Below are 56611 nucleotides of genomic sequence, written 5' to 3' on the forward strand. Positions count from 1 at the left end.
AAACAAAACGCCAGCAAAAAGATTTGCTGACAAAATGTCCGACCCCACAACCGGGGGGTATGCAAGGGCCGGAACCAAATAATATTTGGCACTGACATTCATCGACACACTATTGAGTTCTCAAAGAACACACGCACACACTTCGACACCAGATACTTGCTGGGGCTTCTGTGAGGCAACTTTTCTAGCCTAGCCGGTCAATGACTCGGAGTCAAACTCCGAGTGGACCGACCTATCAGGCGCTCCTCGTCCTACCTCGTTTCCCAGGCCCTGTGGGCTCCGGGTCGGTGTCCGTGTCGCTCTGACGTTGAATAAGTTACGCGGCGGAGAACATCACGTCAAATCGCCACGTCAGCACTAGGTTCGTGCAGGTCAGCGGCTCGCCATCGGCCTTGGAAACGGCCTGAATCACACGGATGTGACTCAGGCCACCAAGATCAATTTCCGTCGGCTCGCCTGACCCCGGCGAAGTTGCGCTTGCCACGACGCAGCACCAGCCACCGTTCGTGCAGGTAGTCCCCTGCGTCCGGGGTCCATTCGATATCGGTGACGCGCTCGTTGTTCACCGACGCACCGCCTTCGTTCACGGCGCGGCGGGCCGCACCGCGGCTTTCGCACAGGCCGGTGGCCACCAGCAGATCGACGATCGTGCCCGGTTGGCCCGGCCCCACCTCGGCGACGGTCCCGTCCACCGCGGCCTCGCGCAGCGCCGCACCCAGGGTCGACTCGTCGAGGTCGCGCAGATCGGCGCGCCCGAAGAGGGCCTGGCTGGCCAATTGAACGGCGCGGGTGTGCTCGGCTCCGTGCACCAGATCGGTCATCTCCGCGGCGAGCCTGCGCTGCGCCTCCCTCGCATGCGGGCGTTCCGCGGTGGCCTGCTCCAGCTCGGCCAGTTCCTCACGGTCGAGGAAGGTGAACCAGCGCAGGTAGCGGACGACATCGGCGTCGGCGGTGTTCACGAAGTACTGGTACCAGGCGTAGGGGCTGGTCATCTCCGGGTCGAGCCACAGGCTGCCGCCGCCGGTGGATTTGCCGAACTTCTTGCCGTCGGCCGAGGTCACCAGCGGAACGGTCATGGCGTGCACATGGGCACCGTCGACGCGACGGTTCAGCTCGACCCCGGCGATGATGTTGCCCCATTGATCAGATCCGCCGACCTGGAGCACGCAGCCGTGGTTGCGTCGCAGCTGGAGGTAGTCGTTGGCTTGCAGCAACATGTAGCTGAACTCGGTGTAGGAGATGCCGTCGCCGTCGAGACGCCGTTTGACGGTGTCGCGGGCCAGCATCACGTTGACCGAGAAGTGCTTGCCGATATCGCGCAGGAAGTCCACGGCCGAGAGCTGGCCGGTCCAGTCCATGTTGTTCACGATCATCGCGCCGGTCGGCGAATCGTCGAGATCGACGAAACGCTCGAGCTGCGAGCGGATCCGATCGGCCCAGTCGGCGACGGTATCGGCGGAGTTCATGGTGCGTTCGCCGACATCGCGGGGATCACCGATGAGTCCGGTGGCACCACCGGCCAGCACGATCGGACGATGGCCCGCGCGCTGGAACCGCTTCAGGGCCAGCAGGGGCACCAGATGACCGGCATGCAGGCTGGCCGCGGTCGGGTCGAACCCGGCATAGAGGCTCCGCGGACCCTCGGCCAGCGCGGCGCGCAGGGCGTCGAGGTCGGTGGACTGCGCGATCAGGCCGCGCCAGGTCAGTTCGTCGATGATGTGGCTGCTCGGTTCGCTCACGCCGTCCCATCTTTCCGTACCCCCGTCCTGCGCCGATGCGCAGGTCCCGGCGCGAATCGTGTGATGGGCCGCCGATGATCTCCACGGGGACGGCCACCTGGTGCGGCGCCCGGGGCATCGCCGACCAGATGGCCGTCGGACCGACCACCGCCAACCCGACAGGTGATCGATCAGGGAAAGCACGGCGCGGCGACCGGTGGTCGCCGGTCGCCGTGTCGTGCTCAGGACTGGGTCATCGCGAGAGTGCGTTGCGCAGGTCGGTGATGGTGGAGCGGCGCTCGTAGGCGATCCAGGCGAAGATCGCGGCCAGCACCAGCGGGAAGATCGACATCTCGGGCGCATCGGCGATGAAGGCCTGGGTGGCGGCGGCCAGCACGGTGAGCACGCTCAGGCCCGCGGCCGCCAGGGCGCTCACCTTCCGCACCATCAGGCCGACGCCGCCCGCCACCTCGACCACACCGATGAAGATCAGCAGCCCGATCGGGATGGTGAGGTTCTCCGGCGCGTTGTCCATCAGCGATTGCGGCATAACCAGTTTCGGCCCGCCGGAGGCGATGATGAAGAACAGGCCGAGCACGATCTGCAAGGTCCACAGGACGCGGTTGCGAACAGAACCGGGACGGTAGGAGACGGCGGGGGCGGTGGTGGCGGTCATATCGATTCCTTCGGTCGTGCGCGCCGGGTTGGTAGCGCGTTCACCAGACAAGACGGAGCCGCCTCGCGGAATTCATCGCACCCGACGAGAAATTTCTTCGAGCTGATCGGCTCGGGGCGCGCGCGGGCTGCGCCGATACGCCGAAACCGCTGGTGAATCCCGTAACCACAGCCGCCATGGACGATCGGCGGCAAGGCTCACGCCCACCCGCGGACCGACCGCGATCGTCGCGGGGTCCGGTACGGGGCCGAGTTCGAGGCGGATCGGGGACGCGGCGTCGAACAGCCGAGTCCCGTAGTCGTCCAGGGTGATTCCCAGAGCGCTGCCGAGGTTGCCCGGCCCACGAGCGAGCGCCGCATCACTCCGCGCGGCGGCGCGGCGGCCCCGAGCCACCTCCGCACCCGCCACGACCTCGCCCGCCCGGATCAGCACCGCGCTGGCCACACCATCCGGCCCGCTGGTGACGTTCACGCAGGTGTGCATCCCGTAGCTGAAGTAGACGTACAGAACTCCCGGCGGCCCGAACATGACCGCGTTGCGCGGTGTCCGACCACGACCGGAGTGCGCTGCCGGATCGTGCCACGGCCCCGCGGGGTCTCCCCCATACGCCTCCACCTCGACGATGCGGACCCCGACCGGCCCCGACCACAGCGTCGCGCCGAGCACCCGACGCGCGGCCGCCAGCGGTTCGACGGCAAGTTCCTCGGCACTCACGCCCCGGATTCTCCCAGCCGGGCACAACCCCGGGTCGCGGTGAGTCGACGGATCCGGGCAAAGCCGCCCGACCCGCCTGGGCGCTGGCGAGTACTCAGGCCGGGTCGGACCCCTCGCCGTGCACGAGGCCCGCGAGTCCGGCCAGCTTGTCGGGGTTGACCTGGAAGCGGATGTGCTGGATTCGGTTGTCGATCAGGTCGAAGGTGAGTGCGCCGATGGGGAGGTCGCCGAGGATGCCGACGAGGCCGAGTTCGCCGTTGATGGTGGCCGTATCGAGTTCGATGCCGGTGAGGATGGGTTTGGCGAGGACTCCGAGCAGCCAGCGGGCGACGTGGTCGGGCCCGTGCAGTGGGCGGCGGGCCGCGGTGATCTTGCCGCCGCCGTCGTTCCAGAGGGTGACGTCGGGGGCCAGCAGTGCCATCAGCGCGTTCAGATCGCCGCCTCGGCAGGCGGCGAGGAATCGGTCGGTCACCGCTTCGCGTGCGGCCGCATCGGTGTCGAAGCGGGGACGCCGGGACCGGACGTGGGAGCGCGCTCGATGCGCGATCTGGCGCACGCTCGCCTCGGGACGGTCGAGGAATTCGCCGATCTCGGCGTGGGTGTAGCCGAAGACTTCACGCAGCACGAACACGGCGCGTTCGACCGGGCCGAGTGTTTCGAGTACGACCAGCACGGCCGTCGAGACGGTATCGGCCAATTCGGTCTCCTCGGCGGCGGTGGGCGCGGTCAGCAGGGGTTCGGGCAGCCATGGGCCGATATAGGTCTCGCGGGTGGCGTGCGCGGAGGTGAGCCGGTTCAGCGCCAGGTTGGTGACGGTGCGGACCAGGTAGGCCTTCGGGTGCGTGACGGTGCGCTGATCGGCCGCATGCCATTTCAGCCAGGTGTCTTGTAGGACGTCCTCGGCTTCGGTGACGCTGCCGAGCATCTGATAGGCGGTGCTGAACAGCAGTCGGCGATGGTCGGCGAACGGATCGGCCAGCGAGGAAGGCGACCGCTGCCCAGAGGCATCGGACCTGGGTTCGGGGTGCTCACGGGCCATGGTGTCATCCTTCCCAGCGGCGCCGGGATCGGCGACCGGATCACCGCATTCCGGTCACCGATCGGGCACAACCTCATGCGGAGACGCGGGTCGCGCGGCCGCCGGTGGAGAGGGTCACCGATACGGGAATGCGCCTGGTCATCCGGAAGACCGGCACCGGGCTGCTGCTGACGGCGTCCTTGTACCAGACGGCCACCCGCCCCTTCAGGTACCACCGCCGAGGTGTGTCGTCGGCGTGGGTGAACTGGATGACGGCGTCGCGGCGGCCGAGGCTGACCGGCTGGTGGAAATAGCCGAACCGGAAGGGCCGCACCTTCTTACCGCGCAGCCGGTGGGCGATGGCGTCGGCGACGTAGGCCGCGGTGGGCATACCGCTCTGGCAGGTGCCGTGGATACGGCCCCACGGCTGTTCGATCGCGGCGGCATCACCGATGGCATGGATCTGCGGATGCGACAGCGAACGCAGCGTCGAATCGACCAGGACCAGCCCACGGTGATCGGTGGCGATGCCCGCGTCGGCGGCCAGGCGCGCGACCCGCACACCAGCGGTCCAGAGCGTGAGTTCGGCGGGCACGAGTTCGCCATCGGCCAGTTCGATCGCGTCGGGCAGCACCTTGGCCACGGGAGTGCCGATACGACGGACGACGCCGAGCCGGTCCAATGCGCGGTTCAGGTGCGCCCGTGCCCGCTCGCCCATCATCGCGCCGGGTTCACCGGTGCTGAGCAGTGTCACTCGGAGGTCGGGATGTGCTTCCGCGATCTCGGTGGCCGCCTCGATGCCGGTCAGGCCGCCGCCGCAGACCGCGACCGTGCCATCGTATGCGGCGATAGCGGCGAGCCGTTCGGAGAATTCGTGTGCGCGGCGGGGATCGTCGAGTGTCCACGCGTGTTCGACGACGCCGGGCACGCGGTGGGTGTCGGCACGGCTGCCGAGCGCGTAGATCAATTCGTCGTAGGGCAGGGTGGTCGAGTCGTCGACGGTGACGCGGCGCTGCTGCGGGTCGATGGCGGTGACCCGTCCCCGCACGAACTCGACGCCGGTGCCCGCGAGCAGATCGGGGATCCGGTGGTCGGCCAGCTCCTGTCCGGCCGCGATCTGATGCGAGCGCAGTCGCTCGGTGAAGCGCTCGGCCGGGTTGATCACGGTGATGCGTACGCGGCGGCCGCGGGTGCGGCGGGCCAGCCGGACGGCGGCCAGCATGCCGGTGTACCCGGCGCCGACGATGACGACGCGATGTTCGCTGGTCACGGTGATGGTCATGGCATTCGCTCCTCGGTCGAGTCACCGGGACTCCGGGCTGGTGACGACCATGGGACAAACGAGCCTCTGCCGACGTGACACTCCATTGATGTGATCCGAGTCACTCGATGACTGGGTGGTCGTATCGGGGTCGAACCAGGGGTCGGATCGGGACGGTCCCCGATGTGCGCGCACCCCGGTGATCCATAGCGTCGAAACATGTTTCGCAGGACTCCGGCAGGCACCGCACGCCGATGGATACTCATCATCGCGGTCACGCTGATGGTGGCCGCGCTGGCGGTGCTCAGCGGCGCGGTGGTGGTGTACCAGCGCGCCGACGTCACGACCGTCGGCGCGGTCGAATTCACCGATGAGCTGCCGATCCCACCGCTGGCCCCGTCGCGGGTGGACGCCGACGGTACCCGTGTCTTCGACCTGGAGATGCGGGCGGGACGCACGGAATTCCGGCCTGGGCGGTTCACCGATACCTGGGGGTTCAACGGCGACTATCTCGGTCCCACGCTGCGGGCGTCACGTGGCGAGCGGGTGCGAGTCCGGGTTCGCAACGCACTGCCGGAGGCGTCGACGGTGCACTGGCACGGTATGCATCTGCCCGCGGCGATGGACGGTGGACCGCATCAGATGGTCGAGCCCGGTGCCGACTGGACGCCACAGTGGACGATCGATCAGCCCGCGGCCACCCTCTGGTACCACCCGCATCCGCACGGCGATACCGAAACCCATGTGCGGCGCGGGCTGGCCGGCGCCTTCCTGCTCGACGATCCGTCCGCCGATGCGCTCACACTGCCACGGACCTACGGTGTGGACGATCTGCCGATCATCGTCCAGGACGTGAAGTTCCGCGGAGATCAACTCGACGGCACGCACGCCATGTTTCGTGATGTGGGCTTCCTCGGGGATCAGACCATGGTCAACGGCTCCCTCGCGCCCTACCGCACGGTGGACGACGAACTGGTCCGGCTGCGGCTGCTCAACGCCTCGACCGCGCGCACCTACACCTTCGGTTTCTCCGACGATCGAGCGTTCGCACTCATCGGCACCGATGGCGGCCTGCTGGAACGACCGGCCGAGGTGGATCGGATTCAGCTCTCGCCTGGTGAGCGCGCGGAGATCGTCGTCCGGTTCGAGCCGGGCACGCCGACGGTCCTGCGCGGCTATCCGCTCGACGCTGGGCTCGACTTCTGGACCCAGCGCTTCAGCGGCGGCGACGACACCTTCGACATCATGCAATTCCGGCCCACCGACACCTTGCGTCCCTCGCCGCCGCTGCCCGCCACCCTGGTCCGGCCCGAGATTCCGGATGGCTCGGGCGCGGTGGCCGAGCGTGAGTTCGATCTGAGCTTCGGTTCGATCAACGGTCGCGAGATGGCGATGGACCGGGTCGATTTCGCCGTGACCCGCGGCAGTACCGAGATCTGGACGGTCCGCAATGCCGATGGGATGCCGCACAATTTCCACGTCCACGATGTGCAGTTCCGGGTGCTGGACCGCGACGGTTCGCCGCCGCCACCGGAACTGTCGGGTCCCAAGGACACCGTCTTCCTTCCGCCAGGCGGTTCGATGCGGCTGGCTCTCCGCTTCGACGGACCGGCCGATCCGGACACGCCGTACATGTATCACTGTCATCTGCTCTGGCATGAGGACACCGGAATGATGGGCCAGTTCGTCGTGGTGGAGCCCGGCGGCGCGGCGGGCAGACCGCCTGTGCACGGGCATTGACCAGTGGCTTGGCGTAGCAGCATTGCGCTCCCCTGGCTACGGCGCTAAATTCATCACACGGTGAATTCAACACTCGATGAATTGAGGCGCCCATGTCGCACACCCCGGCAGCATCGGCAGTGAACGTGGACGGACTCACCGTCCGGCGCGGCGGACGCGAAGTCCTGCACGGCGTATCACTGACCATTCCCCGCGGGTCGATCACCGGGCTACTCGGCCCGTCCGGATGCGGTAAGACCACGTTGATGCGCAGCATCGTCGGCACCCAGATCGTGGCGTCCGGTGCGGTCGAGGTGCTCGGGATGCCCGCGGGATCGGCCGCGCTGCGCAGACGCATCGGCTACGTGACCCAGTCCCCCAGCATCTACACCGATATCAGCGTGCGCGACAACGTCGCCTATTTCGCCGCGCTCTACGGCGCCGATCGCGGCGATATCGACGAAGCACTCGGCGCGGTCGGCCTGCTGGACCATCAGCATCAGCGCGGCGATGAGCTGTCCGGCGGCCAGCTCACCCGCGCCTCGCTGGCCTGCGCGCTGGTGGCCGCACCAGAGCTGCTCGTCCTCGACGAACCAACGGTCGGGCTGGATCCGGTGCTGCGGGTCGACCTGTGGAAACAGTTCCGTGAGCTGGCCGCCACCGGCACCACACTGCTGGTGTCCAGTCACGTCATGGACGAGGCCGAACACTGCGATCGGCTGCTGCTCATGCGCGAAGGCGATCTCCTCGCCCAGCTCAGCCCCGACGAACTGCGGGCCGAAACCGGCGAACAGAACCTCGAACAGGCCTTCCTGAGCCTCATCACGATGGGAAAGACAGCATGAGCGCCGTCGACGACCGCGTACCCGCCCACCGGGCATCGCTGCGCCCGTATCTGGCGACCACCACGCGCATCCTGCGTCAGCTGCGCAACGACCACCGCACCGTGGCCATGATCCTGGTGGTTCCCGCCTTGCTGATGACGCTGCTGTACTTCATCTACAAGGACACCCCGAAGGCGCCGTTCGAGACCAGCACGCTGTTCGATCGGGTCGGCATCAGCATGCTCGGCATCCTGCCGTTCATCGTGATGTTCCTGATCACCGCGATCGCCATGCAGCGCGAACGCAGCTCGGGCACGCTGGAACGGCTGCTCACCACCCCGCTGTCGAAACTCGATCTGCTCGGCGGTTACGGCACCGCGTTCTCCGCGGCCGCCGCGGCGCAGGCGGTGACGGCATGTCTGGTGTCGTTCGGGCTGCTCGGACTCAGCGCGGCGGGCAGTCCCGGCTGGGTGGTGCTCATCGCGGTGGTCGACGCGGTGCTCGGTGTCGCCCTCGGCCTACTGGCCAGCGCGTTCGCCAGGACCGAATTCCAGGCCGTGCAGTTCATGCCGCTGGTGGTGGCGCCGCAGATCTTCCTGTGTGGACTGCTGGTGCCGCGCAATCAGCTGCCTGGCTGGCTGGAGGCGATCAGCAATGTGATGCCGTTGAGCTATGCGGTCGACGCCTTGCAGCAGGTGTCGGTGCATGCCGAGCCGACCGCGGCGATGTGGCGGGATCTGGCGGTGGTCACCGGTTTCGCGGTGGTGGCGTTGTGTCTCGGCGCGGCGACGCTTCGGCGGCGGACCGTATGAGCGCGACAGGTAGCGGCCGCGCCGACGAACGCGGAGACCGCCGTACTGCGCGTAAGAACACATCGAGTGCGCGCACCGGGCGCAGGCCGGGACGTTCCGGCGCCAAGGAGGCCATCATCGAGGCCGCGCGGGCCCGCTTCGCCGATACCGGGTTCGGCAAGACGTCGATCCGGGCGATCGCGGCCGACGCCGGCGTGGATCCGGCGCTCGTGCACCACTATTTCGGGTCCAAGCAGCAGTTGTTCGCGGCGGTGATCGAGCTGCCGATCGATCCGGAGGTCACGCTGCGTGCGGTGGACGCGGCGCCGCTGGCTCAGCTCGGGGAGACGATCGTCCGCGCTGTGGTCTCGGTATGGGATTCCCCCGCCGGGGCGGGCGTGGTCGCGGCGGTGCGCAGCTTCCTCGGCGATAGCGAACAGTCTCTGACCAGGGTCTTCCTGCTCGAGGTGGTGCTGGAACGGATCCGCGCGCGGATCGCGACACCCGAGGACGACGGCAGATTGCGGATGAATCTGGCCGCTTCACAGATGGTCGGACTGCTGGTGGCGCGCAAGATCGCCATGCTGGAGCCGATGGCGTCGATGCCGCTGGCGCAGGTGGTGGCGACCGTCGGTCCGACGGTCCAGCACTATCTCACCGGCGAGCTCGGCAGTGCCGAGGAATCCGCGGCAGTTCAGGACTCGGAGAACTGAGTGCTGAACTGCTCGTGCTCGGCGGCGTCGACATCGCGGGCTTCATCGATGAGCAGCACCGGGATGCCGTTGTCGATCGGGTAGGCGCGGCGCAGGCGCGGGTTGTACAGCTCGCTCGCACCGGCACCGGTGCGTACCAGGTGCAGCGGGCCCTTGTCCTGCGGGCAGGCGAGCAGGCTGAGCAGGGTGGCGTCGACGGTGGTTTCCTCCGGCATGATGGCTAACCTACCCGCCGCCGGAACGAGATATGACGGTGGCCGAAGAAGCTCACCACCGCAACGAATCCCATCACCACGATCGCGGCGGGCGCCTCCGGGAAACCGAGGACCGTGACGGCCAGTTCGAGCAGCACCACATTCATCAGCAGCCCACCGGAATTGACCGCGACGAATGCCACGAAATCGCGCAGCAGGTGCCCGCGCACCCGGAAGACCAGCGTCCGGTGCAGGACGAACGCGACGACGACGCTGATGCCGTAGGCGGCGACCACCGCGACCGACGGGGGAACACCGTCGCCGAGAACGGCGAGCCAGGCGAGCGTGAGGACGATGCCGAGCAGCGTGTTGAAGCCGCCGACGACGGCGAAAGCCAACTCCTGGCGTCGGACGATGCGCAGCAGTGGACCGGGGTCGATATCTGGTTCCGAGCCCGCGGCCGAGTCCCGGTCGGTTCCCGGTTCCTCGACGTTCGGCAGATGGCTCGGTGTGGGGCTCGGCTCGGGTGTGAGGTCCTGCTCGAGTGTGAGGCTCTGCTCGGCCGTGGCGCTCTGTCTTGATGTGGGGCTCTGCCTCGGTGCGGTCTTCGCGCTCGGCCCGGGATCTGGCGGAGCCTCGACGATCGTCATCGGGCCGGGAACGGGGCCGGTCGGCGATGCGCCACCGGAATGGGCGGGGTGGGCGGGCGACCGCACCGGTTCCCGCCGGGTGGCGTCGTCTCCCCGACCGTTCATGGCCGGGCCTCCACCAGGTCGGGCTCGGGTGTCTCCGGTTCCGGTGCCGGTGCGTCGGCGGTGTCGTCGGCAGCGCGGCGGCGGCGCAGGTACACCCATTCCATGACCGCGAGCCCGAGCAGGCCGGCCAGGATGGCGGCCCCGCCGATCTTCCAGCCCGGAGGTCGCCAGCTCAGCACGAGTTCGGCGGCGTCGGTGCCGGGTGGGATGTCGACGGAGACGAAGGTTTTCGCGACAACGTCGATCGGCACATCCCGGCCGTCGAGGCTCGCGCGGTAGCCGGGCCAGCCGAGGCGGGCGAAGACGACCTTGCCGCCGGTGGCGGAGTCGACGCGGACGCGGCTGGTGAGATCCGATTCGTCGATCGAGGTGGCGGTGACGCCGTCGGTGTGGGCGATGCGGCCGTTGCGGGTGGACACGAGACCGTCCTCGCGTTCGAGTACTCCGATGTAGTCCTCATGACCGGGGTAATCGACCCACTTCCAGCCGGGCGGTGCGGGCTGGGAACGTGCGTCGGGGAACAATGCTCGCTGCACGACGACGCGGTCGATGTTCATCAGATCGACGATCGGGCGCCCCGTACTCGGTTCGATGGCGAAGGCACGGCGGTAGGCGTCGGGGCAGACGCTGGTGTCCCATCGCATGCACAGCAGATCACCGAAGTAGAAGTGCCCGTTCGGGGTGTATCCGCCGACGTAGCTCAACTCCAGATCCTTGGCGTAGTTACCGAAGACCAGAGATCCGTAGGCACCGTCGAGGTTGTCCTGACCGGGCTGGATCAGCCCGCGCTCCCCCAATTGCAGCGTAGTGCCGGGGAAATCCGGGAAGGCCGCCTTGGCCTCGGCACGGTTCTCGGGCAGATTCCAGCTCATCGGTGTCGGCTGCGCGGCCCGCACCTGGAGGTAGGCGATGGGGCCCACCGCAAGGATGCTCAACGCACAGGCCAATGCCGTACCGCGGGTGCGACCCAGCCACACCACCGCGGCGCCGAGCGCGGCCACCCCGAGTGCGGACACGATATGCCACCCGGCCTCCTCCGGCGCCGCCGCCAGCGAACGCAGCAGCAGGACACCGATCAGCAGCCCGGCACCGATACCGCGCCTACGCCATCCGGCGACCGTGCCGTAGCGGCCGAGCAGCACACACACCAGCAACAGCAAACCGAGGGCGACCATCGGCAACACCCGTGCGGGCCAACGCAGCGGACCCATCGTGCCCGGCCCGGCAGTCCACAGCAGCGCCACGACGGTGAAAATGCCGATGGCGCTGAGTTCGCGTGCCGCACCGGCCGCGCGACGCCAATCGATGAACGCCAGCGCCGGAATCAGGAACCAGGCGATGTAGACCATCGGCAGGGGCTGCACGAATCCCCACCACGACGGGAAGGCGGGCAGTGTGCTCGGCAGGCTGGCGTTGAGCGATTCCGACCACGGCACCGTGAGGAACGGGTCGTTCTTGATCTCTTCGGCGCCACGCCAGGTGACGTCGGCGGTGAGCAGGCTCGGCAGATAGGTCGCCAGTCCCGCGACGGCCGCGCATCCGGCGACCACCGCAAGTCGCAGTGCCGGTGCCCAGCGACGCTGGTAGATCACTTCGCCGATGAGCACCGCGGCGATCATCACGCCCGCCTCGACGGCCGGGAAGATGTACTGCACCGAGATCGCCAGATACAGGAATACGAACACCGGGATCGGTCCGCCGCGACTGCGGGCATAACGCACACCCGAGGCCCAGGCGTGCACCAGCCAGGCGGTTCCGGTGAACGCCGTCATCCAGCTCGCGGCATCGAAGAACAGCAGGAAACCGGTGAACGGAAACGACACGCCCGCCACGGCCGACCAGGCCGGTTTCGCACCGTAGGCCAGGGCGATCCGGTACACACCGAGTCCGAGGATCACCGCGAAGATCAGTTTGACGATCGTGGCGTACAGGGCGATATCGTCCACCGACGGTGCGATCAGGTCGATCAGCAGCTGCGGCGGATTCAGCAGGCCCGCTTCCTCGATCGTGTAATTGCCCGCGAGCCAATGCTCGGGCACCATCGCCGGAAACCTGCCCTCGCGTAGGTAGCGGCCGGTCATCACCCACAGCGGGGCGTACTGGGATTCGGTGTCGTCGGTGTAGAAATGCCTGGCGTTGGCGGCGAGCACAGCGAGATACCCCGCGACCACACCGATCGCGGTGATGATGCCCCACCTGAACACGTCCGACCGGATCCCGGCTCGCCTTTCCACCACGAGTTCCAGACCATACATGCCACCACATCCGCCGGTCGCGAACCTGATGACGCACCGGTGAATCGGGTCGGCGAATACGCGCGGACCACGTGTTATTGTTCACGACGGCTCGGGCTCACCCATCTGTGACGAGTACCGGCACGCGCACCGTCATCGAAAGTCGATCTCGCCAATGCCGATTCCACCCAGGCCAGCTTCCTCGGGGCCGACACCTGCACTTCCGGTTTCCGCCGTGTCTGCTCGGGAATCGGATTCGACGTACGCCGAAACACACTCGATATCGGTAGTGGTGCCGGTGTATCGGGGTGAACACACTATCGCCGCGCTGGTCCGCGAACTCGACCAGCTGTCGGGGCCGACGCGCACACCCGACGGCACCGCCTTCGTCATCGACGACATCGTCCTCGTCCACGACCACGGCCCCGACCGCTCCGATGTCGTGCTCGAACAGTTGCGCCGCGACTACCCGCAGGTACGAGTCGTGTGGTTGAGCCGCAACTTCGGTCAGGACGCGGCGACCATCGCCGGTATGGCCGAGGCGCGCGGCGAATGGATCGTCACCATGGACGAGGACGGCCAGCACGATCCGGGCTGTATCGCCGCATTCCTCGATGCCGCGCTCGCCCGCCGCGCCGACCTCGTCTACTCCAAGCCGACCAACACCCGCCCGCACGGTCTGCTGCGCAACCTCACCTCACGCAGCGCCAAGATCGTGCTCGCGACGGTGTTCGCGTTCCCCGATTCGACCAGGTTCGAAAGCTTCCGGTTGATCCGCGGCGATATCGGCCGTCAGCTCGCCCAGGTCGCCGCCAATGGCGTGTACCTCGATGTCGCGCTCACCTGGGTGGTCGGCACGACGGTGTCGGTACCGGTGGCATTGCGCGCCGAGGGGCGCGAGGAGTCCGGCTACAACTATCGGCGGCTGTTCTCGCTGTTCTGGAAGATGGTGCTGTGCACCGGCACCCGCGGACTGCGGCTGGTCAGCCTGCTCGGCGTGACACTGGCACTGGCCGGTGGCGTGCTGGCCGCGATCATCATCTATACGGCTCTGACCAGCGATAACGGTGATCCCGAGGGCTGGGCGTCGATCATCGTCGTCCTGCTGCTGTGTTCGGGTGCGGTGCTGTTCTCCCTGGGCCTGATCGCGGAATATCTCGGTGTCGCGCTGCATATTCTGGTCGGTAGACCGCTGTATCTCACGGTCGAATCGCCCACCCCGCGGCGGCGCGCGGCCGCTACCCCGGATACCTCGGACGCCGTGACCGCCAAGGCGACGGTGCGGTGAGCGAGGACCGGGTCATCTTCAGCAGGCCCTACCGCGCCACGGCCGAATGGGAGAATCTGCGCGCGGTCCTGGATTCCGACCACAGCCATGGCGATGGCCGGTTCACCAAGGCCGCGACCGCGAAGATCAAAGCTCTCACCGGCAGCCCGCACGCACTGCTGACCACCTCGTGCACCCATGCACTCGAATTGGGTGCGCTGCTGCTGGAATTGGCGCCCGACGACGAAGTCATCGTGCCGAGTTTCGCCTTCACCTCCGCCGCGACCTCCATCGCACTGCGCGGCGCGACCTGCGTGTTCGTCGATATCGACCCCGCGACCGGCAATATCGATCCGGCGGCGGTGGCCGCGGCGGTCACCGCCAGGACCAAGGCGGTGCTGGTGATGCATTACGGCGGTGTCGCCGCCGAGATGGGGCCGCTGCTCGAGATCGCCGCCGACAACGGGCTCGCCATCATCGAGGACAATGCGCACGGCCTCGGCGGCACCTGGCGCGGACGCACCCTCGGCACCATCGGCACACTGGGCACCCAGAGTTTTCACGACACCAAGAACGTGCACTGCGGTGAGGGCGGCGCGCTACTGCTCTCGGATGAGATCCTGATGAGCCGCGCGGAGATCATCCGGGAGAAGGGCACCGACCGGGCCCGGTTCCTGCGCGGCCAGGTCGACAAATACTCCTGGCAGGACATCGGATCCAGCTATCTGCCCAGCGAACTCAATGCCGCCGTACTGGATGCGCAGCTGGCCGAATTCGACCGCATCCAGGCCGGACGCCATCGCGTATGGAACGCCTACGCGGCGGCGCTGCCGGAATGGGCGCGCCGCAACGATATCCGGCTGATGCACGTGCCCGCCGAACGTGAGCACACCGCGCACCTGTTCTACCTGCGCACCCCCACCGAGGACACCCGCGACAGCATGATCCGGCATCTCGCCGACCGCGGCATCGTCGCGCCGTTCCATTACGTGCCACTGGATTCCAGTCCGGCCGGGCTGAAATACGGCCGCACCCCGGTGCCATGCACGCGCAGCGCCGAATTCTCCGCGACCATCGTGCGGTTGCCGCTGTGGCCGATGCTGGAGACCGCGCAGATCGAGCGGGTCGTCGACGCGGTGACCGCGTTCACGGTCTGAGGACCGGCGGCTGCGAGGTGTGGTGGGCCGCGTACTGACCGACCCGTGACCGTAGGCGACCTCCGCATCCGGGCCACCACCGGTGACGTCCGAGGCGGGCGCACCGCCTCGGACCGATCACTCAGTCGAGCAGTTCGCGCCCGGCCGACTCCGTCAGCACTTCGTACGACTCCGTCTCCGCGTCATACCACCAGGTCTCCGGTCCGGGCTGCGGCCTGCCCGCCGCTTGGACGGCGCGGGTGGACGGGCGATAGGACGAGCTGCGCGCAATCTCGTCCACCACGTACACCAGATCGGGTCGCTGCCGCGCGTCCAGCGCCCGCATGGCCTCGGTGACGTCCTTGGGTTCCAGTCGGAAACCATTGCGTACCGACACCGCCGCCACCGCCAACGTCCGGTCGCCGACGGCGAGACCGTAGGCGACCTCCATATCGACCGCCGTGACGTCGTTGAGGGTGTCGACGATCGGCTGGGTGTACACCGGGCCACGCGGTGTGTGGATGACGGTATCGGTGCGGTCCACCAGCCAGTAGTCGCCGTCGGAGTCACGGCGGAACAGATTCTCGGTCGGCATCCACGAATCGCCCGCGGTGAACACACCACGCAGACCGCCCCGTGAGAGGTCGACACCCTCGGAGGCGGACCCGATCAGCAGGCCCACTTCGTTATCGGCGCAGCGGCGCGCGAAACCCGACTCGTCCACCTCGATCTGCTCGGTCACCGGGTCGTAGGCCACCAGCTCCACCCGTGCGGTGCCGGGGACGGGCCGGCCCTTGCAGCCGGGTTTGGTGCCCGACACGTTGGCCAGCACCACATCGCCCTCGATCGAGGCATAGAACTCGAGCACTCGGGCGGGCGCGAACTGCTCGGTGGTGCGCCGCCACAATCCGGCGGGCATACCGGAGCCGATGAACAGCCGGATCGGATGCCGATGGCCGACCGGGAAGACCTGGGCGTCGAGGATGTCGCGCAGCATCGTCCAGGTGTAGGTGACCACGGTGACGCCGTAGCGATGCACCTCCTCGGCGAAGCGCGCCGGATCCAGTGACCGCGCCAGCGCGATCCGGCTACCGCCCGCGATGGCCCCGCCCAGACTGACGAGCAGACCCGACGAATGGTGTAGCGGCGCCAGGCAGTACACGGTGTCGCGGCGGTCCAGATCGGCGGCCGAGGCGGTGCCGAAGGCCGACAGCGCCCACCGGTGGTTGGTGATGTATTTGATCTCCAACCGGTTGCCCGTGCCGGTGACCAGCACGAACGCCAGTTCCCGCGCCCGGCCCGGATTCGGCCGGTACCAGGCGGGCAGCCGCACCTTCGCCGGATCGATCTGTTCCAGATCGATGACGTCCTCACTCTGCGCGATATCGAGGCCGCGGGCGTCGCCGCCGCCGAGCACCAGCACCCGCTGGCCGGTCGCCGCGGCATGGCGCAGATTCTCCGGGTCCGAGATCAAGGTCTTGGTCCCGGTCTGTTCCAGCGCGCTGCGCAGTTCGCTCCCCGGCGCAAGCAGCACCGCGACGGCACCGAGCCGCGACAGCGCGGCCACCGTGACCAGGGCGCTCGGGCGGGTCTCCATGACGACGCCCACACGCGTCGCGGGCCGGATACCGACCGAGATCAGACCGCGCACCACATTGTCGATCCGGACGTCCACGGCCGCATTCGTGTGCACCCGGTCGTCGAACAGGAAGCATTCCCGCAGCGGTGCCCGCTTGCACTGCTCGGCCATGAGCTTGCCGAGTGAGATGCGGGTGTGCGGCTGAATCATGCCGAGGCGCGTCAACCTGGGCAGCGCACGCGCGGCCTCGCCCGCCAACTCGAGCGACCCGCGCACGGTGCTGCCCGCGATGTCTTCCAGTGCGCGCCCCATCCCGGTACCGGCCTCGGCCAATGCGGCGGCGGTGTGCACGACGCGGGTCGTCGCGGTGCGCGGACGGTTGCTGTCGACATGCTCGGCCATCGGCGTGATGTCCTCGGGCAGCGCCGCACTGCCGTCGACCCAGCCGATCCAGTCGCGCACCATCGGCCAGGTGCGATTGGTGGCGACACTGCCGGCGACCAGACCGAAATGACCGGCCAACAGCGTCGCCTCGTACACCTCGGCATTGGGTGCGGCGCGGACGATACCGCGCACCGCGGCGGGCTGACCGATATCGTCGACCTCGCCCACGAACGCCAGGATCGGGCATTTCAGTTCGGCGAGCGAGATCGGCTGATCGCGGATCACGAAACCGCCGAGCATCATCCGGTTGTGCGCGACGAACTGTTTGAGCAGATCCGCCGCCGCCGGGCCCGCGTAGCCGACCCAGCCGTCGCTGTTGAGGAAGCGGCGCTGACGTTCCTTCGGCAGCAACGCCTCCCGGTCGTGTAGCTGACGCAGGAAATCGATCCGCGATTTCGCCGTCTTCACCGGATCGAGCATCTGGAAGCCGATACGCACCATCGAATCGGTGATCGGCAGCCTGGTCACCACATGGTCGGCCAGGAAATCGGCGACGTCGGAGGCGAGACCGTAGGGCAGGCCGAACGGCATCCCGGCAACGATATCCACCGGGCTGCCGAAGGTCACGATGCTGGACACGCCCTTGCCGTAGCGGAAGGCGGTGGTCTGATAGGCGAACATGCCGCCCTGCGAATAGCCCATCAGGTGCACACCGGCGCCGGTCGCCTCGCAGACGGTGTCGATGGCGCTGTCGACCGCGAGCACATGATCGGCCAGATCGCGCTCCCAGCCGCCCTCCTCGCTCGCCGGTGAACCGAAATCGACCACCCAGCAGTCGATCCCGGCATTGTGCAGAATGCCGACCGCGCCGCCTTCGGCGTTCACATCCCAGATATCGGCATTGACCATCAGTGGCGGCACCAGGACCGCGACCGGACGGCCCGGTGTGGTGTCGTCGGGGAAGTAGTGGCGCAGCCGATACATGCGGCGGCGCTCGACCACCTCGAACGGCGACGACTCCACGTCATGGCTCAGCCCGCCGAAACGGATCACCTCCAGACCGTTCTGCGCGGTCGCCATCAACCGCTGCACCGATCCGGCCATCTCTCGCACACTCAACTTCACGATCCGCTCCCGGCCCTACCCAATGAAACGTGACGCCCATCACACACCCCGATGTGTTCGAACGAGCTTCCCATATCGCGCCTCGATCATGCGTCTGCTGTGACATGTTCCATCATGGACCGCTGTGAGCAGGGACGGCGGAAATGCCGCAGATATGGTGGGTTGGTGACCGACACTCTCGCCAACCCGCTGATCGACCGCGAGACCCTGGACGTCGAACTCGTCGACGACGAGGGGCGCGCGGTCGGCTCGTGCCAGGTGGCGCAGGCACATCGAGCGCCGGGCCTGCTGCATCGCGCATTCTCCGTGCTGCTGTTCGATCGCGCCGGGCGCGTGCTGTTGCAGCAACGCGCCCAGATCAAAACCCGATTCCCCGGCCGCTGGTCGAATACCTGCTGCGGACATCCCGCGCCGGGCGGTTCGGTCACCGAGGCCGCCGGGGTCCGGCTGATCGAGGAGATGGGCGTGCGCGCCACCCTCACCGAGGCCGGGGTGTTCCGTTATCACGCCGAGGACCCGACTTCCGGGCGGGTGGAGCACGAATGGGACCACGTGCTCATCGGACGGCTCGACGACACCACACCCCATCCCCATCCCGCCGAGGTCGCCGATTACGCCTGGGTCGATCCGGTGCAGCTGCGTGCGGCGCTCACCGAGGATCCCCAGCAGTACAGCCCATGGTTGAAAGGTGTGCTCGATATCGCGACGACGCGAGTTCAGCGCCCCACCTGAGCGCGACGGCAGACTTCGAAGCCGTTCCGCACCCCCGACCATGGCGCAATTTCCGCGAGCCCGATACAAGCCACCGCGGCTACCGCACACTCCTCCGCGCCGGGACGGCCGTCGAGGGCGCGCCCGGGGCGCGCGTCTCGGTCAGCCGCCTCGCAGCGAGCAGAGGGTACTGCCCGCCTGCTGCCCCGCCTCAGCAGGACAGTCAGCTGCCACCACCATCCGAGGTCGGCGTCGGCTGACCACTGCCGCCTTCCGGGTCGGGGCCCGCACCGTGATTGGGGTTGGTGCAGATGGTGCCCTCACAGGGCACGACGCTGCCGTCACCGTTCGGGTTCGGCATGGTGTGGCCGCCGTTCTCCTCCGGATTCGGGCCCGCACCATGGTTCGGGTTGGTGCAGATCGTGCCCTCACACGGCACGTACGAACCGTCACCATTGGGGTTCGGGATGGCGTCGGGGCCGACGTAACTGCCGAGTGGGCAGCCCGGGTCCTGATTGCGCGCACAATACTCCGGTGTGAGGTTGTTGCCGGTGGAGCCGTCGGCGCCGCGCTGGCCGGAGGTGGGTGCGGGCGGCGAGGTCGGGGCGACCGTTGTGCCCTGGTTGTCCGGGGTTGCCGCGGACCGGGTCGTGGTGACGGCGTGCGTGGTGGTCGTCGGCGAGTCGGTGGAGGCATCGTCGCTACAGGCGGTGAACAGTAGCGGTGCGGCGCATACGACCAGGACCGCGGCATATCGACGGTTCATGCGAACTCCCTATCGCCTTACGGGACAAGACAGTGCGATCCGGAGTCTAACCACGTTCGATGCGTCTTCCGGTGATCCGACGGCATCATCAGGGATAAATAGTTTGATGCGCATATCTACGTATCTGGATTTATTAGCACTCAGCGCGCCCCACCGAGTTCCAACGCGACCACGCCGAGAATCACCAATCCGATTCCGCCGACCTGCACCAGGCTGAGCCGCTCGTCCAGGAACAACGCCCCGATCACGGCCACCGCCGCCACCCCAACCGCCGACCAGATGCCATACGCGACCCCGACCGCCATTCCCCGCTTCAACGCCTGCGACAGGAACAGGAATGCGGCGCCGTATCCGACGACCACCACGATCGACGGCACCAGCTTGGTGAAACCTTCGGACAGTTTCAGCGATACGGTCGCCGAGATCTCCGAGACGATGGCCAACGCGAGAAACAGGAACGTCATGGGCGCACAGTAGCGATACCGGCGCGAATGGCCCCCACTCCCCCGTCACGAATCCGGCTCGTACGCAGCAGTATCAGCTGCCGGCCTACCCGGCCGAGGAAGTACGGCTTGCGTGACCTCAGCCGAGCCAGGCGCGCGCGGCGGTCGCGGCGGCGCGGACCTCGTCCAACTGCTCGGCGACCCGCACGCCAGCGGTGCCGCCGCGTGAGTTACGCGAAGCGATCGATCCGGCGACGGTCAGCACCTCGCGGACCTGCGGGGTGAGAGCCGGGTCGACGGCGGCGAACTCGTCGTCGGTCAGCTCGTCCAGGCCGACGCCGCGGGATTCGGCGGCGCGTACGCAACCACCGGCGGCTTCGTGCGCGACCCGGAACGGAACACCTTGGCGCACCAGCCATTCGGCGATATCGGTGGCGAGGGTGAAACCGGCCGGGGCGAGTTCGGCCATGCGGTCGGTGTGGAAGGTGAGGGTGGAGACGAGTCCGGCGATGGCGGGCAGCAGAAGTTCCAGCTGGGCCACCGAATCGAACAGCGGCTCCTTGTCCTCCTGGAGATCCCGGTTGTAGGCCAGCGGCTGCGCCTTGAGGGTGGCCAGCAAGCCGGTGAGGTTGCCGATCAGGCGACCGGCCTTGCCGCGGGTGAGTTCGGAGACGTCCGGGTTCTTCTTCTGCGGCATGATCGACGAGCCGGTGGACCATGCGTCGGCGAGGGTGATGTACCCGAATTCCGGTGTGCTCCAGATGATGACCTCTTCGGCCATCCGGCTCAGGTCCACCCCGATCATGGCGAGCACGAACGCGGCTTCGGCGGCGAAATCACGGGCAGAAGTGGCATCGATACTGTTCGCCGCGGCGGCGTCGAAGTCGAGATCGGCGGCGATCTGCTCCGGGTCGAGTCCCAGCGAGGAACCGGCGAGCGCGCCCGAGCCGTACGGCGAGATGGCGGCGCGCTTGTCGAAATCGCGCAGCCGGTCGACATCACGCAGCAGCGGATGCGCGTGTGCCAGCAGTTGATGTGCCAGCAGCACCGGCTGCGCTGCCTGCAAATGGGTCTTACCGGGCATGACGGCATCGGGATGCGCCGCGGCCTGCGCGACGAGGGCGTCGACCACCTCGAGCAGTCCGGCCGCGACCCGGCGCACGGCATCACGCAACCACATCCGGAACAGGGTCGCCACCTGGTCGTTGCGGGACCGACCGGCCCGCAGGCGACCGCCGAGTTCGGTGCCCGCGCGTTCGATGAGGCCGCGTTCGAGGGCTCCGTGCACGTCCTCGTCCGATTCGGCCGGGCCGAAAGCGCCGGAGGCCACATCGGCGGCCAGCTGATCGAGGGCGGCGAGCATGCCGTCCAGGTCATCGCCGGACAGCAGTCCCGCCTTGTGCAGCACACGCGCGTGCGCCTTGGACGCGCGGATGTCGTACGGCGCCAACGCCCAGTCGAAATGCGTCGACTTGCTCAACGCGGCCATCGCCTCGGCGGGACCGGACGCGAACCGGCCACCCCAGAGCGCCCCTTCGTTGGTTGCGCCGCTCTGCGTCATGGTGTGCTGTCTCCTCGGGTCGGATCTCGGGTGTCGGGCCGCCTGATACGTCGGGGGCTACGGTAACCGGCCGAACTGGATCGGCGGCGATGCGGTGTCTGCCGGACACTGCGATCGGCACTGGTGCGACACCCGCCGAACACAGAGTTCACGCCGAGCCGGGTACAGCGCTGCACGGCTTCTCAGCGCACCACGGTGGCGCACCGTGAAGAGCATCGCCGCAGTACACCGCGTACCCGGACAAGGCGCGACGATCCGGCCCGGTGACGCGCAGCCGACGATCGCGTGCGCGGTGCACCGGATACACCGGCACACCGCACCGCGCGAACTACTTCTGGTTCAGATCCCGGCGCGCGGCGACCTTCGACGACAGGCCGTGGATCTGCACGAAACCCTTGGCCAGCGACTGGTCGAAGGTGTCGCCCTCGTCGTAGGTGGCCAGGTTGAAGTCGTAGAGCGACTGTTCGCTGCGACGGCCGTTGACCACCACATTGCCGCCGTGCAGCACCATCCGGATATCGCCGGAGACGTGTTCCTGGGTCTCGCCGACGAAGGCATCCAGCGCACGCTTGAGCGGGGAGAACCACAGGCCGTCGTAGACCAGCTCGCCCCAGCGCTGCTCGACCTGGCGCTTGTAGCGGCCCAGCTCGCGTTCGATGGTGACCGCTTCCAGCTCCTGGTGGGCGGCGATGAGGGCGATGGCGCCCGGCGCCTCGTAGATCTCACGGCTCTTGATGCCGACGAGCCGGTCCTCGACCATATCGAGGCGGCCGACGCCCTGGCGGCCCGCGCGCTTGTTCAGCTCGACGATCGCCTCGAGCACGGTGACCTGGCGGCCGTCGATGGCGACCGGCACACCGCGCTCGAAGGTGACGATCAGCTCGTCGGGCGCCTCGAAGTTGACCGTCGGGTCGGAGGTGTAGTCGTAGACGTCCTTGGTGGGCGCGTTCCACAGATCCTCGAGGAAGCCGGTCTCGACGGCGCGGCCCCACACGTTCTGGTCGATGGAGAACGGCGACTTCTTGGTGACGTTGATCGGCAGCGCGTTCTCCTCGGCGAACGCGATGGCCTTCTCGCGGGTCCAGGCGTAGTCGCGGACCGGAGCGATGACGTTCAGGTCGGGCGCGAGCGCGCCGATGCCGACCTCGAAGCGCACCTGGTCGTTGCCCTTACCGGTGCAGCCGTGCGCGACGGTGCTCGCGCCGTGGAACTTGGCCGCCTCGACCAGATGCTTGACGATGAGCGGGCGGCTGATCGCCGACACCAGCGGGTAGCGGCCCATGTAGAGGGCGTTGGCCTGCACGGTGGGCAGGCAGTAGTCGTCGGCGAACTCGTCGCGTGCGTCGACCACGATGGCCTCGACGGCGCCGCAGTCGAGGGCGCGCTGACGCACCACGTTCATGTCCTCGCCGCCCTGACCCAGGTCGATGGCCACGGCCACGACCTCGGCGCCGGTCTCCTTGCCGATCCAGCTGATGGCCACGGAGGTGTCCAGCCCACCGGAGTAGGCGAGTACGACGCGATCGGACATGATCTGGTGCTCCTAAGTCTGTGTGGGTCTGCGCGGCTGCGGTGAGCAGCTTGCTGGTCGCCGGTACGGCTCGCGCCTGGAAATGATTATGCATGATGATGCAATCTCATTCACAACCGGGGTTGCGATGGCCGCTGCCTGCACAGATTCTGCCCGAAGAGCCTTGGCCCCGCCTCGCCACTGTGGAAGTGTGAGCCTTGTCCATCCGCCTCGACGCCGAAGGATCGACACCATGTTCACCAACATCATCGAACCACTCCGGGACCTGGCCGAACAGAACCGCGACGTCATCGGTTTCGTGGTCATCAACCTCGGCAACGCCGCCCTCGGTCTCGCCAAACACGGGCTCGACGTGGCGACGCCGCTGCTACAGCAGTTCTTCTCCGAGTATCCGCCCGGCCAGAACTACTGATCCCGGCGACCGGCCGTCGGATCCGAGCACGCGGGCTCGGCCGGTCGGGGGTGGCTCGCGCCCGCCGCATCTCCGCGCGGCGATGAGGTTCCGATTCGCCATCAGCCACTGCCCTACCCCCCCACCAGTCGCAGGGCCGATACCCAGCCCATGTCGACGCGCCATCGCCGCTGCGCAAACCGCCAGATCATGATCGCGCCAATAGCCAGGGCGGCCGGAAGGTCCGGATTTCCGGCACCGCCGACCGAGCAACCTCTAGCTGGACGGCGGCGTGTACGTAACCTCTCGCGCGACGGCCTCGTCGACCTGCTCGGGCGTCAGCAACGGCACGGTGTGCGATATCGCGGCGCCGGACGCGGCGGTGCGGATGGCGAGTGCGGCGGCCGACACCTCGTCGGGAGCATCACCGATCACGAACAGATCATCCTCACCCAACGCGAAGTAGCAGGCGTCGACATGTCCGCCCACACTCTCGACCATCTCCGTGATGGCCGCCCGACGCACACTGCCGCCTGCGCCAGCAACCCCGAAGCCCCTTCCTGGGTATAGCTGACCCGCCACAAGTACTTCGGCATCGCGACGCCTCCTTCTACTCACAGGACGATCTCGACCAATCCCGACCCTAGGTCCCAGCTTTTACCCCTGCGGGCTTGCGACGATGCCGTCACACCACTGATGCGGCACCGTGACGCCGGTGATACCAGCGCTCAGTCATGAGCGCGATGAGGCCTTGGCGATATCACCGGCATCGGCTGTTGCCTATCGGGTTCGGCCGACGCGACACACCTCTCGGATTCGCGCTCCGATCGGCCGACCTGCGTCTGAACAGATCAGATCCCTCGGTTCAACCGCCCCTCACCGCAACCGATTTCGCCACCTGTCGGTAGCCGGGTGTAGCTTCGCCGAATGGTCGAGTCCCGGTCCAACTCGCACGATGCCTACTTCCGGCATGTCATGGCCCGTCCCGACAACGCGGCGAGCGAGTTGCGGGCCGTATTACCCGCCGAGATCAGTGCCCACATCGATTGGTCCGGGTTGGAGCTGCAATCGGGAAGCTTCGTCACCCCGAGCTCCGCTCCCGCTACAGCGACCTGCTCTACCGCACCCGACCCTTGCGTCGGTATTCGAGCAGCTCGGACCACGAGCGAAGGAGGCCCTCATGACCACAGCCGAACGAATCGAAGCGCGCGGTGAAGCACGCGGCCGCGCCGAGGCTCTGATCGAACTCATGACCGCCAAGTTCGGGCCCTTGCCCGCCGCTGTGGTCGACCGGGTGCGGTCGGCGGAACCTGCCGTGGTCCGTGGTTGGACTACGAAGGTGCTGACGGCGGCATCCGCCGACGAGATGTTTGCCGGGTAGCGCCCGCTCTTTCGTGTGGGCGGGTCCCGATGACAACGGGCAGGTCGTTGAGGCGACACGAGCGCGTCAGTCAGCGGGAAGAGAGGCCGGGCGCGGTGGCAGTGGGGTTACGCCAGGCGCTCGATCTCGGCGGCGAGTTCGGCTCCGGTCATCGGTTCGCGGGCGATCACCGCGATGGTGTCGTCACCGGCGATGGTGCCGACGATGTAGGGCAAGGACGCCCGGTCCAGCGCGCTCGCGAGGAAGTGCGCGGCACCGGGTGGGGTGCGCAGGACGGCGAGGTTGCCGCTGGCGTCGGTGGAGACCAACAGGTCGCCGAGCAACTTCGACAGGCGGCCGGTGCCGCCGGTGACGCCGCGGACGGGGCTGCCGTCTTCGGGGACCACATACACTCCGGCGCCGCCGTCGGCGGCGCGTAGCTTCACCGCGCCGAGTTCGTCCAGGTCACGCGAGAGGGTGGCCTGGGTGGTTTCGATGCCTTCGGCGGCGAGCAGGGCGGCGAGTTCGGTTTGGCTGCGCACCGAATGCGCCGACAGCAGTGCGACGATGCGCGACTGCCGACCGGCCCGGGTCGCGGCCGTGGCCGGACCCGGGGCGCCGGTGTCGGAAGTGGGCACGCTCATCGTCGGCTGCTCTGTCTGTCCAGCAGCCACACCAGCAGCGCCTTCTGGGCGTGCAGGCGGTTCTCGGCCTCGTCCCAGACCACGCTGCGCGGGCCGTCGAGCACCTCGTCGGTGATCTCCTCACCGCGATGGGCGGGCAGGCAGTGCAGCACCACGGCGTTCGGCTGCGCCTTGGCGAGCAGGCCGCCGTTGATCTGGAAGCGGCGGAAGGGCCCGATCCGGTCGAGGCCGTCGTTCTCCTGCCCCATCGACGTCCACGTATCGGTCACCAGCGCGTCCGCACCCTCGGCGGCGATCCGCGGATCGTCGGTGAGGGTGACGCTCGCCCCGGTCTCGGCGGCGCGGGCCCGCGCGGCCTCCACCACCCACGGCAGCGGTGCGAAACCCTCGGGCGCGGCGATGGTGACGTGCAGGCCCGCGGTGACGCCGCCGAGCAGCAGCGAATGCGCCATATTGTTGGCGCCGTCGCCGAAATAGGCGAGTTTGCGGCCGGTCAATGGCCCGAGATGTTCGGTGAGGGTGAGCAGATCGGCCAGCACCTGGCAGGGATGGAACTCGTCCGAGAGCGCATTGACCACGGGAACCGTTGCGGTCGCGGCCATTTCGTCGAGCCGAGTCTGCTCGAAGGTGCGCCAGACGATGGCGTCGACATACCGGGACAGCACCCGACCGGTGTCGCCGAGAGTTTCCTCACGGCCCAGTTGGGTGTCGCGGCCGTCGACGACCACGGCGTGCCCGCCGAGCTGGGCGATACCCAACTCGAACGAGAACCGGGTGCGGGTGGAGTTCTTCTCGAAGATCACCCCGACTCCGCGCGGGCCCTCCAGTGGACGACGCGCGAACGGTGCGCCCTTGAGTTCGGCGGCCAGCGCGAGCACCTCGGCCTGCTCGGACGGTGTGAGGTCGTCGTCGCGCAGGAAATGTCGCACGAGGGCGGCGGTGGGCGTGGCGCCGTTCACCGGGGTGGAATCGGACAGCGTCATGCGGAGGCTCCCTTCGCGTCGGCTGCGGCGAGATCGAGGATCTCCGGCAGATCGGCGACGAAGTTGTCGGATTGGGTTTCGGTGAGCACCAGCGGCGGCGCCAACCGGATGACATTCGGCTTGGCCGGATTCACCAGATAGCCCGCTGCCCGCGCCCGCGCCTCGACCTGTGCGGCGACATTCTCGGTGAGGGCGATGCCGATCAGCAGTCCGGCGCCGCGCACATGATCGATCAGCGGATGCTCGAGCAGTTCGATCCCGTCGCTGAGTCGTTTGCCCAGCGATTCGACATGCGCGAGCAGACCCTGCTCGTCGATGGTGCGCAGCACCGCCAGCGCGGCCGCCGCGCAGACGGGGTTACCGCCGAAGGTGGTGCCGTGCAGGCCGGGGGTGAGCAGGTCGGCGGCTTTTCCGGTGGCCAGCACCGCACCGATCGGCAGACCACCACCGAGGCCCTTGGCCAGGGTGATGACATCGGGGACGATGCCGACCGACTGGTGGGCGTAGAACTTGCCGGTGCGCCCGATACCGGTCTGCACCTCGTCCAGGATCAGCAGCGCACCGTGTTTCGCGGTGATCTCACGGGCTCGCACCAGATAGTCCAGCGGCGGCACCACCACACCGCTCTCTCCCAGCATCGGTTCGAGGAAGACCGCGGCGGTATCGGCGTCGACCACCCGCTCCAGTGCGGCGACGTCACCGTAGGGCACGTGCACCACACCGGGCGGCATCGGTTCGAACGGCGCCCGCTTGGACGGCTGCCCGGTCAGCGCGAGCGCGCCCATGGTGCGGCCGTGGAAGGCCTCCTCGCACGCGATGATCTTGCGCCGTCCGGTGAGCCGGGCGATCTTGAACGCGGCCTCGTTGGCCTCGGTGCCGGAGTTGCAGAAGAACGCCTTGCTGTCACCGGTACGACCGTCACCGAAGTGGTCGAGCAGGCGTTCGGCCAGTTCGATCACCGGTTCGTTGCCGTAGATGTTGGAGACATGTCCGAGGGTGCCCAGCTGGTGGGTGACCGCCTCCAGGATCGCCGGATGGGCGTGGCCGAGGCTGTTGACGGCGATCCCGCCGAGGAAATCGACGTAGCGATTGCCGTCCGCGTCGTAGACCACCGCGCCCGCGCCGCGCACCAGCACGATGTCGGGTGTCTTGTAGTTGTGCATCAGGGCGGCCGACCACCGCTGCTGCCATTCCGCTGTGCTCATGCTCCGGCTCCGTTTTCGCTCGTTGCCCCGGGCGACGCGGGGGTCACCATGGTTCCGATGCCCTCTCCGGTGAACAGCTCCAGCAGCACCGAATGCGGGACGCGTCCGTCGATGACGTGGGCGCTGGGCACCCCACCGTTCACCGCGCGCAGACAGGCTTCCATCTTGGGCACCATGCCCGCATCCAGGCGTGGGAGCAACTCCGCCAGCGCGGCCGCGTCGATCGCCGAGGTCAGCGAGGAACGGTCCGGCCAGTCGGTGTAGAGGCCCTCGACGTCGGTGAGGACCACCAGTTTCTCCGCGCCGATGCCCTCGGCCAGTGCGGCCGCGGCGGTATCGGCATTGATGTTGTGCACCACGCCGTCGGCGTCGGGGGCGATGGTGGAGACCACCGGGATGCGGCCCGCGTCGATGAGATCGAGGACCGCGGCGGGGTTCACCTCGGTCACATCGCCGACCAGGCCGATATCGGTGGGTTCGCCCTCCACGTCGACGGTGCGGCGGGTGGCGGTGAACAGATGCGCGTCCTCACCGGAGATGCCGACCGCGTACGGTCCGTGCGCATTGATCAGCCCGACGAGTTCGCGCCCGACCTGACCGAACAGCACCATCCGCACCACATCCATGATCTCCGGTGTGGTGACCCGGAACCCGCCGCGGAACTCACCGGTGAGACCGAGGCGCTTCAGCATGGCGTTGATCTGCGGTCCGCCGCCGTGCACCACCACCGGATGCACGCCGACGGTGCGCAGGAAGGCCATATCGGCGGCGAAATCACGTTTGAGCCGATCGTCGATCATGGCGTTGCCGCCGTACTTCACGACGACGATCTTGTCGCGGAACTTCTGTAGCCAGGGCAGCGCGTCGGCGAGGACATGCGCCTTGTCCAGCGCCGAGAGACTGTGCAGGATCTCGGTGGTCATGAGCTGTAGGCCGAGTTCTCTTCGACGTACCCGTGCGAGAGGTCGGTGGTGCGGATGCTCGCGGTGCCCGTGCCGATCCGCAGATCGATGAGCACCTCGATATCGGCGCCGGACAGGTCGACCTCGCGGGCGCCGGGCGCGCCCATTCCGTCGATACAGACCGGATGTCGGTTGAACGACACCGAGATCAGGTTCGGGTCGAGGGTGATCGGTGCGATGCCGACGGCGGCCAGCACCCGGCCCCAGTTCGGATCGGAGCCGAACAGCGCGGTCTTGACCAGGCTGTCGCGGGCGACCACGCGGGCCGCGATGAGGGCTTCGTCCTCGTCGGCGGCGCCGGTGACGGTGACGGTGACCCGTTTGGTGACACCCTCCGCGTCGGCCATCAGCTGGGCGGCCAGATCGTCGCAGACGGCGAGCACGGCGGCGTCGAGTTCGTCCTGGGTGGGGGCGACCTCGCTGGCGCCGTTGGCCAGCAGCAGCACGGTGTCGTTGGTGGAGCAGGAGCCGTCGACGTCGAGCCGGTCGAAGGTGAGCCTGGTGGCCTTGCGCAGCGCCTGATCCAGCTGTTCGGCGGTGGCATGGGCGTCGGTGGTGAGCACGACCAGCATCGTCGCCAGCGACGGCGCCAGCATGCCCGCGCCCTTGGCCATCCCGCCGACGTTCCACTTGTTCCGGTGGTGGAACGACGCCTCTTTCGGCACGGTGTCGGTGGTCATGATGGCGTAGGCGGCGTCGGTGCCGCCGGACATGCCGCCGCCCATCTCGTGCACGATCTCGGTGACGGCCGGGATGAGTTTGTCCATCGGCAGCCGGTCGCCGATGAGGCCGGTGGAGCAGACCGCGATCTCGCCCGCGCCGGTCTCGGTGCCCCAATTGCTCAGTGCGGTGGCCAGTTCCTCGGCGGTGCGATGGGTGTCCTGGAAGCCGCCCGGCCCGGTGCAGGCATTGGCGCCACCGGAATTGAGGATGACCGCGCGCAGCGCACCGGAGGTCAACACCTGCTGCGACCACAGCACGGGCGCGGCCTTGACCTTGTTGCTGGTGAACACACCGGCCGCCGCGTACTCCGGTCCCTCGTTGAAGACCAGCGCCAGATCGGGGTTGCCGTTGGCTTTGATCCCCGCGGCGATGCCCGCGGCGCGGAATCCGAGCGGTGCGGTCACCCCCTGGGTGCGGATCAGTGTGCCCTCGGCGGTGTCGGATGTCGTCACGGTGCCACTCCTACGGTGGAAAGCCCTGCGGTCTCGTCGATTCCGAGGGCCAGATTCATCGATTGCACCGCGGCGCCCGCGGTGCCCTTGGTCAAGTTGTCGACCGCGCCGATCACCACGAGCAGGCCGGCGGCCGCATCGATGGCGACCTGGAGGGCGACGGCATTGGAGCCGAGCACCGCGCCGGTCTGCGGCAGTACACCTTCGGGCAGCAGCTGCACGAAAGGTTCGTCCGCATAGGCCTTTTCATAGACGGCGCGCGCTTCGGCGGCGTCCACCCGGACCGGTGCGGTGCAGGTGGCGAGGATACCGCGCGGCATCGGCGCGAGCACGGGGGTGAAGGAGACGGTGACGTCGGTGCCGCCGGCGGCGGCGAGGTTCTGCGCGATCTCCGGGGTGTGCCGGTGCGCGCCCGCGATGCTGTAGGCGCGGACCGAGCCCATGACCTCGGAGCCGAGCAGGCCGACGTCGAGTTTGCGGCCGGCGCCGGAGGTGCCACTCACGGCGACGACGGTGACGTTCGGCTCGATGATCCCCGCCGCGATCGCGGGTGCCAGCGCCAGACTGGCCACGGTCGGATAGCAGCCGGGAACCGCGATCCTGGTGGCGCCGCGCAGCCGGTCGCGGCCGCCGGGCAGTTCGGGCAGACCGTAGGGCCAGCTGCCCGCGTGCGGGGTGCCGTAGTACTTCTCCCAGGCCTGCGCATCGGTCAGCCGGAAGTCGGCGCCGCAGTCGATGATGATCGTCGAGTCCGGCAGTTGTTCGGCGAGCGCGGCGGACTGCCCGTGCGGCAGGCCGAGGAAGACCACGTCGTGACCGGCCAACTCTTCCACCGTGGTCGGCGCGAGGACGCGATCGGCGAGCGGCAGCAGATGTGGCTGCAAGGCGCCGAGCCGGGTGCCCGCATTCGATCCCGCGGTGAGCGCCCCGATGACGAGGCGCCCGGTTCGGTACTCCGGATGACCGAGCAGCAGGCGCAGCACTTCGCCGCCCGCGTACCCACTCGCACCAGCAACCGCGACCCGCACGACGGATCCGTCCGAGGAATCAACCATGTGATGATTATGCACGACCATGCAAGCTCATTCACGGGCGGTAGGAGATTTCCGGGCAGTACATCGAGCCGTGATCGCGGGGAAGCGCGCCGAGTTACGACCTGGAGCGCGGTAGCGCGCCGCGGAGCACAGCACGGATGCGGTCCACGTCGGCTTCGCGGTCACCGAGGAGGATGGCCGTGCACAGTCCATCGCACAGCGCGACGAACGCTTCGACCGCGTCGGGATCGTCGGTCTGCCTCCGGGCGAGTTCCGCGACGCTCTCCCGCCAGCTCCGGGCGGCGGGGCGCAACGCGGGGCGGCGCGCGGCCAGCGTCGAGAGTTCGCGTTCGGCGAGTGCGCGCTGCCGTCCGAGGCCGCCGGATTCGGCGATGATCTCGGCGAGCCCGGCCACCGGGTCGTCGGAGGCGTCCACGAGGTGGCGGATGCGCCGTGTATAGGCGTCGGTCACGCTGGTCAGGGCCGCCACCAGCAGGTCGTCCAGGGTGGCGAAGTAGTAGAGGGTCAGACTGGTGGTGATCCCGGCCTCGGTGGCCACGGTCCGGTGGGTCACACCGGCGGCGCCGTCGCGATCGACGATCGCGAGTGTCGCCTCGATGATCTGGGTTCTGCGGCGTCGGCCGCGCATCTTGCGGCCATCGACCGTCTCCTGTTCCACCACCATGACCCTCTCACCGATCCTCGCCGCTGCTGCGAGTCGAGGCTATCGGCTCCGCCTCGGGATCGGCGGCGCCGATCGGGCGAATGTCGCGCAGCATCGTCAAGCATGCGACCGAGGCCGCCGCGATGGCGATACCCGCGACGGCCGCGGCGGTGTTGAGTCCGCTGGTGAATGCGTCCCTGGCGTGGTGGAGAGCGGTGTCCGGCAGCTGCTGCGCGACGGACACGGCGTCGGAAAGGCTGTCGACGTACGACTCGGCCGCTGAGCGAGACAGATCGGACGGAGTCTCGACCGCCGCTCGATAGATCGCCGTGGTGAGGCTGCCCAACAGCGCCACCCCGGCAGCGATCCCCAGCTCCTGCACGGTTTCCGACAATGCCGCGGCCGATCCGGATCGCTTCTGCGGTGCCGCGCCGACGACGATGTCGGTGCCGAGCGCGGCGATGACGCCGAGGCCGAGATAGAGAAGGGCGAAGCCGACGACCACACGCGGCGTGTCGTCGGCCCCGGCGAAGGCGAGCAGGACGTATCCGATCAACGACACGGCCAGGGTGGCGGCCATGACGATGCCCGGTGCGAGACGACCGGCGATCACCGGGGCCCCGATCCCGCCGATCAGCATGGCGAGGGCAGGTGGCCCCATCCACAACCCGGCCATCAGCGGTGAGAGACCTTCGACCAGCTGTAGATATTGGGTGACCAGGTACATCATCCCGCCGAAGCCGACCAGTCCGATCAACAGCACGGTCAATGCGGCCGAGAAGGCCCGGTTCGCGAAGAGCCCGACATCCAGCAGCGGTTCGCGCAGACGCAATTGACGGCGAATGAACACGATCGTCGAACCACCACCGAGAAGTACCGCGACCAGGGCCGTGGCATCCACACCCTGTGCGGCGACATGTTTGATCGCATAGACGATCGGAAGAATCGCCGCCAGTGACAGCGCGACGCTACGCAGGTCCAGACGTGGGGCATCACTTCGATACTCCGGCAACAACACTGGCGCCACGATCAGTACCGCCACACTGATGGGCACCGCGAGCAAGAAGACCGCGCCCCACCAGAAGTGGGCGACCAGGATTCCACCCACCACCGGCCCCGCCGCCATGCCGAGCGCGAACATGGTGGCCCACACCCCGATCGCCATCGCCCGCTGCCCGGCATCGGTGAACATGGTGCTGATCAGGGACAGTGTGGATGGCATCAGCGTCGCCCCGGCCACGCCGAGCAAGGCCCTCGCCGCGATCAGCCACAGGGCGCTGGGGGCGAATGCCGCCAGGACCGAGGCCGCGCCGAAGGCGGCCATACCGATCAGCAGCAGGCGGCGGCGCCCGATCCGATCACCCAGCGTTCCCATTGTGATCAGAAACCCCGCGATGAGGAATCCGTAGGCATCCATGATCCACAACGTCTCCGTCGCGGTAGGCCGCAGGTCCGCGGCCAGGTTCGGCACGGCGAGATAGAGCGCCGTCACGTCGAGTCCCAACAGCACGGTCGGCAACGCCAAGACCGCGAGGCCTGCCCAGGGCCGCCGATCGGCACGCGAAGACAGCTCTGCGTCCATCTCACTTCTCCCAAATAGTTGAACCAACGTACTATTTGTACCATCGTTCAACATTGAGGAGCAATGGTTACCATATGGCGGTCTTTCCCGGCGGCTTTCGCGGCCGCTCCACTGCCGAACGCGCGCGGTGTCGTCTCGGGCTAGCTCGTGGTGGCGGGCTTCGCGCCACGGGTCCCGGCCCAGCGCGCCAGCAGCGGGAACAGCAGTACCGTTGTCGCCCCGGCGGCGACCATGGTCGAGGCGAGTTGTTGTTCGAGCAGTCCGGTACTGGTCGCGACCTGGGTGACGGCGACGATGATCGGCAGGCCGGTCGCGGCGTAGAGGGCCAGCTGCACACGCTCATGTGGTTCGGTGAGGTTGGCGCCGTGCTGGACGAAGCGTTCGCTGAACCACACCGGCACCCCGCGGGCCACCGCGATCGATACGACGAACAACGCCCAGGTGACCGGTGCCGCGGCGACCGTGGCGACGTCGATGCTCATACCGGAGACGACGAAGAAGATCGGGATGAGCACGCCGTATCCGATGGTCTCGAGCGATTCCCCGATCTCCGGGCGTTGTCCGCCCACCAGCCGGCGCAGGATGATGCCCGCGGCGAACGCACCGAGCACGACATCGAGCCCGAACTCGTCGGCCAGCGTCATCAGCACCAGCAGGAGCAGGAACACCACCCGGACCGGCAATTGCGCGGTACCGGCCGACATATCGGTCAGCAACCGGCCGACCGCGGGCACTCGGTCCAGGATGCGCTGGTGCACGAAGCCGATGAGACAGGCCGCGATCGCGAACAACAGCAGCACCACGATCGCGGCGCCCACATTGCGGCTGGTCAGCAGGACCGACATGGCGACGACCGGACCGAGTTCGCCGACCGCGCCGTGGGCGAGGACCGCGCGGCCGAGCTGCGTGTCGAGGACGCCGAGTCCCTTGACGATCGGAAGCAACGTGCCCAACGCGGTCGATGTCATCGCGATGGCCACCGCCGCGAGGGCCGTGAAAGACGCGTCGCGGGCGACGAGGGTCACCAACAACATCGCCAGCAGCAGCCCGGCGAACCAGGTGAACCAGGCCGTGCGACCGGGCTTTCCGCCGAGCAGGCGCGGATCGAGTTCGTAGCCCGCCAGCAGGAACAGCATGCCGACACCGAGTTCGCTGAGCAGATCCACACCACCACCGGAATCGGCCAGGCCGAGCGCATGCGGGCCGAGCACCACACCGAACAGCAGCAGGATCACCACATCCGGCACATAGCCGCGCAGCAGACGTGCGATGAGCGGCGCCGCGACGGCCGCCGCCGCGATCCAGAACAGCGAGACGATCGGCGACGTGCTCGCGCTGTCGGCGGCCTCGGCCAGGATCATCCGGTCATCGTGACACGGTGCCGCGGCCGATCAGGGTTTCGACATCCCGCGCGCCACGACGAGGCGGCTCGTCACGCCCCGACGTGCTTGCGCAGAAACGCCGCCAACGGCGCGAGAACCGCTTGCGGATCGTCGACGAACGGCCAATGCCCGAGACCTTCCAGAATGTGGATCTCGGCGTCGGGGAAGAAGGTTCGCTGCTGATCGGCGAAACGCACCGGAATGTAGGGGTCGCCGTCGCCCCAGATCACGCAGACCGGCAGGCCCTCGGCGGACAGGCCGGAGTCCTTCTCCGGGAAGGCGCGGCTGGGATCACGGGAGTTGCGGTAGAGCCGCAGCACCGCCCGTTTATGGGCCCAGTCCGCGTAGCGGCCGACGCGGTCGACATAGGAGCGCGGGATCGGCCGCGGATTGTCGCGGCTGAGCGCGATCTGCATGGCGCGCGGGTTGCTCATCAGCTGAAACAGTTCGCCGAGGACCGGTGTCTGCCAGATCTTGGCGTAGCGGTGCCAGCGGTAGCCGTCGAGGACGCCGCAGTTGATCACGCTGAGGCTGGCCAGCCGCTCGGGGTTGTCCAGCATCCACCGCATCCCCCACGGTCCGCCGAAATCGTGCAGCACCAGATGCGCCCGCTCGACGCCCAGCTGATCGAGCAGCAGACCGAGGAAGCGCGCGTGCCCGGCCACGCTGTGATCGAACGACGGTGGCCGCTCCGATCGTCCGAAACCCGGCATGTCCATGGCGATCACCCGCGCGAACCGCGCGATCTCGGGCGCGAGTTCGGCCCAGTCGTCCATGGGGCCGGGATTGCCGTGCACGAACACCACGGCCTCCCCACGATCGGTGGGGCCGCTGTCGTAGACCGCGCAGCGCACCCCGTCGACGGTGTGTTCGGTGACCTCGAGTACCGATGTGGTGTCGGTCATTCGGCATCCTTGCCTCGTCGCCCATCCCCCGCCGGCTCCGATGCGCCGGCCATGCCAACGGATGCTACCGCCGGCCGGCGTATTCGGACCCCGCTTCGGCCGATCACAGCCGACCGAAGCCCTCGGCGCGACCGGGTGAGTGACGGCTCACTTGTGGACGACGCGCTCCCCCTCGCCCGGCTTCCAGATGGTGATGTCGAGGACATCGTTACCGACCTCGACCGAGGACGCCGAGGTGAGATCGGCGACGAAGAAGTGGTCGAACTCTTCGTCGCGGATATCGAAACCACTGTCGTCGAACAGCTTTTGCGCGAAACGGGCGTGCACGGTGCGGTCGGTGATATCGGTGACCCGGCCGAACAGTTTGGCGTCGCCATCGGAGACATTGGTGTCGACGGTCGCGGTGTGCAGGCAGAAGCGGGGATCGCGGGCCAGATCCTTGAACTTGGTGGTGTTCGGCATGCCCGCGATCACCAGCTGATCCTCGAAGATCATCGGCTCGACCGGGCTGATCCGGGGGAAGCCGTCGGAGCGGAGCGTGCCGAGCATGCAGAGATTGCCGGTGGCCTTGTGCCGCCGCAGAAAGATCGTGGAAATCCGTGGCGCTTCTTCGGTGAACTGGCTCCATGTGGTCATATCTCGACGGTACGAGCTATTGCTGACACCTGCTGTCAGGTTTGCTGGATAGTCTGTCGGTCATGCGCGCGAGCCGGTTGGTGCAGCTGTTGTTGCTGCTACAGACGCGGGGCCGTTCGACGGCGCCGCAGTTGGCGCGGGAACTGGAAGTATCGGTGCGCACGATCTACCGCGATATCGAGGCGCTGTCGACGGCGGGTGTGCCGGTGTACACCGAACCCGGCCGGGCGGGCGGGGTGGAGCTTGTCGACGGCTATCGCACCCGCCTCACCGGCTTGACCAGCGACGAAGCCGATGCGGTCCTGCTGGCCGGGCTGCCGGGCGCGGCCGCCGATCTCGGCCTCGGCACCGTACTGGCGACCGCGCAGCTCAAAGTTCTCGCCGCGCTGCCACCGGAACTGCGCGGCCGGGCCACCCGCATCGCCGACCGCGTGCACATCGACGCGCCCGGCTGGTTCCATCGCCCGGAGGAAACCCCGACCCTGGCCACCGTCGCCGACGCGCTCTGGCACGACCGCCGGCTTGCGGTGCGCTATGTACGCAAGGACCGCACCGTCGAGCGCACCCTTGACCCGCTCGGTCTCGTATCGAAGGCGGGCACGTGGTATTTGGTGGCGCGTGAGGGCACGGCGGTGCGCTCCTATCGCGTCGGGCGCATCGAATCCGCCGTCCCGACCGGCGAAACCTTCGACCGCCCAGATGATTTCGATCTTTCCGCGCATTGGGCGGAGGCGGCCGACGAGTTCGCGCGTTCCATGCTGCGGGTCCGGGCGCGCTGCCGGATCGCGCACGCCCACCTGAACCTGCTGCGTCTGGGCAACGATCCGGCGGCCGTCACCGAGGCGCTGGCCACGGCCGGTCCACCCGACTCGGACGGCTGGGTCGAACTGACCCTGCCTTCCGAGTCCTGGGAGGTGCTGGCGACCGGCCTGCTGCCGTTGGGTGAGTTCGCCGAGGTCCTCGACCCGCCCGAACTACGCGCCCGTCTCGCCGCGACCGCGGCCGGGATGCATGCGCGGTACGGCGGCACCGACCCGGCATGAGTGGGCCACCGCCCGGTCGGCCGCTGTACGCGGACGAGACAGCGGCCCTCCTACAGCGCCCGTCGCGCAATTCGCCCTGATCGGCGCAGGGAACCGAAGAACTCCCTGACATCCCCGGTCAGCAGATCCGGCACCTCCATGGCCACGAAATGCCCGCCACGGTCCAATTCGGTCCACCGCACGATGGTGTGCTGTTCCTCGGCCATCGCCCGGATCGACAGATCGCCGGGGAAAGATCGCCGCCGCCGTCGGCACACCGGAGTTCGGCGGCGCAGTAGCCGAGCCGCTCCATCAGCTGCGCGTAATACTCGGTCGAATCGCCTCCCTCGGCCCGGAACAGGAAGCCGATTCCGGGGCGCGTCGCGTCATCGTGCGGCATGGACCGCGGCCGGGTTCACGCGAAGATCGTGAACAACACCGCCGCGACCGCGAAACTCACCACCGACAGCACGGTTTCCAGCACCGTCCAGGTCTGCAATGTCTGCTTCACGGTCATGTCGAAGTATTTCTGGATGATCCAGAACCCGCCGTCGTTGACGTGGCTGAGCACGATGGACCCGGCGGCGATGGCCATGGCGATCAGGGCGACGGCCATCTGCGAATAGTCGCCGCCCGCCACCAGCGGCGCGACGATACCGCCGGTGGTGACGATGGCGACGGTCGCCGAGCCCTGCGCGATCCGCAGTCCGCAGCTGATGAGATAGGCCAGCACGATCACCGGGAGCCCGGCCGCCGACATGGTGTCGGCCAGTGCGGTGCCGATACCGGTGGCGGAGATGACCTTGCCGAAGAACGCACCAGCGCCGACCACGAGCAGCAGCATGCCGACCGGGCGCAGCGATTCGGCGGTGATGGCGCTGAGTTCCTGCACCGTCGCACCACGACGCACGCCCAGCACAGAGAAGGCGATGAGCACGGTGATCAGCAGCGCCACGGCGGGCGTGCCGAGGAAGGTGAGTACCGACAGCAGCCCGGTGCCCTCCTCCAACAGTTGGCTGCCGAAGGTGGCGCCGAGGATGAGTACCAGTGGGACCGCGATGATCGCGGCGATGGTGGCGACCGACGGTGGCTGGGTCTCGGTGCGCACCGCGCCGGTCTCCTGTAGGGCGCCCGGCCCGTCACCGGCGGCAGGGTGCGGGCGGACCAGGAATTCGTCCGGCACCGACACCTGCACCCGCTTACCGATGTAGGTGCCCCACACCAGGCCCGCGGCGATGAAACCCGGTATGCCGCAGATGAATCCCATCAGGATCAGCCAGCCGAGACTCACCTCGAACAGTCCGCCCAGCGCGACCGGGCCGGGATGCGGTGGCAGGAACGCATGCGTCATGGACAGACCGGCGACCATCGGCATCGCGTACAGCACCAGGGAACGTCCGCCGCGCTTGGCCGCGACATAAACCAGCGGCGCGAGTACGAAGACACCGATATCGAAGAACACCGGGATGCCGAAGATCAGGCCGAGCAGGCCCATGGCGACCGGTGCACCACGTTCACCGAAGAGATTGAGCAGCTTTCCGGTGAGCCCATCGGCGCCACCGGATCGTTCCAGGATCGCGCCGAGCACGGTGCCGAGTCCGATGATGACGGCGATATGGCCGAGGATGCCGCCGAAACCCGTCTCCAGCAGGGACTCACCGGGTGTGAGCGCCGAACCGACGATCTCCGATACGGGTAACCCGGCCGCCAGGGCGAGCCCGAGGCCGGTGAGCAGGAGCGCGATGAACGGCTCCAGCTTCACCTTGATGATGGCGATCAGCAGTACGGCGATCGCCAGCCCACACAGCACCAGCAGACCCGGTGTGGTGGTGCGCAGCCAGTCGACGGTGGCGCCCATGGCATACCTCTCACTTCATGGATCGAACGAATGACGCGGCACGCGAACCGATCTCGGCCCACCTGCCCTCGGCGACATCGGCGGGCGCGACCACATCGGTGCCCGCGGTGACGGCGACGGCCCCCTGCGCCAGGAATTGCGCGGCATTGCCCGCGTTGACGCCACCGGACGGGATCAGCTCCACATCGGGAAACGGGCCACGCAGGTCCTTCAGATAGCCGGGGCCCAGCGCCTTGGCGGGGAAGATCTTCACCGCGGCCGCGCCGAGATCGAGCGCCTGCATGACCTCGGTCGGCGTGAAAGCGCCCATGACCACGGGTATCCCCCGCCGCTGTCCGATATCGGCCACATCCGCGCGCACACCCGGTGTGACGAGGAACCGCGCACCGTGGTCGATCGCGGCCTCGGCCTGCACACCACTGAGCACGGTGCCCGCGCCGAGGACCGCCGTCGATGCGGAGTCGGCCGCGCGCAGACAGTCCAGCACGTCGGGTGTGGTGAAGGTGAGTTCGATGGCGCGAATGCCGTTGTCGGCCAATGCTGTCGCCAGGGCGAGAGGGTCGGGTATGCGTGGTGCGCGCACCACGGTCAGCACTCGATCGGCCCGGATGATGTCCATGGCATTGCCGGTGGGGCTCACCGTGTTTCCTTTCGATCGGCGTCCATGCGCAGGGCGCGTCCGGCCAGCACGCCGGTCGGCGCACCGTCCTCGATGGCGAAGCGGCCGTCGACCAGAACGTGGCGGATACCGCGCGCCTGCTGTTTGGGACGGTCGAAGGTGGCGGTGTCGGTAACGGTGGCCGGGTCGAACAGCACCAGATCAGCGCGATAGCCGGGCGCGATCCGGCCGCGGTCGCGCAGACGCAGCCGGTCGGCGGGGCGCCCGGTGAGGTGGTTGACGCATTCCTCGAGCCCGAGCACCCCGAGATCGCGCACATAGTGTCCGAGGTAGCGCGGGAAGGTGCCCCAGGCGCGCGGATGCGGTCGGTCGCCGACCAGCAGGGCGTCGCTACCGCCCATATGGCCGCGATCGGCCATGATCGCGCGGACGTTCTCCTCGTGTCCGACGTGCTGGAGGATCGTGGTGGCGAGCTGGTCGCGGCGCAGCAGATCGAAGAACACTTCCACGGGCGCGGTACCGGCCTCGGTCGCGATCCGCGCGACGGTCTGTCCGACGTATCGGTCCAGCGCGCTGTGGGCGACCCCGCTGATCTGGATGGTCTCCCATTCGACGGTGACGCCGTGGCAGCCGTCGGAGCCGTGGACATCGACATCGAGCGCGATCCGGGCGCGGACTGCGGGGTCGTCGAGCCGGGCCAGCGCCGCGTCCGGGCCGCCCGACATCGCCCAGCTGGGCAGCAGCGCCGACAAGGTGGTGGCGCCGGGCAGATACGGATAAGTGTCGAGGGTGATATCGCATCCCTCGCCGCGGGCGGCCTCGATCATGGCCAGCAGCTCCGGCGCCCGGCCGCGGTTCACACCGAAGTTCATGGTGGCGTGCGTCAGATGCAGTGCGCAGCCGGTGCGCCGGGCCAGCTCAATCATCTCCGCGTACGCCGACAATGCACCGGCGCCGTAGGAACGGGTGTGTGGTGCGTAGAAGCCGCCGGATTCGGCCACCACCTCGCACAGGGCCGCCAATTCCGCTGTATCGGCATACATTCCGGGCGTGTAGGTCAAACCGCTCGACATGCCGACCGCGCCTTCACTCAGACCCTGCGCCAGGAGGTCTCGCATCCGCCGGATCTCCTCGACGGTGGCCGGGCGCTGATCGGAGCCGACCACCAGCAGCCGCAGTGTGCCCTGCGGAACCAGATAGGCGGCGTTGGGTGTGATCCCCCGGTCCAACCGGTCCAGGTATTCGCCGACACTGCGCCAGGAGAAGTCCAGATCCGTGGGATTGCCGTTCCAGCCCGCGATCTGGCGACGTAGCACCGCGAGCGTCGGATCGTCGATCGGGGCGTAGGACAGACCGTCCTGCCCGATGACCTCGGTGGTGACGCCCTGGCTGATCTTCGGGAAATGCCCCGGCTCGGTGAGCAGATGCAGATCCGAATGGGCGTGCATATCGATGAATCCTGGCGCGAGGGCGGAGCCGGGCGCGTCCACGACGCGCTGGGCGCCCGCGACCGTGCCTGGATCGGCGATGCGGGTGATGCGGCCGTGCTCGACGACGACGTCGCCGCGGTAGCGCGGTGCGCCGGTGCCGTCGACGATGTCGATATCGCGAATCAGCAAGTCGGTCATGGATTCAGCCGCTCAGAAGAAGGTGTGGATCAGGTCGACCACGCGTGGCCGCTCGGCGCGGGCGTCATCGATGACCGGGATGAGTCGCCATTTGTCGAACGCCGTGCACGGATGGGACAGACCCAGCCGCACCACGCTGCCCACCGCGAGATCGTCCGGCCGCGCTCCCGGTAGGCGCAGGAAGGCGTGCTGATCGTTGAGGGCGGTGATCCGCGCCTGCGGTGGCAGGGCCGATGCTGCCGGTCCCGCGGTGTGTTGCGGGACCGGCAGCCCCTCATCGAAGGGCAGGTCGCGCTTGCCCGCGTCCAGCAACGCGAGCTCGGGTTCCGGACGGGACACCGTGCGCGCCCACCCGTGCATCGCCGACCGCAGCGGCCGGTCGGTGCGGAATGTGGCCAGTGGGGAGATGCCGGCGTAGAAGCCGTCGTCGTGGATGACGTAGGCGCCCGACCGCAGCACGACGGTGGTCGCGACACCGGCCGCGCCCGCCTCGTCGGTCAGGGCGGCCAGTCGCTCCACGACCAGATCCTGGTAGGCGCTGCCGCCCGCCGTGACGATGGCCGGACCGCGATAGCGCCCGGCGGCGGCGAGTTCGCGATGCAGCCGGGCCAGTTCGTCCAGATAGTGCCGGACCGCCGCGACACCTTCGGAGCCGCGATCGTGGGCGAGTGCGCCTTCGTAGCCGCCGACTCCGGCCAGCGTCAGACGCTCCGAGCGACCCACGGCGTCGGCGATCGCGTGGGCATCCTCGATTCGGCGGGCGCCGGTGCGGCCGTGCGGTCCACCCAGTTCCACGATCACGCGCAGTCGAGCCGCGCCCGCAGCCGCACGCAGATGTTCGTCCATGAGCGCGACCGTCTCCACGCTGTCCACCCAGCAGGTGAACGCGAAGTTCGGATCGCGGTCGAGTTCGGCGGCCACCCAGCGCATGCCGACCGGATCGACCAGCGCGTTCGCGAGCAGAATCCGGTCGACGCCGAACGCGCGGGCGAGCTGGACCTGCCAGCCGGTGGCGAGGGTGATGCCCCAGCATCCGGCCCGTAGCTGCGCCGCCCACAGCTGCGGCGCCATGGTGGTCTTGCCGTGTGGGGCCAGCCGCACACCGGCCGCGGCGGCCCAGTCGGCCATCACCGCGATATTGCCGGCCACGGCGGCGCGGTCGATGGTCAGCAGCGGTGTCTGGAAACCGTCGAGGTGGGGTTCGGTGGCCAGGTACTCGGCGGCGGTGCGACCCCATGCGGCGGGTGGCAGCCCTTTGTGCTCCGGTCCGAGCACTCGGTCGGCCAGCGCTGCCACGGCTTGCTCGTCGATCGCCACGGCGTTCCCTTCCCGGACCCGCACCCTCGCGGACCGATATCGGCTATGCATTGCATAATTTGCAACGGCTGTTGCGTATTGTGTTTCTGCTGGTTATTCTGCACAGAGCAGGCGGTTGCCGCAAGACCCGAAGGGAGATTGGTGTGATCTGGCCTACATCCGAACGTCCGCGGGTCGTCACCATCGGCGAGGGGTTGGCCGTGCTGGTCGCACGGCCCGGGCCGCTGGCGGAATCGGAGACCTTCGAGCGGACCGCCGGTGGCGCCGAAGCCAATGTCGCCACGGTGCTCGGCCAGCTCGGTATCGAGGCGGCGTGGCTGTCGCGCGTCGGGGCCGACGGGTTCGGGCGGTATCTGCTCGGTCATCTCGCGGCGCGCGGTGTCGACGTCTCGGCCGTCGTCACCGATCCCGATCGGCCCACCGGGCTCTACGTCAAGGAACGCGGCAGCGGCTCCGGTCGAGCCGCTGATCTGGCCGCACACGACAGCCGGATGCTCTACTACCGCACCGATTCCGCGGCCAGCGCGCTCTCGGCCGCGGATCTGGCCGGCCCGGCGGCCGCGGCCCTGCTCGACGCGTGCGGGCTGGTGCACGTCTCCGGCATCACCACCGCTCTGTCGGAATCGGCGACCGGCCTCACCGAGGCCTTGTTGGCGATGCCGCGCCGCGACCGGCTGATCAGTTTCGATCTGAACTACCGGCCCGCGCTGTGGGCCGGACGCGATGCCGCCGAGGTGCTCGGTCGACATGTCCGCGGCAGCGATGTGGTGTTCCTCGGCGCCGATGAGGCCGCCGAGGTCTTCGGAACCGGTGACGCCGATCGGTTACGTGCACTGTTTCCGCAGCCGCGACAGCTGATCGTCAAGAACGACGCCCATTCGGTCACCGGTTTCGACGGTGAGCAGCGGGTGGAGGTGCCCGCCTTGCGGCTGCGAGTCACCGAACGCATCGGTGCGGGCGATGCTTTCGCGGGCGGGTACCTGGCCGGAATGCTGCACGGTGCGCCACTGGCCCTGCGGTTGCGGTTCGGGCATCTGTGCGCGGCCGCGGCGCTCACCGGCACCGGCGATATCGCCGAGGTGCCGCCCCTCCCGGTCCTCGAGGCCGCCGCGAACCTCGATGAGGCCGCTTGGGCCCGAGCCGAATATCCGGGCGTGATCATGGCCGAGAATGGGTTCGCATGAGCCAGAGTGTGTCGCGTGCGCTGTCCATCCTCGTCTCGCTCGGCGAGGATTCCCGATCACTGGATGAGCTGGCCGGTGCGTTGGGCGTGCACAAATCAACGGTGTTGCGGCTGTTGCAGACCATGGAATCGCAGCGTTTCGTCACCCACGACGCACAGCACCGGTACGCACTGGGTTCGCGGCTGTTCGAACTGGCCAATCATGCGCTCGAGCAGCGCGATATCCGCACCGTCGCCCGGCCGCACCTGAGCGCCCTCAACACCGAGACCCAGCAGACCATTCACCTGGCCACCTTCGAATCCGGTGAGGCGATCTACATCGATAAATTCGATGCGACGCAGAGTGTGCGGATGTATTCGCGTATCGGCCGACCCGCCCCGCTGCACTGCACCGCCGTCGGGAAGGTGCTCGTCAGCGCGCTGCCACCGGCGGAGCGGGAGACCATCGCGCATCGGCTGGACTACCGCAGGTTCACCGACAACACCATCACCACACCCGAGGGCTATCTCGCCGAACTGGACGTGGTTGCCACACAAGGGTTTGCCGAAGACCACGAGGAACACGAGAGTTTCGTCAACTGCATCGGGATGCCGGTGCGCAACGGCACCGGCGCCGTGGTCGCGGCGGTGTCGATGTCGGTGCCCGACATCCTGCTCGACCACGACCAGGTCCTGGCCGAGCTGCCGCGGTTGCGTGCGGCTGCCGAAGCCATCTCCATCGATCTCGGCTGGACACCCGGCCGGGCCACCACCACCACGAAAGGCCGTCCATGAGTGAGAAGATCGCCGTCCGCACCACCGCAGCGCCCGCGCCCGCGCACACCTTCTCGCAGGGAGTGCGCAAGGGACCGTTCGTGCAGGTCTCCGGTCAGGGCCCGGTCGACCCGGTGACCAACGAATATCTGTATCCGGGCGATGTCGCCGCACAGACCACCCGCACGCTGGCCAATGTGAAAGCGATCGTCGAGGCATCCGGCGCCACCTTCGACGATGTGGTGATGCTGCGCGTGTACCTCACCAAACGGGAGGATTTCGCGGTCATGAACGAGGCGTACGGCGAGTTCGTCACCGCCAACACCACCGGCGAGGTGCTGCCGAGCCGGACCACCGTGTTCACCGGGCTGCCACGCGAGGAGATGCTGGTGGAGATCGACGCGGTCGCCATCATCGGGTAAGTGGTTGCCGCATAACGCATAGGGTCAGCCGGAGTTGCGCAGTGCGGTCGCCAGTCCGTTCATGGTGAGCAGGATGCCGCGTTTGACCAGTTCGGAATCATCGCCGCCGCGCAACCGGCGCAGCAGCCGCACCTGCATCTGGTTGAGCGGCTCCAGGTACGGGAACCGGTTGTGGATGGATTCGGCCAGCGACGGGTTGTCCGAAAGCAGCTGATCGTTGCCGGTGATGGCGGCGTGCATGGCGATGGTGCGGGCGTGCTCGTCACCGATCATGCCGAAGATCTGGTCCCGCAACGCCTCATCCCGCACCAGTTCGGCGTAGCGGGCGGCGATCTCGAGATCGCTCTTGGCCATCACCTGCGCCAGATTCGACAGCACCGTACGGAAGAACGGCCAACGCCGGTACAGCTCCGACAGCGTCGCCAGCCGTTGCGGGTCGCCGTCGACCCATTCCTCGAGCGCGGTGCCGGTGCCGTACCAGCCGGGCAGCATCACCCGCGCCTGGCTCCACGCCATCACCCACGGGATGGCCCGCAGATCGGCGACCGAATTCGTGGGTTTACGCGAGGCCGGTCTGCTGCCGATGTTCAGGTCACCGACCTCGGCGACCGGCGTGGATTCCCGGAAGTACTCGACGAAACCCGGGGTCTCGTGCACCAGCCGGGAGTAGGCGGCGCGAGCGCGGGCGGCCAGATCGTCCATCAGCTGATAGGAGGGTTCGGCATCGTCACCGAGTCCCTCCACGTCCAGCAGCGTCGATTCCAGCGTTCCCGCGATCAGCGACTCCAGATTCCGGTGTGCCGAACCGGATTCGGCGTATTTGGCGGCGATCACCTCACCCTGTTCGGTGAGTCGCAATGAACCGCGGACCGCGCCGGCGGGCTGCGCGAGGATCGCGTCGTAGCTGCGGCCACCCCCACGGCCGACAGTGCCGCCGCGACCGTGGAACAGCCGCAACCGGATACCGGTCTTACGCGCGACCTCCACCAGATCCAGTTCCGCGCGATACAACGCCCAGTTGGCGGCCAGATAGCCGCCGTCCTTGTTCGAATCGGAGTAGCCGAGCATCACTTCCTGGCGCATCCCCTTGGCCGCCACCAACTCCCGGTACACCGCAACCTCCAGCGCCGCCGACAAGGTCGCCGCGCCCGCGCCCAGATCCTCGATCGTCTCGAACAGCGGCACGATCCCGGCCGCACACCGCGGCGGACTGTCGGGCGCACCCGGATCCAGCAGGCCGCCCTCCTTCAACAGCAGCGCCGCCTCCAGCATGTCGCTGACCGAGGTACACATGCTGATGATGTAGTTCGGGATCGCCGACTCACCGAAGGTGGCGACCACCTGCGCCGCGGCCCGGATGATGCCGAGTTCCTTGGTGGCGAGTTCACCGAGCCGCGCATGCGGGCCGAGCAGCGGGCGACGGGTAGTCAACTCCGCCGACAGGATCCGCACCCGTTCCGACTCGGGCAGGCTCGCATAGTCGGTGTGCACACCCGCCCACGCCAGCAGCTCCGCGACGACCTGTTCGTGCACCTCGGAGTTCTGGCGCATGTCCAGGCCCTGGAGGTGGAAACCGAAGGTTTCCACGGCGTGTCGGAGCGCGGCCAGGCGGTCGTCGGCGAGCAGGCCGTCGCCGGAGGCCCGGAGGGAGGCATCGATGGCGTCGAGATCGTCGAGGAGTGCCTGCGGATCGGGGTAGGCGGGTGCACCGCCGGGCCCTTGTCCGGCCGAATCCGGCGCGATCAGGCCATGAGCGCCGCCGGTCGAGGTGGCCAGTAGTCCGGCTCCCGGTGTGGAGATATCGGGCGATACACCGAGTGCGCGTTCGGCTGTGGCGGTGAGCCGGTCGCGGATACGGTGCAGCGCACGGCGATACGGCTCGTCGGCGTGGGTGGCCGGATCGGGGTATCCGGCCGCGGCCAGTTCGGCCACCTGATCGCTGACCCGGACCAGTCGGCCCGACTGCGACAGCGTCTTCTCCAGCTCCACCAGCTCGCGCAGGTACCGTCCGAACGCCACACCGGCCGCCTGCCCGGCCGCGGTGCGCACCACCTCGGCGGTGACGTACGGGTTACCGTCCCGGTCGCCGCCGATCCACGAACCCGGCCGCAATATCGGCCGCGACAACAGGTCGGCGTCCGGCCAGCGTGAGCGCAGCGCCGCGCGGACTTCGGCATTGATCGCCGGGATCACATCGAACAGGGTGAGTTCGTAATAGCGCAGCCCCACCGCGATCTCGTCCTGGATCCGCAACCGCGCCAACCGGATCAGCGCGGTGCGCCACAGCGTCAACACCTGGCGGCGGATCTCCGACTCCAGGCCAGCGCGTTCCCGTTCCGGATAGTGCTGGCGCCGGCGCATCAGTTCGGTGATGCGGGTCTGCACATCGAAGACGGTGCGGCGTCTGGTCTCGGTCGGATGCGCGGTGATGACCGGCGACACCAGCGCATCGGTGAGCAGATCGGCCACCTGCGCGCCCGGTAGGGCCGCCGCGTCGAGTTTGCGATAGGTGGCGGCCAGCGAGGAATCCTGCGGCGGCTCCCCCGCCGCCTCGTGCGCGCTACGGCGCCGGTCGCGCTGGATGTCCTCGGCGAGATTGGCCAGTAGTACGAAATAGCTGAACGCCCGGATCAACGGCAGCGCGACATCGATGTCCACCTCATCGAGCATGTCGGCGACGGCGCTGCGCCCGACCTCCTCCCGGCGCACCCGGAACGCTTCGATACGGACCCGTTCGATGAGGTCGAACACCTCCGGGCCCTCATGATCACGGATGGTGTCGCCGAGTACGCCGCCGAGGAAACGGATGTCCTCGCGCAGCGGCCGGGTCGCGTCCTGCTCGGTCTCGATCCGCGGTTCGGTCATGTGTCGACATTACTGCCGGTGGGTGCCGAACATCTGCTCGGTCACAGCTGCCGGAGGACGCGTGCCGGGTTGCCCGCCGCGAACACCTTGTCCGGTAGATCGCGGGTGACGACGCTGCCCGCGCCGACGACCGTATCCCTGCCGACGGTGACGCCGGGGCACACGATCACCCCGCCACCGAACCACACATTGTCACCGATGACGATGGGCGCCGCCGATTCCCATCGCTGCCTGCGCATCTCGTGGTCCTCCATCGGATGCAGCGCCGTCAGCAACTGGCAGCGCGGGCCGATCGAAACGTCGTCGCCGATGGTGATGGGGGCGCAGTCGAGCAGGATCGCGTCGTAGTTGAGGAAGCTGTTGGCGCCGATCTCGATGAGGTAGCCGTAGTCGCATTGGAATCGGGGCATGATCCAGGAGCCGTCCCCCAGCTTGCCGAGTAGCTGCCGCAGCACCGCATCGCGCCGATCGGTGTCCTCGGGTCCGGTGCGGTTGAACTCATCGCAGAGGGCCTGTGCCCGCCGCCGTTCGGCCACGAGTTCGGGATCGTCGTCCCGGTAGAGCTGTCCCGCCAGCATGCGTTGCTTGTGCTCACCCATTCGCCCCACGGTAGCGGCCGGCCGAGGCAGCGACCGTGGGGCGAATGCACGAAAGGGGTGCGCGGTTCGGGCCGACCGCGTCGGGGTGGATACCGGGTTCGAGGCGGTCGGCCGCGGATGCCACCGACCGCATCCGCTGAACTCCGAGCCGTCGTTCGATATCCTCGGCCACGTCGGTTGCCGGGCGCAGTGGCCTGGCACGCATCGGGAGGGCGACATGGTGGACGGGGTGCCGTTCGGTCGGTACCGCTTGGGCCGAATCATCGGCGAGGGCGGCATGGGGCGGGTGTACGAGGCGTTCGATACGGTGACCGACCGGACGGTCGCAGTGAAGGTCCTGCCCGAAGGCACCGCGACCAACCACGAGTTCCGTGAGCGGTTCCGGCGCGAGGCGCACGCCGCGGCGCGGCTGAGCGAGCCGCATATCGTGCCGATCCACGACTACGGCGAGATCGACGGGCACCTGTTCCTCGATATGCGACTGATCGACGGCGTCGATCTGAGCGCCGTCCTCACCCGCGAGGGCCCGATGCCGCCCGCGCGCGCTGTGCACCTCATCGAACAGATCGCCGCCGCGCTCGACGCCGCACATGCCGCCGGGCTGGTGCACCGCGACGTCAAACCCTCCAACATCCTGCTCGGCGACCGCGATTTCGCCTATCTGATCGACTTCGGCATCGCCCGCAATGACGCCGATACCGCGATGACGAGCATCGGCACCACCCTCGGCACCTTCGCCTATATGGCGCCGGAACGATTCACACCCGGACAGCCGTCCGACGCCCGCGCCGACGTCTATTCGCTGGCTTGTGTGCTCTATGAATGCCTCACCGGGACCCGCCCCTTTCCCGGGACCAGCGCACCGGAGCAGATCGCCGCGCACCTCACCGCCGCACCGCCGCGCCCCGGCCTCGGCGGGAACGGGGCCGCCAGCGCATTCGACGACGTGATCGCCCGCGGCATGGCCAAGCTGCCCGACGAGCGATACACCCGCGCCGGTGAATTCGCGGCCGCCGCCCGGCAGGCACTCGGCGCCGCGTCTCACGTCCCCGACGGCGGGCACCGGCCAAGCGCGAATTTCGCCACGGTGGCCGCACCGGCCCCGTCATCGGTGTCGGCACCGGTTCTGTCACCGGCACCGACCTGGTCGTCGGCGCCGCCTACCGTCCTGGCGTCGCACGGACCGGCGGCACCGGAGCCGGATCGGGGCCGGGGCATCGGCGGGCTCGCTACCGCCTGCCTTGCGGTGGTCTGCGGCATGGCGCTGCTGCGGCTGATCGGGGCCGCCGCCAGTTATGACGACCAGCACGCGATCACCTTTGCCGACTACTGGTTGCCGGTCCTGTCGCTGGTATCGGCTGTCGCGCTGGCGATCGGTGTGCTGATTCTGCGTCGACGTTCGCTGGTGATCGCGTACGCGTGCTTGCTGTTGGTGGCATGGTTACCCATGTCGCTCGGTGATTGGGAATCCGATGTCCTCGCCACAGCGTTCGGCGTCACTCGCGCGCTGGGTCTGATGATCGTTTTCGTGATCCTGGCGGTGCTGATGGGTGTCGGCGCCGCCGCCCACGGACCTCGGCGGCGCGCGGTGACCGGACCTGGTGGTTTCGCCGACGGCGCGGCACAGTACGCGTCATGGGGTGCGCGCTTCGGCGCGGCGCTGTTGGACGGTGTGCCCGCGGGAATGCTCGCGGGTCTCGGCATGGTCATCATGCGGGCAACGAGCACGGCGCCCTCGGCGGACAATCCGTCCGGCGGGAGTTCCGGGGGCGGTGGCGCGATCATGGCGCTGTGTTACGCCGCGGCGTTGGCCTATCTGGTCTGGAATGTCGGCTTCCGCCAAGGCACTACCGGCCAGACGTGGGGGAAGAAGATCGTCGGCATCTCGGTGATCGGGATGCAGAGCGGCGTGCCGCTCGGTGTCGGGACGTCGATCGGGCGGCAGCTGGCGCATATCGTCGACGCCCTGCCGTGCTACCTCGGGTTCCTGTTCCCGCTCTGGGATCCGAAGGCGCAGACCCTCGCGGACAAAATGATCGGCTCGGTCGTGGTCCGCGGCGCCGTCAGCGCTTCGCCGCATCCCGCTGTCCCCGGCCCACACTCGCCGGCTACCGGCATGGCGCCACAGGCGGCTGCCGCGGACCCGCGCCTGGCTCCCACCGAGATCGCCGCACCGGTGGCGGCCGCCCCTGTCGTCGAGGGTATGAGCACCGTCGGCAACGGTCCGCGTGCGGCTGTCGAGGTCGATGCACACATCGGCGACAGCAGTATCGACCCACGACTGGCCGTCACCGAGCTGGCCGAGAACCGTTCGTCGGCACCAGGTTCCGCACACTCCCCCGTGAACCAGAGCCGCACCGAGCTGGTGGTGGGCGCGGCGGTCCTGGCCGTGGTGGCGGTCGTGGGTGTGGCCGTGGCCGTCACACAGGCGGAGTCGCGATCCGGCGAGGCTCGCGTCCCCGCGATCATCGACACGATCGATGTGCCCACCGGGGCGCGAGAGATCGCGGTCGATCCGAACAGCCACACGGCCTACGTCACCGGCTATGTCGGCAAACCGGTATCGGTGATCGACATCGACACGAACACGGTCGTCGCGACGATACCCGTTGGTCCGGAACCCAGCGGTGTGGCGATCGACGCGGGCCGCGCCACCCTCTACGTGACCGATCGGACAGAGCGCACCGTGCGGCTGATCGATAGTGATACCCGCAAGGAGGTGGCCACGATCCCGGTCGGTTACGACCCACAGTCGGTGATCATCGATCCCGGCTCCCCCATGATCTATGTCATCGGCGGGAGCGATGTCACGGTCATCGATACCGGCACCCGCACGGCGATCGCCACGATTCCGGTCGAATACACAAATCGCAAGGCAGCCCTCGATCCGGACACCGACACCCTCTATGTCGCCGCGGACCGTGACCTGGCGATGATCGACACCAGCACCAACACTGTCACCGGCAGCCTTGCCATCCCCACCTACGACAGTCCGAATCCGCTCGATGTGGCAGTCGATCCGATCACGCACACGGTCTATGTGACGGCCTATGACGGCGAGGACTCCGATACCCGGACGCTGTCGATCATCGACCCGAACACTCGCGCGGTGCTCGCCGCACCCGTCGCCGACGGAAACGCGCTCGATATCGCCCTCGATGCGAGCGACCACACCGTGTACGTCGCCAACTACACCGATGTCCAGGTGATCGATACGCAGCAGCGAACCCACCTCGGCTCGATCGACCTCGTAGCCGGACACAGCGCGGAGGACATCGCGGTGGACACCACCACACACACCGTCTATGTGGCCGATGGTGAGTCGGTGCTGGTGATCGGCCGCTGAGACAGATCTCCCGGTTCGGAGGGTGCTCACTCTCGTGTCGAGGCCGCGAATCTGCCGCGGTACCGGCGCGGTGAGATCCCGAGCTCCTGGGTGAACGCGGCGCGGAAGGTGACCGGGGAGCCGAATCCGACCTCGAACGCGATCCGCTCCACCGGAAGTTCGGTCGTTTCGAGCAACTCTCGCGCCGCCGCGAGTCGTTCGCTGGCCACCCACCGCATCGGTGTGGTCCCGATATCGCGTTCGAACCGGCGGGCCAGCGTGCGCGGCGAAACTCTGGCCGCCCGGCCGAGTTCGGCGAGGGTGATCGGTCGACGTAGCTGTTCACGCAGCCAGGAGCGGAGTTCGTCGAGCCAGGTGGCGCCCTCGTCGAGCGGTTCGGTGTGCACGTACTGCGCTTGGTCACCATCGCGGTGCGCGGCGACGACGAGGTTGCGGGCGATGGTGTTCGCCGCTCGCTCGCCGTGATCGCGCCGGATCAGATGCAGGCACAGGTCGAGTCCGGCCGCCGAACCGGCGCTGGTGAATATGCCGTCGTCCTCCACGTAGATGGCGCGCGCGTCCACCTCGACGGCCGGGTACATCCGTTGGAGCACCGACGCGTGCCGCCAGTGCGTGGTGGCGCGGCGGCCGTCGAGCAATCCGGCTTCGGCGAGCGCGAAGGCGCCGGTGCACAGGGCTGCTATCCGGGCACCGCGCGCAGCGGCCCGGCGCAGCTCCCGCACCAGCGGCGCACCGACCGAACGGCCCGGCGGCACGGCCGGAACCAGCACGGTGTCGCCGGTCGACAGCGCGCGCAGTGGCCGCTGTGGATGCAGGCGGGCACCGGTGTGGGTGCGGACGCCGCGCATATCTCCGCACAGCGTCACCTCGTAGAGCGGCGGTGCGCCCGGATCCCAGTCGTAGCCGAGCGCTTCCAGTGGCATACCGATTTCGAACAGGGTCATTCCGTCGACCAGCGGTACCGCGATGGTGCGCTGCTGTAGCGAATCGGCGTGGTCGTCCATGGTGGCAAAATCCCATCGGTTTATGTCGATTCTGCCACTCCCGTGCGTGGCCGTCGACTGCGATCGTTGAGCCATGTCCACCACCGCATCGCAGCCGAACTCCACCAGAATCCGCCGGGTCGGTCTCTGCCTCGTGACCTTGGTCCGCCAGATCGCCGGGGGCGTGGACGCGTCCTCGCGTATCCGGCACGGCCTGCCGGTTCCACCCGGCCATGCCGCCCGCGACAGCCGGACGCACTCGCCCCGGTGAGAGTGCCGGGGTTCGCACCCTTCATGCTCCACAGCGCTACAAAGTATTCCTTGACAGGAATATTCCTCTTAGTGAATACTTCAAGCCATGGATCAGATCGCCTCCGCACTCGGAGATGCCGCGCGATGGCGCATCGTCGAGTTGCTCGCCGAGCGCCCGCGGTCGGTGGGTGAGCTGGCCGAGCTGACCGGCTTGCGGCAGCCGCAGACCACCAAACACCTCAAGACCCTCGCCCGCGCCGAACTCGTCACAGTCTTCCCGCTCGGACAGCGCCGGGTCTACGCCCTGGAGACGGGGCCACTGTCCGCTCTCGAGCAGCGACTACGGGAGCTGGTCGCCGCCGCCGGAGCCCATACCGACGAGCGTGCGGTGATCGCGCGCTACCGCACGGCCATCGAATCCGAAGCCGCGCTCGCACAACAGGATCGGTGGGCCGATGGGCGCACCTTCACCTTCGAGCGCACGCTCGCCGCATCTCGCGATGCGGTCTGGCGGCACTGGACCGACGCATCCCTGCTCGCCTCCTGGTGGGCGCCGGAGCCGATGCAGGTCACCGAGTGCGCGATCGAGCCGAAGCCGCGCGGTCGCGTGGTGCTCGACTACCGCGACGCCGAGGGACACCGGTACCGCTCCGAGGGCCTGGTGCACACCGCGACGGAGCCACAGCGGCTGACCTTCGACCTGTCGGTACTGGACTCGGCCGGAACAGTCGCGTTCACCGGCCATTACGACCTCGCGCTCGAACCGGATCCCGAGGGCACCCGACTGCGGCTCGGGTTGCGCATCAGCCACACCACCGTCGACGCCGTCGCCTATATCGCCGGAATCGAATCCGGCTGGGCCACAGTGCTCGACAACCTCGCCGACATCGTCGGCGCCGCCGCCCACCCCACCGACCCCGTACCCGACGACAACAAGAAGGAAGCACGACAATGACCAACCCGACCGGACGCAAGGTCACCGCCAATATCGCCCTCACCCTCGACGGCCGCTACAACGGCCCCGGCGGGCCGAGCGACGCCGACGCCATCGTCGGCTACGCGACCACCGAGGTCGCGCGCAACCACCTCACCCAGATCTGGGAGAACGCGACGACGGCGGTACTCGGCCGCAACAGCGCCGAAGGCTTCCTGAGCTACTGGCCGACGGTCGCCGCCGACGACAACGCCGACCCACGCGACCGCGGATACGCGAAGTGGTTGGTCGACACCGACAAGGTGGTGCTGTCGTCCACGCTGACCGACGCGCCGTGGGAACGCGCGCGTCTGGTGAACGCACCGGCCGCCGATGTCATCACCGAACTGAAGGCCACCGGCACGGGCGATATCCTCGTCAACACCAGCCCGACCGTGATCAAAGCGCTGCTCGCGGCCGATCTGCTCGACCGGCTGTATCTCCTGATCACCCCCGAGATCGCCGGTGACGGGCAGCGGTTGTTCGAGGACGGTCTGCCGGGTTCCCGGTGGACGCTCACCGACCAGGAGGTCGGCGAACGGGGTGAGATCGCGCTGGTCTACGACCGTGCCCGGTGAGACAACGGTGACCGTCGCGTAGCGGTCAGGACGAGTCCGCACGACATCCTCGGCCGCAGGACACAGCCGATCGCGCGAATCAGTTCCCCACGCCGCCCAGGATCGCCAGCACCTCATCCGACAGATAGAACGGTTCCAGCCGCTCCCGAATCACACCGGCCAGCACGCCGTTCTTCTTGGCCGATTCGGTCACGGCCGGGCCGTACCGGAGGATTTCGGTGGTGATGTCCTCGGCGGTGAGGCCGAGTTCGGGGAGCATGGCGCCGAGGGTGTAATCGCCGTATTTGGTGAAGAAGACCTGGACGCATTCGTCGACGAGCAGGCCGAAGTACTCCTTCTCGCGGGTGGTGATGGCGATCTCGTAGCAGATGAGCACCAGTTCGCGCAGGTCCTGCTGGGTGAGATAGTCGCGGAGGCCGCTGACGGGCTCATCGGCGTGCAGATCCCAGAATTCCATCGCGGCGCCGTGCACGGGGGCGTCGCGCAGCATCTCGCGGATGGCGTTGTTGGTACGGCGCAGCGCGAACAACGCGCCCTTGCCCGCCATATCGCCGATGAAGGTGTTGTCGGCGGCGACCTTCTTGGCGCGGCTGGCCGCGGACTGGCCCAGCGACATCAACGAGGACACACCGGGGATCTTTTCCGCGCGTTCGCGATTGGCCTGCATGAAATCGTTGATCAGCTTGTCGACGAACTTCGAAGCGACCGTGGCGACCAACGGGCTCTCGGTGAGCCGGTCCAGGATGCGTTCCTGGGCCTGATGCATGGCGAAGATCTTCTCCAGCAACGCCTCCACCGGCTCACGCTCGACGACCTGGCCGAGGGTGTACTCGTGATTGGCGGCGATGTTGTCGTAGATGGCGTCGGCGAAGACGCCGACCATATCGGCGATGACCGGGCTGCCGCCGATCAGGTCGATGACCGTGGCCACGGTCTGCTCGGCCTGTTCGATCGACACCACATCACGAAAGACGATGGTGTCGGCGACCTCGAGCACCGCCGCCACATCACGGGCGACGACCTCGGTGAATCGGTCGCCGCTCACCTCGGCGAGCAGGAACTCCACCTGCGCGTCGAGCAGCCGTCCGGCGATCTCGCGCGGCTCGGTCATCTGGTCCACCCATCGTCGTCCGGCACCGGACCACGGAGGGTTACTCGTCGTCGTTGTCGCGCAACGATTTCCGTATCCGGTCCAGGCGCTCGCGCGCGGCCTCTTCCCGCGCCTGCCACTGTTCGTCGGCGCTGCGCCCCGCCGGGGTCTGTCGATCGAGTTCGCCCATCCCCTGTGCGGTGCCGTAGCGCTGCTCGACTTTATCCCGAACTGACTCGAAAGTAGGTACACCGCCCGCGGAATATCCACCCGTCTCCGGTAGAGCCGCCGAACCCGGTACCGGCGGTACCGACGATATGGCTCCGACCTGGCCCGATGGTGCGACGATCGGCGCCGAGTCATACCCAGCACCGGACTCGGTGACAGGAGACACATCGGGCTGCGGATGCACATGACCGGTTTCGGCGGGCATGTCCGCGGCCGCTTCGTGCACGGGGGCGAGCGCTGCCCGGCCCGCGGTCGCGGTGCGGATCACCGCGAGCAGCTCCGCGTCCGGCAGTTGGGCAAGGCGCTCGGAGATCTCGGTGAACTCGCTCATACCGCCAGGCTACGCAGTCGAGGGCGCACATACGGGCGTCCGGTCGATCGCCGAACCGAGCACGTCGGCTATCGGCAGGGTGGGTGGCCGCGCCGGGATCGACAGTGTGCCGAACCGCCATCGCTGCGAACGCCGTTCAGCTCGGGCACACCTGGTGGGCCCATCCGCGCACGGTGTCGATCCACAACCCACCCGCCAGCGCGATGATGTCGTTGTGGCCAGCGCCCGGATAGACGACCAGCTTCTTGGGGTCCGGCGCCGCCGCGTAGAGACGGTGGGCATGCTCCAACGGCAGTAGTTCATCCTGGTCACCGTGCATGAGCAGCAGCGGTGCGCGCAGCTGCGGGATGCGCCGCAGGCTCGGATAGGCGTCCGGAACGAGCGGGGCGGGCAGGAACGGATACACCGACCGCGCGGCCTCGCGCATACCGGTGAACGTCGACATGAGGATCAGCCCGGCGGGCGGATGCGCGAGGGCCAGTTCGAGCATGACCGCGCCGCCCAGCGATTTGCCCAGGTAC

52 protein-coding genes and 1 pseudogene (1 of these 53 cut by a window edge) are annotated in these 56611 nt (G+C 68.1%); 17 read left to right on the forward strand and 36 right to left on the reverse strand.

Annotated elements, in window-relative coordinates:
• Positions 1-437: 437 nt before the first annotated feature.
• From tyrS to QH168_RS14760, 5 genes are all read right to left on the reverse strand, one after another.
• Positions 438-1739: a tyrosine--tRNA ligase gene (tyrS, locus tag QH168_RS14740; RefSeq protein WP_280235214.1), complete on the reverse strand. Its 1302-nt coding sequence runs from the start codon at positions 1737-1739 to the stop codon at positions 438-440.
• Between the two features lie 232 nt (positions 1740-1971).
• Positions 1972-2394, reverse strand: a complete 423-nt coding sequence (locus QH168_RS14745; RefSeq protein WP_280235215.1) for a DoxX family protein — start codon at positions 2392-2394, stop codon at positions 1972-1974.
• Between the two features lie 72 nt (positions 2395-2466).
• Positions 2467-3117 (reverse strand): DNA-3-methyladenine glycosylase, encoded by a 651-nt coding sequence (locus tag QH168_RS14750; RefSeq protein ID WP_280235298.1) that lies wholly within the window; start codon positions 3115-3117, stop codon positions 2467-2469.
• Positions 3118-3202: 85 nt separating this feature from the next.
• On the reverse strand, positions 3203-4147 hold the full coding sequence (locus QH168_RS14755) for an RNA polymerase sigma-70 factor (protein ID WP_280235216.1): 945 nt from the start codon (positions 4145-4147) through the stop codon (positions 3203-3205).
• Positions 4148-4220: 73 nt separating this feature from the next.
• Positions 4221-5408: an NAD(P)/FAD-dependent oxidoreductase gene (locus tag QH168_RS14760; protein ID WP_280235217.1), complete on the reverse strand. Its 1188-nt coding sequence runs from the start codon at positions 5406-5408 to the stop codon at positions 4221-4223.
• A 198-nt stretch (positions 5409-5606) separates the two neighbouring features.
• Between QH168_RS14760 and QH168_RS14765 the strand changes: the two genes are divergently transcribed.
• The 4 genes from QH168_RS14765 (at position 5607) to QH168_RS14780 (ending at position 9434) form a co-directional block, all read left to right on the forward strand.
• On the forward strand, positions 5607-7127 hold the full coding sequence (locus QH168_RS14765; RefSeq protein WP_280235218.1) for a multicopper oxidase family protein: 1521 nt from the start codon (positions 5607-5609) through the stop codon (positions 7125-7127).
• A 92-nt stretch (positions 7128-7219) separates the two neighbouring features.
• On the forward strand, positions 7220-7951 hold the full coding sequence (locus tag QH168_RS14770; protein ID WP_280235219.1) for an ABC transporter ATP-binding protein: 732 nt from the start codon (positions 7220-7222) through the stop codon (positions 7949-7951).
• On the forward strand, positions 7948-8742 hold the full coding sequence (locus tag QH168_RS14775) for an ABC transporter permease (protein ID WP_280235220.1): 795 nt from the start codon (positions 7948-7950) through the stop codon (positions 8740-8742). The genes QH168_RS14770 and QH168_RS14775 overlap by 4 nt, the downstream gene beginning before the upstream one ends.
• A complete protein-coding gene (locus QH168_RS14780) occupies positions 8739-9434 on the forward strand; it encodes a TetR family transcriptional regulator (RefSeq protein WP_280235221.1) in 696 nt (231 codons plus the stop codon). The genes QH168_RS14775 and QH168_RS14780 overlap by 4 nt, the downstream gene beginning before the upstream one ends.
• Here the strand turns inward: QH168_RS14780 and QH168_RS14785 are convergent.
• Genes QH168_RS14785 through QH168_RS14795 form a run of 3 tightly spaced genes read right to left on the reverse strand, consistent with a single transcriptional unit; the run spans position 9416 to position 12638 of the window.
• Positions 9416-9649, reverse strand: a complete 234-nt coding sequence (locus QH168_RS14785) for a Trm112 family protein (RefSeq protein WP_280235222.1) — start codon at positions 9647-9649, stop codon at positions 9416-9418. The genes QH168_RS14780 and QH168_RS14785 overlap by 19 nt on opposite strands.
• A gap of 5 nt (positions 9650-9654) precedes the next feature.
• The gene (locus QH168_RS14790; protein WP_280235223.1) at positions 9655-10383 is read right to left on the reverse strand and encodes a GtrA family protein; all 729 of its coding nucleotides are present in this window, start codon (positions 10381-10383) and stop codon (positions 9655-9657) included.
• Complete coding sequence (locus tag QH168_RS14795) at positions 10380-12638, reverse strand: hypothetical protein (RefSeq protein WP_280235224.1); 2259 nt, start codon at positions 12636-12638, stop codon at positions 10380-10382. The genes QH168_RS14790 and QH168_RS14795 overlap by 4 nt, the downstream gene beginning before the upstream one ends.
• A gap of 154 nt (positions 12639-12792) precedes the next feature.
• Here QH168_RS14795 and QH168_RS14800 point away from each other — a divergent pair, with 154 nt between their 5' ends.
• Entirely contained in the window at positions 12793-13905 is a 1113-nt protein-coding gene (locus tag QH168_RS14800; RefSeq protein WP_280235225.1) for a glycosyltransferase, read from the forward strand.
• Positions 13902-15041: a dTDP-4-amino-4,6-dideoxygalactose transaminase gene (gene rffA, locus QH168_RS14805; protein ID WP_280235226.1), complete on the forward strand. Its 1140-nt coding sequence runs from the start codon at positions 13902-13904 to the stop codon at positions 15039-15041. Before QH168_RS14800 ends, rffA begins: the two co-directional genes overlap by 4 nt.
• A 121-nt stretch (positions 15042-15162) precedes the next feature.
• Here the strand turns inward: rffA and QH168_RS14810 are convergent, their stop codons facing one another.
• Positions 15163-18108: an acyl-CoA synthetase gene (locus QH168_RS14810; protein WP_280235227.1), complete on the reverse strand. Its 2946-nt coding sequence runs from the start codon at positions 18106-18108 to the stop codon at positions 15163-15165.
• A 165-nt stretch (positions 18109-18273) separates the two neighbouring features.
• On the opposite strand from QH168_RS14810, the gene idi reads away from it, so the two are divergent.
• Positions 18274-18840 carry an isopentenyl-diphosphate Delta-isomerase gene (idi, locus tag QH168_RS14815; RefSeq protein WP_280235228.1) on the forward strand — a complete coding sequence of 189 codons (567 nt, stop codon included), beginning with the start codon at positions 18274-18276 and terminating at the stop codon, positions 18838-18840.
• Positions 18841-19042: 202 nt separating this feature from the next.
• On the opposite strand, the gene QH168_RS14820 is transcribed toward idi, so the two are convergent.
• The 4 genes from QH168_RS14820 to QH168_RS14835 all read right to left on the reverse strand — a co-directional run bounded on the left by QH168_RS14820 (position 19043) and on the right by QH168_RS14835 (position 23120).
• A complete protein-coding gene (locus QH168_RS14820; RefSeq protein WP_280235229.1) occupies positions 19043-19585 on the reverse strand; it encodes a hypothetical protein in 543 nt (180 codons plus the stop codon).
• A 140-nt stretch (positions 19586-19725) separates the two neighbouring features.
• Positions 19726-20049, reverse strand: a complete 324-nt coding sequence (locus tag QH168_RS14825) for a DMT family transporter (RefSeq protein WP_280235230.1) — start codon at positions 20047-20049, stop codon at positions 19726-19728.
• A gap of 118 nt (positions 20050-20167) precedes the next feature.
• Positions 20168-21589: an argininosuccinate lyase gene (gene argH, locus QH168_RS14830; protein ID WP_280235231.1), complete on the reverse strand. Its 1422-nt coding sequence runs from the start codon at positions 21587-21589 to the stop codon at positions 20168-20170.
• A gap of 328 nt (positions 21590-21917) precedes the next feature.
• A complete protein-coding gene (locus tag QH168_RS14835; RefSeq protein WP_194997683.1) occupies positions 21918-23120 on the reverse strand; it encodes an argininosuccinate synthase in 1203 nt (400 codons plus the stop codon).
• A gap of 232 nt (positions 23121-23352) precedes the next feature.
• Here QH168_RS14835 and QH168_RS14840 point away from each other — a divergent pair, with 232 nt between their 5' ends.
• Positions 23353-23532: a hypothetical protein gene (locus QH168_RS14840; protein ID WP_280235232.1), complete on the forward strand. Its 180-nt coding sequence runs from the start codon at positions 23353-23355 to the stop codon at positions 23530-23532.
• Between the two features lie 255 nt (positions 23533-23787).
• Here the strand turns inward: QH168_RS14840 and QH168_RS14845 are convergent.
• Positions 23788-24107 (reverse strand): annotated as a pseudogene (locus QH168_RS14845) (GYD domain-containing protein).
• 331 nt (positions 24108-24438) lie between these two features.
• Here QH168_RS14845 and QH168_RS27715 point away from each other — a divergent pair.
• Both QH168_RS27715 and QH168_RS14850 read left to right on the forward strand, forming a co-directional pair.
• Positions 24439-24726, forward strand: coding sequence for an Rpn family recombination-promoting nuclease/putative transposase (locus QH168_RS27715; RefSeq protein WP_432421099.1), 288 nt, complete (start codon positions 24439-24441; stop codon positions 24724-24726).
• Entirely contained in the window at positions 24692-24892 is a 201-nt protein-coding gene (locus QH168_RS14850; protein WP_280235233.1) for a hypothetical protein, read from the forward strand. Before QH168_RS27715 ends, QH168_RS14850 begins: the two co-directional genes overlap by 35 nt.
• A 107-nt stretch (positions 24893-24999) precedes the next feature.
• On the opposite strand, the gene QH168_RS14855 is transcribed toward QH168_RS14850, so the two are convergent.
• The 11 genes from QH168_RS14855 to QH168_RS14905 form a co-directional block, all read right to left on the reverse strand.
• On the reverse strand, positions 25000-25515 hold the full coding sequence (locus QH168_RS14855; protein ID WP_280235234.1) for an arginine repressor: 516 nt from the start codon (positions 25513-25515) through the stop codon (positions 25000-25002).
• Positions 25512-26498 (reverse strand): ornithine carbamoyltransferase, encoded by a 987-nt coding sequence (gene argF / locus QH168_RS14860; RefSeq protein WP_280235235.1) that lies wholly within the window; start codon positions 26496-26498, stop codon positions 25512-25514. The genes QH168_RS14855 and argF overlap by 4 nt, the downstream gene beginning before the upstream one ends.
• Positions 26495-27703 (reverse strand): acetylornithine transaminase, encoded by a 1209-nt coding sequence (locus QH168_RS14865; RefSeq protein WP_280235236.1) that lies wholly within the window; start codon positions 27701-27703, stop codon positions 26495-26497. The genes argF and QH168_RS14865 overlap by 4 nt, the downstream gene beginning before the upstream one ends.
• A complete protein-coding gene (argB, locus tag QH168_RS14870) occupies positions 27700-28626 on the reverse strand; it encodes an acetylglutamate kinase (RefSeq protein WP_280235237.1) in 927 nt (308 codons plus the stop codon). Before argB ends, QH168_RS14865 begins: the two co-directional genes overlap by 4 nt.
• Complete coding sequence (gene argJ / locus QH168_RS14875; protein ID WP_280235238.1) at positions 28623-29840, reverse strand: bifunctional glutamate N-acetyltransferase/amino-acid acetyltransferase ArgJ; 1218 nt, start codon at positions 29838-29840, stop codon at positions 28623-28625. Before argJ ends, argB begins: the two co-directional genes overlap by 4 nt.
• Positions 29837-30895, reverse strand: coding sequence for an N-acetyl-gamma-glutamyl-phosphate reductase (argC, locus tag QH168_RS14880; protein WP_280235239.1), 1059 nt, complete (start codon positions 30893-30895; stop codon positions 29837-29839). The genes argJ and argC overlap by 4 nt, the downstream gene beginning before the upstream one ends.
• 94 nt (positions 30896-30989) lie before the next feature.
• Positions 30990-31559, reverse strand: a complete 570-nt coding sequence (locus QH168_RS14885; protein WP_280235240.1) for a TetR/AcrR family transcriptional regulator — start codon at positions 31557-31559, stop codon at positions 30990-30992.
• Between the two features lie 7 nt (positions 31560-31566).
• Entirely contained in the window at positions 31567-33120 is a 1554-nt protein-coding gene (locus QH168_RS14890) for an MFS transporter (protein WP_280235241.1), read from the reverse strand.
• A gap of 140 nt (positions 33121-33260) precedes the next feature.
• Complete coding sequence (locus QH168_RS14895) at positions 33261-34481, reverse strand: cation:proton antiporter (protein WP_280235242.1); 1221 nt, start codon at positions 34479-34481, stop codon at positions 33261-33263.
• Positions 34482-34552: 71 nt separating this feature from the next.
• Complete coding sequence (locus tag QH168_RS14900; protein ID WP_280235243.1) at positions 34553-35407, reverse strand: alpha/beta fold hydrolase; 855 nt, start codon at positions 35405-35407, stop codon at positions 34553-34555.
• 147 nt (positions 35408-35554) lie between these two features.
• The gene (locus QH168_RS14905) at positions 35555-36043 is read right to left on the reverse strand and encodes a pyridoxamine 5'-phosphate oxidase family protein (RefSeq protein WP_280235244.1); all 489 of its coding nucleotides are present in this window, start codon (positions 36041-36043) and stop codon (positions 35555-35557) included.
• Between the two features lie 62 nt (positions 36044-36105).
• On the opposite strand from QH168_RS14905, the gene QH168_RS14910 reads away from it, so the two are divergent.
• Positions 36106-37086, forward strand: a complete 981-nt coding sequence (locus QH168_RS14910) for a helix-turn-helix transcriptional regulator (protein WP_280235245.1) — start codon at positions 36106-36108, stop codon at positions 37084-37086.
• Between the two features lie 50 nt (positions 37087-37136).
• Here QH168_RS14910 and QH168_RS14915 read toward each other — a convergent pair whose 3' ends face one another.
• The 5 genes from QH168_RS14915 to QH168_RS14935 all read right to left on the reverse strand — a co-directional run bounded on the left by QH168_RS14915 (position 37137) and on the right by QH168_RS14935 (position 42538).
• Entirely contained in the window at positions 37137-37292 is a 156-nt protein-coding gene (locus QH168_RS14915; protein WP_280235246.1) for a hypothetical protein, read from the reverse strand.
• A 188-nt stretch (positions 37293-37480) separates the two neighbouring features.
• On the reverse strand, positions 37481-38923 hold the full coding sequence (locus QH168_RS14920; RefSeq protein WP_280235247.1) for a GntP family permease: 1443 nt from the start codon (positions 38921-38923) through the stop codon (positions 37481-37483).
• A gap of 10 nt (positions 38924-38933) precedes the next feature.
• Complete coding sequence (locus QH168_RS14925) at positions 38934-39542, reverse strand: bifunctional 4-hydroxy-2-oxoglutarate aldolase/2-dehydro-3-deoxy-phosphogluconate aldolase (RefSeq protein WP_280235299.1); 609 nt, start codon at positions 39540-39542, stop codon at positions 38934-38936.
• A 17-nt stretch (positions 39543-39559) separates the two neighbouring features.
• Positions 39560-41170, reverse strand: coding sequence for an N-acyl-D-amino-acid deacylase family protein (locus tag QH168_RS14930; protein ID WP_280235248.1), 1611 nt, complete (start codon positions 41168-41170; stop codon positions 39560-39562).
• A 12-nt stretch (positions 41171-41182) separates the two neighbouring features.
• Positions 41183-42538 (reverse strand): amino acid deaminase, encoded by a 1356-nt coding sequence (locus tag QH168_RS14935; RefSeq protein ID WP_280235249.1) that lies wholly within the window; start codon positions 42536-42538, stop codon positions 41183-41185.
• A 92-nt stretch (positions 42539-42630) separates the two neighbouring features.
• Between QH168_RS14935 and QH168_RS14940 the strand changes: the two genes are divergently transcribed.
• Genes QH168_RS14940 through QH168_RS14950 form a run of 3 tightly spaced genes read left to right on the forward strand, consistent with a single transcriptional unit; the run spans position 42631 to position 44845 of the window.
• Positions 42631-43671, forward strand: coding sequence for a sugar kinase (locus QH168_RS14940; protein ID WP_280235250.1), 1041 nt, complete (start codon positions 42631-42633; stop codon positions 43669-43671).
• Positions 43668-44444 (forward strand): IclR family transcriptional regulator, encoded by a 777-nt coding sequence (locus tag QH168_RS14945; protein ID WP_280235251.1) that lies wholly within the window; start codon positions 43668-43670, stop codon positions 44442-44444. The genes QH168_RS14940 and QH168_RS14945 overlap by 4 nt, the downstream gene beginning before the upstream one ends.
• Complete coding sequence (locus QH168_RS14950; protein WP_280235252.1) at positions 44441-44845, forward strand: RidA family protein; 405 nt, start codon at positions 44441-44443, stop codon at positions 44843-44845. Before QH168_RS14945 ends, QH168_RS14950 begins: the two co-directional genes overlap by 4 nt.
• A gap of 24 nt (positions 44846-44869) precedes the next feature.
• Here the strand turns inward: QH168_RS14950 and ppc are convergent, their stop codons facing one another.
• Entirely contained in the window at positions 44870-47710 is a 2841-nt protein-coding gene (gene ppc / locus QH168_RS14955; RefSeq protein WP_280235253.1) for a phosphoenolpyruvate carboxylase, read from the reverse strand.
• Between the two features lie 41 nt (positions 47711-47751).
• A complete protein-coding gene (locus tag QH168_RS14960; protein WP_280235254.1) occupies positions 47752-48309 on the reverse strand; it encodes a sugar O-acetyltransferase in 558 nt (185 codons plus the stop codon).
• A 229-nt stretch (positions 48310-48538) separates the two neighbouring features.
• Here QH168_RS14960 and QH168_RS14965 point away from each other — a divergent pair, with 229 nt between their 5' ends.
• On the forward strand, positions 48539-51655 hold the full coding sequence (locus QH168_RS14965; RefSeq protein ID WP_280235255.1) for a protein kinase domain-containing protein: 3117 nt from the start codon (positions 48539-48541) through the stop codon (positions 51653-51655).
• A 26-nt stretch (positions 51656-51681) separates the two neighbouring features.
• On the opposite strand, the gene QH168_RS14970 is transcribed toward QH168_RS14965, so the two are convergent.
• Complete coding sequence (locus tag QH168_RS14970; RefSeq protein WP_280235256.1) at positions 51682-52659, reverse strand: GlxA family transcriptional regulator; 978 nt, start codon at positions 52657-52659, stop codon at positions 51682-51684.
• A 337-nt stretch (positions 52660-52996) separates the two neighbouring features.
• Here QH168_RS14970 and QH168_RS14975 point away from each other — a divergent pair, with 337 nt between their 5' ends.
• Both QH168_RS14975 and QH168_RS14980 read left to right on the forward strand, forming a co-directional pair.
• The gene (locus tag QH168_RS14975) at positions 52997-53845 is read left to right on the forward strand and encodes a metalloregulator ArsR/SmtB family transcription factor (protein ID WP_280235257.1); all 849 of its coding nucleotides are present in this window, start codon (positions 52997-52999) and stop codon (positions 53843-53845) included.
• The gene (locus tag QH168_RS14980) at positions 53842-54441 is read left to right on the forward strand and encodes a dihydrofolate reductase family protein (protein ID WP_280235258.1); all 600 of its coding nucleotides are present in this window, start codon (positions 53842-53844) and stop codon (positions 54439-54441) included. The genes QH168_RS14975 and QH168_RS14980 overlap by 4 nt, the downstream gene beginning before the upstream one ends.
• A gap of 79 nt (positions 54442-54520) precedes the next feature.
• Here QH168_RS14980 and QH168_RS14985 read toward each other — a convergent pair whose 3' ends face one another.
• From QH168_RS14985 to QH168_RS14995, 3 genes are all read right to left on the reverse strand, one after another.
• Positions 54521-55552 (reverse strand): hypothetical protein, encoded by a 1032-nt coding sequence (locus tag QH168_RS14985; protein WP_280235259.1) that lies wholly within the window; start codon positions 55550-55552, stop codon positions 54521-54523.
• Positions 55553-55592: 40 nt separating this feature from the next.
• Positions 55593-56090, reverse strand: coding sequence for a hypothetical protein (locus QH168_RS14990; RefSeq protein WP_280235260.1), 498 nt, complete (start codon positions 56088-56090; stop codon positions 55593-55595).
• A gap of 136 nt (positions 56091-56226) precedes the next feature.
• On the reverse strand, positions 56227-56611 hold the 3' end of the coding sequence (locus QH168_RS14995) for an alpha/beta hydrolase (RefSeq protein WP_280235261.1). The gene runs 386 nt beyond the window's last position; only the last 385 of its 771 coding nucleotides appear in the window; its start codon lies beyond the right edge, outside the window — the gene reads right to left on this strand; the stop codon is at positions 56227-56229.

The sequence above is a fragment of the Nocardia cyriacigeorgica genome, assembly GCF_029868385.1.
GTDB lineage: Bacteria > Actinomycetota > Actinomycetes > Mycobacteriales > Mycobacteriaceae > Nocardia > Nocardia cyriacigeorgica_F.

What these genes read in the sequence shown, in the direction of transcription:
- QH168_RS14745 (WP_280235215.1), bottom strand. Translation starts at nt 2,394, where the DNA reads ATGACCGCCACCACCGCCCCCGCCGTCTCCTACCGTCCCGGTTCTGTT.
- QH168_RS14755 (WP_280235216.1), bottom strand. Translation starts at nt 4,147, where the DNA reads ATGGCCCGTGAGCACCCCGAACCCAGGTCCGATGCCTCTGGGCAGCGG.
- QH168_RS14760 (WP_280235217.1), bottom strand. Translation starts at nt 5,408, where the DNA reads ATGACCATCACCGTGACCAGCGAACATCGCGTCGTCATCGTCGGCGCC.
- QH168_RS14765 (WP_280235218.1), top strand. Translation starts at nt 5,607, where the DNA reads ATGTTTCGCAGGACTCCGGCAGGCACCGCACGCCGATGGATACTCATC.
- QH168_RS14770 (WP_280235219.1), top strand. Translation starts at nt 7,220, where the DNA reads ATGTCGCACACCCCGGCAGCATCGGCAGTGAACGTGGACGGACTCACC.
- QH168_RS14775 (WP_280235220.1), top strand. Translation starts at nt 7,948, where the DNA reads ATGAGCGCCGTCGACGACCGCGTACCCGCCCACCGGGCATCGCTGCGC.
- QH168_RS14780 (WP_280235221.1), top strand. Translation starts at nt 8,739, where the DNA reads ATGAGCGCGACAGGTAGCGGCCGCGCCGACGAACGCGGAGACCGCCGT.
- QH168_RS14785 (WP_280235222.1), bottom strand. Translation starts at nt 9,649, where the DNA reads ATGCCGGAGGAAACCACCGTCGACGCCACCCTGCTCAGCCTGCTCGCC.
- QH168_RS14790 (WP_280235223.1), bottom strand. Translation starts at nt 10,383, where the DNA reads ATGAACGGTCGGGGAGACGACGCCACCCGGCGGGAACCGGTGCGGTCG.
- QH168_RS14795 (WP_280235224.1), bottom strand. Translation starts at nt 12,638, where the DNA reads ATGTATGGTCTGGAACTCGTGGTGGAAAGGCGAGCCGGGATCCGGTCG.
- QH168_RS14800 (WP_280235225.1), top strand. Translation starts at nt 12,793, where the DNA reads ATGCCGATTCCACCCAGGCCAGCTTCCTCGGGGCCGACACCTGCACTT.
- QH168_RS14820 (WP_280235229.1), bottom strand. Translation starts at nt 19,585, where the DNA reads ATGAACCGTCGATATGCCGCGGTCCTGGTCGTATGCGCCGCACCGCTA.
- QH168_RS14825 (WP_280235230.1), bottom strand. Translation starts at nt 20,049, where the DNA reads ATGACGTTCCTGTTTCTCGCGTTGGCCATCGTCTCGGAGATCTCGGCG.
- argH (WP_280235231.1), bottom strand. Translation starts at nt 21,589, where the DNA reads ATGACGCAGAGCGGCGCAACCAACGAAGGGGCGCTCTGGGGTGGCCGG.
- QH168_RS14835 (WP_194997683.1), bottom strand. Translation starts at nt 23,120, where the DNA reads ATGTCCGATCGCGTCGTACTCGCCTACTCCGGTGGGCTGGACACCTCC.
- QH168_RS14840 (WP_280235232.1), top strand. Translation starts at nt 23,353, where the DNA reads ATGTTCACCAACATCATCGAACCACTCCGGGACCTGGCCGAACAGAAC.
- QH168_RS27715 (WP_432421099.1), top strand. Translation starts at nt 24,439, where the DNA reads ATGGTCGAGTCCCGGTCCAACTCGCACGATGCCTACTTCCGGCATGTC.
- QH168_RS14850 (WP_280235233.1), top strand. Translation starts at nt 24,692, where the DNA reads ATGACCACAGCCGAACGAATCGAAGCGCGCGGTGAAGCACGCGGCCGC.
- QH168_RS14855 (WP_280235234.1), bottom strand. Translation starts at nt 25,515, where the DNA reads ATGAGCGTGCCCACTTCCGACACCGGCGCCCCGGGTCCGGCCACGGCC.
- argF (WP_280235235.1), bottom strand. Translation starts at nt 26,498, where the DNA reads ATGACGCTGTCCGATTCCACCCCGGTGAACGGCGCCACGCCCACCGCC.
- QH168_RS14865 (WP_280235236.1), bottom strand. Translation starts at nt 27,703, where the DNA reads ATGAGCACAGCGGAATGGCAGCAGCGGTGGTCGGCCGCCCTGATGCAC.
- argB (WP_280235237.1), bottom strand. Translation starts at nt 28,626, where the DNA reads ATGACCACCGAGATCCTGCACAGTCTCTCGGCGCTGGACAAGGCGCAT.
- argC (WP_280235239.1), bottom strand. Translation starts at nt 30,895, where the DNA reads ATGGTTGATTCCTCGGACGGATCCGTCGTGCGGGTCGCGGTTGCTGGT.
- QH168_RS14885 (WP_280235240.1), bottom strand. Translation starts at nt 31,559, where the DNA reads ATGGTGGTGGAACAGGAGACGGTCGATGGCCGCAAGATGCGCGGCCGA.
- QH168_RS14890 (WP_280235241.1), bottom strand. Translation starts at nt 33,120, where the DNA reads ATGGACGCAGAGCTGTCTTCGCGTGCCGATCGGCGGCCCTGGGCAGGC.
- QH168_RS14895 (WP_280235242.1), bottom strand. Translation starts at nt 34,481, where the DNA reads ATGATCCTGGCCGAGGCCGCCGACAGCGCGAGCACGTCGCCGATCGTC.
- QH168_RS14900 (WP_280235243.1), bottom strand. Translation starts at nt 35,407, where the DNA reads ATGACCGACACCACATCGGTACTCGAGGTCACCGAACACACCGTCGAC.
- QH168_RS14905 (WP_280235244.1), bottom strand. Translation starts at nt 36,043, where the DNA reads ATGACCACATGGAGCCAGTTCACCGAAGAAGCGCCACGGATTTCCACG.
- QH168_RS14910 (WP_280235245.1), top strand. Translation starts at nt 36,106, where the DNA reads ATGCGCGCGAGCCGGTTGGTGCAGCTGTTGTTGCTGCTACAGACGCGG.
- QH168_RS14915 (WP_280235246.1), bottom strand. Translation starts at nt 37,292, where the DNA reads ATGGCCGAGGAACAGCACACCATCGTGCGGTGGACCGAATTGGACCGT.
- QH168_RS14920 (WP_280235247.1), bottom strand. Translation starts at nt 38,923, where the DNA reads ATGGGCGCCACCGTCGACTGGCTGCGCACCACCACACCGGGTCTGCTG.
- QH168_RS14925 (WP_280235299.1), bottom strand. Translation starts at nt 39,542, where the DNA reads ATGGACATCATCCGGGCCGATCGAGTGCTGACCGTGGTGCGCGCACCA.
- QH168_RS14930 (WP_280235248.1), bottom strand. Translation starts at nt 41,170, where the DNA reads ATGACCGACTTGCTGATTCGCGATATCGACATCGTCGACGGCACCGGC.
- QH168_RS14935 (WP_280235249.1), bottom strand. Translation starts at nt 42,538, where the DNA reads ATGCATAGCCGATATCGGTCCGCGAGGGTGCGGGTCCGGGAAGGGAAC.
- QH168_RS14945 (WP_280235251.1), top strand. Translation starts at nt 43,668, where the DNA reads ATGAGCCAGAGTGTGTCGCGTGCGCTGTCCATCCTCGTCTCGCTCGGC.
- QH168_RS14950 (WP_280235252.1), top strand. Translation starts at nt 44,441, where the DNA reads ATGAGTGAGAAGATCGCCGTCCGCACCACCGCAGCGCCCGCGCCCGCG.
- ppc (WP_280235253.1), bottom strand. Translation starts at nt 47,710, where the DNA reads ATGACCGAACCGCGGATCGAGACCGAGCAGGACGCGACCCGGCCGCTG.
- QH168_RS14960 (WP_280235254.1), bottom strand. Translation starts at nt 48,309, where the DNA reads ATGGGTGAGCACAAGCAACGCATGCTGGCGGGACAGCTCTACCGGGAC.
- QH168_RS14970 (WP_280235256.1), bottom strand. Translation starts at nt 52,659, where the DNA reads ATGGACGACCACGCCGATTCGCTACAGCAGCGCACCATCGCGGTACCG.
- QH168_RS14975 (WP_280235257.1), top strand. Translation starts at nt 52,997, where the DNA reads ATGGATCAGATCGCCTCCGCACTCGGAGATGCCGCGCGATGGCGCATC.
- QH168_RS14980 (WP_280235258.1), top strand. Translation starts at nt 53,842, where the DNA reads ATGACCAACCCGACCGGACGCAAGGTCACCGCCAATATCGCCCTCACC.
- QH168_RS14985 (WP_280235259.1), bottom strand. Translation starts at nt 55,552, where the DNA reads ATGACCGAGCCGCGCGAGATCGCCGGACGGCTGCTCGACGCGCAGGTG.
- QH168_RS14990 (WP_280235260.1), bottom strand. Translation starts at nt 56,090, where the DNA reads ATGAGCGAGTTCACCGAGATCTCCGAGCGCCTTGCCCAACTGCCGGAC.